Origin of the sequence: Mycobacterium sp. 236(2023) (assembly GCF_029623955.1) — a bacterium.
In the GTDB taxonomy this organism is placed as follows: Bacteria; Actinomycetota; Actinomycetes; order Mycobacteriales; family Mycobacteriaceae; genus Mycobacterium.
Window position 1 is genome coordinate 1 of the sequence record NZ_JARSBP010000010.1, and the last position, 56,819, is coordinate 56,819.

At 66.5% G+C, this 56,819-nt stretch carries 56 protein-coding genes and 1 pseudogene (1 of these 57 running past the window's edge); 29 read left to right on the plus strand and 28 right to left on the minus strand.

Features of this window, described 5'->3' with window-relative positions; genetic code table 11:
* Window positions 1-440: 440 nt before the first annotated feature.
* Window positions 441-1,712 carry a tyrosine--tRNA ligase gene (tyrS, locus tag P9A17_RS29240; RefSeq protein WP_278042286.1) on the minus strand — a complete coding sequence of 424 codons (1,272 nt, stop codon included), beginning with the start codon at window positions 1,710-1,712 and terminating at the stop codon, window positions 441-443.
* Window positions 1,713-1,739: 27 nt separating this feature from the next.
* Window positions 1,740-2,351: a DNA-3-methyladenine glycosylase gene (locus P9A17_RS29245; protein ID WP_278042287.1), complete on the minus strand. Its 612-nt coding sequence runs from the start codon at window positions 2,349-2,351 to the stop codon at window positions 1,740-1,742.
* Window positions 2,352-2,410: 59 nt separating this feature from the next.
* Between P9A17_RS29245 and P9A17_RS29250 the strand changes: the two genes are divergently transcribed.
* Genes P9A17_RS29250 through P9A17_RS29260 form a run of 3 tightly spaced genes read left to right on the plus strand, consistent with a single transcriptional unit; the run spans window position 2,411 to window position 4,559 of the window.
* Entirely contained in the window at window positions 2,411-3,175 is a 765-nt protein-coding gene (locus P9A17_RS29250; protein WP_278042288.1) for an ABC transporter ATP-binding protein, read from the plus strand.
* Window positions 3,109-3,927: an ABC transporter permease gene (locus P9A17_RS29255; RefSeq protein WP_278042289.1), complete on the plus strand. Its 819-nt coding sequence runs from the start codon at window positions 3,109-3,111 to the stop codon at window positions 3,925-3,927. Before P9A17_RS29250 ends, P9A17_RS29255 begins: the two co-directional genes overlap by 67 nt.
* Window positions 3,928-3,932: 5 nt before the next feature.
* Window positions 3,933-4,559, plus strand: a complete 627-nt coding sequence (locus P9A17_RS29260; RefSeq protein ID WP_278042290.1) for a TetR/AcrR family transcriptional regulator — start codon at window positions 3,933-3,935, stop codon at window positions 4,557-4,559.
* Here P9A17_RS29260 and P9A17_RS29265 read toward each other — a convergent pair.
* From P9A17_RS29265 to P9A17_RS29275, 3 genes are all read right to left on the minus strand, one after another.
* On the minus strand, window positions 4,550-4,756 hold the full coding sequence (locus tag P9A17_RS29265) for a Trm112 family protein (protein ID WP_278042291.1): 207 nt from the start codon (window positions 4,754-4,756) through the stop codon (window positions 4,550-4,552). The two genes, P9A17_RS29260 and P9A17_RS29265, sit on opposite strands and share 10 nt — an antisense overlap.
* A 4-nt stretch (window positions 4,757-4,760) precedes the next feature.
* Window positions 4,761-5,294 (minus strand): hypothetical protein, encoded by a 534-nt coding sequence (locus tag P9A17_RS29270; RefSeq protein ID WP_278042292.1) that lies wholly within the window; start codon window positions 5,292-5,294, stop codon window positions 4,761-4,763.
* A gap of 65 nt (window positions 5,295-5,359) precedes the next feature.
* Entirely contained in the window at window positions 5,360-8,326 is a 2,967-nt protein-coding gene (locus P9A17_RS29275) for an acyl-CoA synthetase (protein ID WP_278042478.1), read from the minus strand.
* Window positions 8,327-8,465: 139 nt separating this feature from the next.
* On the opposite strand from P9A17_RS29275, the gene P9A17_RS29280 reads away from it, so the two are divergent.
* Both P9A17_RS29280 and P9A17_RS29285 read left to right on the plus strand, forming a co-directional pair.
* Entirely contained in the window at window positions 8,466-10,280 is a 1,815-nt protein-coding gene (locus P9A17_RS29280; protein WP_278042293.1) for an ABC-F family ATP-binding cassette domain-containing protein, read from the plus strand.
* Entirely contained in the window at window positions 10,280-11,566 is a 1,287-nt protein-coding gene (locus P9A17_RS29285) for a hypothetical protein (protein ID WP_278042294.1), read from the plus strand. Before P9A17_RS29280 ends, P9A17_RS29285 begins: the two co-directional genes overlap by 1 nt.
* Here the strand turns inward: P9A17_RS29285 and P9A17_RS29290 are convergent.
* The 13 genes from P9A17_RS29290 to P9A17_RS29350 all read right to left on the minus strand — a co-directional run bounded on the left by P9A17_RS29290 (window position 11,544) and on the right by P9A17_RS29350 (window position 23,698).
* Window positions 11,544-12,047: a hypothetical protein gene (locus P9A17_RS29290; protein WP_278042295.1), complete on the minus strand. Its 504-nt coding sequence runs from the start codon at window positions 12,045-12,047 to the stop codon at window positions 11,544-11,546. The genes P9A17_RS29285 and P9A17_RS29290 overlap by 23 nt on opposite strands.
* Window positions 12,044-12,616: a hypothetical protein gene (locus P9A17_RS29295; protein WP_278042296.1), complete on the minus strand. Its 573-nt coding sequence runs from the start codon at window positions 12,614-12,616 to the stop codon at window positions 12,044-12,046. Before P9A17_RS29295 ends, P9A17_RS29290 begins: the two co-directional genes overlap by 4 nt.
* The gene (locus tag P9A17_RS29300) at window positions 12,613-13,212 is read right to left on the minus strand and encodes a hypothetical protein (protein WP_278042297.1); all 600 of its coding nucleotides are present in this window, start codon (window positions 13,210-13,212) and stop codon (window positions 12,613-12,615) included. The genes P9A17_RS29295 and P9A17_RS29300 overlap by 4 nt, the downstream gene beginning before the upstream one ends.
* 10 nt (window positions 13,213-13,222) lie before the next feature.
* Complete coding sequence (locus tag P9A17_RS29305; protein WP_278042298.1) at window positions 13,223-14,446, minus strand: MFS transporter; 1,224 nt, start codon at window positions 14,444-14,446, stop codon at window positions 13,223-13,225.
* Window positions 14,443-15,852, minus strand: a complete 1,410-nt coding sequence (argH, locus tag P9A17_RS29310; protein WP_278042299.1) for an argininosuccinate lyase — start codon at window positions 15,850-15,852, stop codon at window positions 14,443-14,445. The genes P9A17_RS29305 and argH overlap by 4 nt, the downstream gene beginning before the upstream one ends.
* Entirely contained in the window at window positions 15,849-17,051 is a 1,203-nt protein-coding gene (locus P9A17_RS29315; protein ID WP_278042300.1) for an argininosuccinate synthase, read from the minus strand. The genes argH and P9A17_RS29315 overlap by 4 nt, the downstream gene beginning before the upstream one ends.
* 28 nt (window positions 17,052-17,079) lie before the next feature.
* Window positions 17,080-17,565 (minus strand): arginine repressor, encoded by a 486-nt coding sequence (locus tag P9A17_RS29320; RefSeq protein WP_278042301.1) that lies wholly within the window; start codon window positions 17,563-17,565, stop codon window positions 17,080-17,082.
* Window positions 17,562-18,485 carry an ornithine carbamoyltransferase gene (argF, locus tag P9A17_RS29325; RefSeq protein WP_278042302.1) on the minus strand — a complete coding sequence of 308 codons (924 nt, stop codon included), beginning with the start codon at window positions 18,483-18,485 and terminating at the stop codon, window positions 17,562-17,564. The genes P9A17_RS29320 and argF overlap by 4 nt, the downstream gene beginning before the upstream one ends.
* The gene (locus P9A17_RS29330) at window positions 18,482-19,654 is read right to left on the minus strand and encodes an acetylornithine transaminase (protein ID WP_278042303.1); all 1,173 of its coding nucleotides are present in this window, start codon (window positions 19,652-19,654) and stop codon (window positions 18,482-18,484) included. Before P9A17_RS29330 ends, argF begins: the two co-directional genes overlap by 4 nt.
* The gene (gene argB / locus P9A17_RS29335) at window positions 19,651-20,523 is read right to left on the minus strand and encodes an acetylglutamate kinase (RefSeq protein WP_278042304.1); all 873 of its coding nucleotides are present in this window, start codon (window positions 20,521-20,523) and stop codon (window positions 19,651-19,653) included. The genes P9A17_RS29330 and argB overlap by 4 nt, the downstream gene beginning before the upstream one ends.
* Entirely contained in the window at window positions 20,520-21,707 is a 1,188-nt protein-coding gene (gene argJ, locus P9A17_RS29340; RefSeq protein ID WP_278042479.1) for a bifunctional glutamate N-acetyltransferase/amino-acid acetyltransferase ArgJ, read from the minus strand. The genes argB and argJ overlap by 4 nt, the downstream gene beginning before the upstream one ends.
* A gap of 5 nt (window positions 21,708-21,712) precedes the next feature.
* A complete protein-coding gene (argC, locus tag P9A17_RS29345) occupies window positions 21,713-22,747 on the minus strand; it encodes an N-acetyl-gamma-glutamyl-phosphate reductase (RefSeq protein ID WP_278042305.1) in 1,035 nt (344 codons plus the stop codon).
* A 111-nt stretch (window positions 22,748-22,858) separates the two neighbouring features.
* A complete protein-coding gene (locus tag P9A17_RS29350) occupies window positions 22,859-23,698 on the minus strand; it encodes an IclR family transcriptional regulator (protein WP_278042306.1) in 840 nt (279 codons plus the stop codon).
* 152 nt (window positions 23,699-23,850) lie between these two features.
* Here P9A17_RS29350 and P9A17_RS29355 point away from each other — a divergent pair, with 152 nt between their 5' ends.
* The 12 genes from P9A17_RS29355 to P9A17_RS29410 are packed head-to-tail and all read left to right on the plus strand — an operon-like array spanning window position 23,851 to window position 34,948.
* Window positions 23,851-25,074, plus strand: a complete 1,224-nt coding sequence (locus P9A17_RS29355) for a CoA transferase (RefSeq protein ID WP_278042307.1) — start codon at window positions 23,851-23,853, stop codon at window positions 25,072-25,074.
* The gene (locus P9A17_RS29360; protein ID WP_278042308.1) at window positions 25,071-25,865 is read left to right on the plus strand and encodes an enoyl-CoA hydratase-related protein; all 795 of its coding nucleotides are present in this window, start codon (window positions 25,071-25,073) and stop codon (window positions 25,863-25,865) included. The genes P9A17_RS29355 and P9A17_RS29360 overlap by 4 nt, the downstream gene beginning before the upstream one ends.
* A complete protein-coding gene (locus tag P9A17_RS29365; RefSeq protein WP_278042309.1) occupies window positions 25,862-26,314 on the plus strand; it encodes a PaaI family thioesterase in 453 nt (150 codons plus the stop codon). Before P9A17_RS29360 ends, P9A17_RS29365 begins: the two co-directional genes overlap by 4 nt.
* Window positions 26,315-26,356: 42 nt before the next feature.
* Window positions 26,357-27,337: a tripartite tricarboxylate transporter substrate-binding protein gene (locus P9A17_RS29370; RefSeq protein ID WP_278042310.1), complete on the plus strand. Its 981-nt coding sequence runs from the start codon at window positions 26,357-26,359 to the stop codon at window positions 27,335-27,337.
* Between the two features lie 53 nt (window positions 27,338-27,390).
* Window positions 27,391-27,912, plus strand: coding sequence for a tripartite tricarboxylate transporter TctB family protein (locus tag P9A17_RS29375; RefSeq protein WP_278042311.1), 522 nt, complete (start codon window positions 27,391-27,393; stop codon window positions 27,910-27,912).
* 9 nt (window positions 27,913-27,921) lie between these two features.
* Window positions 27,922-29,484, plus strand: a complete 1,563-nt coding sequence (locus P9A17_RS29380) for a tripartite tricarboxylate transporter permease (protein ID WP_278042312.1) — start codon at window positions 27,922-27,924, stop codon at window positions 29,482-29,484.
* A complete protein-coding gene (locus P9A17_RS29385; protein ID WP_278042313.1) occupies window positions 29,484-29,984 on the plus strand; it encodes an AbrB family transcriptional regulator in 501 nt (166 codons plus the stop codon). The genes P9A17_RS29380 and P9A17_RS29385 overlap by 1 nt, the downstream gene beginning before the upstream one ends.
* A 14-nt stretch (window positions 29,985-29,998) precedes the next feature.
* Window positions 29,999-31,165, plus strand: coding sequence for a CoA transferase (locus P9A17_RS29390; RefSeq protein WP_278042314.1), 1,167 nt, complete (start codon window positions 29,999-30,001; stop codon window positions 31,163-31,165).
* Window positions 31,162-32,370, plus strand: a complete 1,209-nt coding sequence (gene lhgO / locus P9A17_RS29395; protein ID WP_278042315.1) for an L-2-hydroxyglutarate oxidase — start codon at window positions 31,162-31,164, stop codon at window positions 32,368-32,370. Before P9A17_RS29390 ends, lhgO begins: the two co-directional genes overlap by 4 nt.
* The gene (locus P9A17_RS29400) at window positions 32,367-33,266 is read left to right on the plus strand and encodes a dihydrodipicolinate synthase family protein (RefSeq protein ID WP_278042316.1); all 900 of its coding nucleotides are present in this window, start codon (window positions 32,367-32,369) and stop codon (window positions 33,264-33,266) included. Before lhgO ends, P9A17_RS29400 begins: the two co-directional genes overlap by 4 nt.
* Window positions 33,267-33,275: 9 nt before the next feature.
* Window positions 33,276-34,064 carry an SDR family oxidoreductase gene (locus tag P9A17_RS29405; RefSeq protein WP_278042317.1) on the plus strand — a complete coding sequence of 263 codons (789 nt, stop codon included), beginning with the start codon at window positions 33,276-33,278 and terminating at the stop codon, window positions 34,062-34,064.
* A gap of 38 nt (window positions 34,065-34,102) precedes the next feature.
* Window positions 34,103-34,948, plus strand: a complete 846-nt coding sequence (locus P9A17_RS29410; protein ID WP_278042318.1) for a fumarylacetoacetate hydrolase family protein — start codon at window positions 34,103-34,105, stop codon at window positions 34,946-34,948.
* Here P9A17_RS29410 and pheT read toward each other — a convergent pair.
* Window positions 34,945-37,431, minus strand: coding sequence for a phenylalanine--tRNA ligase subunit beta (gene pheT / locus P9A17_RS29415; protein ID WP_278042319.1), 2,487 nt, complete (start codon window positions 37,429-37,431; stop codon window positions 34,945-34,947). The genes P9A17_RS29410 and pheT overlap by 4 nt on opposite strands.
* Window positions 37,431-38,474, minus strand: a complete 1,044-nt coding sequence (gene pheS, locus P9A17_RS29420) for a phenylalanine--tRNA ligase subunit alpha (protein ID WP_278042320.1) — start codon at window positions 38,472-38,474, stop codon at window positions 37,431-37,433. The genes pheT and pheS overlap by 1 nt, the downstream gene beginning before the upstream one ends.
* A gap of 74 nt (window positions 38,475-38,548) precedes the next feature.
* Here pheS and P9A17_RS29425 point away from each other — a divergent pair, with 74 nt between their 5' ends.
* Window positions 38,549-40,129 (plus strand): FMN-binding glutamate synthase family protein, encoded by a 1,581-nt coding sequence (locus P9A17_RS29425; protein WP_278042480.1) that lies wholly within the window; start codon window positions 38,549-38,551, stop codon window positions 40,127-40,129.
* A 108-nt stretch (window positions 40,130-40,237) separates the two neighbouring features.
* Complete coding sequence (locus P9A17_RS29430) at window positions 40,238-40,540, plus strand: hypothetical protein (RefSeq protein ID WP_278042321.1); 303 nt, start codon at window positions 40,238-40,240, stop codon at window positions 40,538-40,540.
* Here P9A17_RS29430 and P9A17_RS29435 read toward each other — a convergent pair.
* Complete coding sequence (locus P9A17_RS29435; RefSeq protein WP_278042322.1) at window positions 40,527-41,315, minus strand: rhomboid-like protein; 789 nt, start codon at window positions 41,313-41,315, stop codon at window positions 40,527-40,529. The two genes, P9A17_RS29430 and P9A17_RS29435, sit on opposite strands and share 14 nt — an antisense overlap.
* Window positions 41,316-41,347: 32 nt before the next feature.
* A complete protein-coding gene (locus tag P9A17_RS29440; protein WP_278042323.1) occupies window positions 41,348-42,217 on the minus strand; it encodes an adenylate/guanylate cyclase domain-containing protein in 870 nt (289 codons plus the stop codon).
* Window positions 42,218-42,375: 158 nt separating this feature from the next.
* On the opposite strand from P9A17_RS29440, the gene P9A17_RS29445 reads away from it, so the two are divergent.
* The 5 genes from P9A17_RS29445 (at window position 42,376) to P9A17_RS29465 (ending at window position 46,321) form a co-directional block, all read left to right on the plus strand.
* Complete coding sequence (locus P9A17_RS29445; RefSeq protein WP_278042481.1) at window positions 42,376-43,407, plus strand: oxygenase MpaB family protein; 1,032 nt, start codon at window positions 42,376-42,378, stop codon at window positions 43,405-43,407.
* Window positions 43,408-43,411: 4 nt separating this feature from the next.
* A complete protein-coding gene (locus P9A17_RS29450) occupies window positions 43,412-44,644 on the plus strand; it encodes an acyl-CoA dehydrogenase family protein (protein WP_278042324.1) in 1,233 nt (410 codons plus the stop codon).
* A gap of 28 nt (window positions 44,645-44,672) precedes the next feature.
* On the plus strand, window positions 44,673-45,455 hold the full coding sequence (locus P9A17_RS29455; RefSeq protein WP_278042325.1) for an SDR family oxidoreductase: 783 nt from the start codon (window positions 44,673-44,675) through the stop codon (window positions 45,453-45,455).
* Between the two features lie 67 nt (window positions 45,456-45,522).
* The gene (locus P9A17_RS29460) at window positions 45,523-46,014 is read left to right on the plus strand and encodes an SRPBCC family protein (RefSeq protein ID WP_278042326.1); all 492 of its coding nucleotides are present in this window, start codon (window positions 45,523-45,525) and stop codon (window positions 46,012-46,014) included.
* Window positions 46,001-46,321 carry a metalloregulator ArsR/SmtB family transcription factor gene (locus P9A17_RS29465; protein WP_278042327.1) on the plus strand — a complete coding sequence of 107 codons (321 nt, stop codon included), beginning with the start codon at window positions 46,001-46,003 and terminating at the stop codon, window positions 46,319-46,321. Before P9A17_RS29460 ends, P9A17_RS29465 begins: the two co-directional genes overlap by 14 nt.
* Here P9A17_RS29465 and P9A17_RS29470 read toward each other — a convergent pair.
* From P9A17_RS29470 to infC, 6 genes are all read right to left on the minus strand, one after another.
* Window positions 46,318-46,686, minus strand: coding sequence for a GatB/YqeY (locus P9A17_RS29470; RefSeq protein WP_278042328.1), 369 nt, complete (start codon window positions 46,684-46,686; stop codon window positions 46,318-46,320). The two genes, P9A17_RS29465 and P9A17_RS29470, sit on opposite strands and share 4 nt — an antisense overlap.
* 13 nt (window positions 46,687-46,699) lie before the next feature.
* Entirely contained in the window at window positions 46,700-47,857 is a 1,158-nt protein-coding gene (locus tag P9A17_RS29475; protein ID WP_278042329.1) for a PE-PPE domain-containing protein, read from the minus strand.
* 347 nt (window positions 47,858-48,204) lie between these two features.
* Window positions 48,205-48,951 carry an RNA methyltransferase gene (locus P9A17_RS29480; RefSeq protein WP_278042330.1) on the minus strand — a complete coding sequence of 249 codons (747 nt, stop codon included), beginning with the start codon at window positions 48,949-48,951 and terminating at the stop codon, window positions 48,205-48,207.
* A gap of 23 nt (window positions 48,952-48,974) precedes the next feature.
* Window positions 48,975-49,364, minus strand: coding sequence for a 50S ribosomal protein L20 (rplT, locus tag P9A17_RS29485; protein ID WP_278042331.1), 390 nt, complete (start codon window positions 49,362-49,364; stop codon window positions 48,975-48,977).
* Between the two features lie 49 nt (window positions 49,365-49,413).
* Window positions 49,414-49,608 (minus strand): 50S ribosomal protein L35, encoded by a 195-nt coding sequence (gene rpmI / locus P9A17_RS29490; protein ID WP_278042332.1) that lies wholly within the window; start codon window positions 49,606-49,608, stop codon window positions 49,414-49,416.
* An 8-nt stretch (window positions 49,609-49,616) separates the two neighbouring features.
* On the minus strand, window positions 49,617-50,228 hold the full coding sequence (gene infC / locus P9A17_RS29495) for a translation initiation factor IF-3 (protein WP_278042482.1): 612 nt from the start codon (window positions 50,226-50,228) through the stop codon (window positions 49,617-49,619).
* A gap of 225 nt (window positions 50,229-50,453) precedes the next feature.
* Here infC and P9A17_RS29500 point away from each other — a divergent pair, with 225 nt between their 5' ends.
* From P9A17_RS29500 to P9A17_RS29520, 5 genes and pseudogenes are all read left to right on the plus strand, one after another.
* Window positions 50,454-50,816 (plus strand): DUF1844 domain-containing protein, encoded by a 363-nt coding sequence (locus P9A17_RS29500; RefSeq protein WP_278042333.1) that lies wholly within the window; start codon window positions 50,454-50,456, stop codon window positions 50,814-50,816.
* A 38-nt stretch (window positions 50,817-50,854) separates the two neighbouring features.
* Window positions 50,855-54,163: a bifunctional lysylphosphatidylglycerol synthetase/lysine--tRNA ligase LysX gene (lysX, locus tag P9A17_RS29505; RefSeq protein WP_278042334.1), complete on the plus strand. Its 3,309-nt coding sequence runs from the start codon at window positions 50,855-50,857 to the stop codon at window positions 54,161-54,163.
* Between the two features lie 72 nt (window positions 54,164-54,235).
* A pseudogene (locus tag P9A17_RS29510) lies at window positions 54,236-55,101 on the plus strand (hypothetical protein).
* A 140-nt stretch (window positions 55,102-55,241) separates the two neighbouring features.
* On the plus strand, window positions 55,242-56,543 hold the full coding sequence (locus P9A17_RS29515; protein ID WP_278042483.1) for an alpha/beta hydrolase-fold protein: 1,302 nt from the start codon (window positions 55,242-55,244) through the stop codon (window positions 56,541-56,543).
* Window positions 56,544-56,553: 10 nt separating this feature from the next.
* Window positions 56,554-56,819, plus strand: partial view of a hypothetical protein gene (locus P9A17_RS29520; RefSeq protein ID WP_278042335.1) — the 5' portion only. 13 nt of this gene lie beyond the right edge of the window; 266 of the gene's 279 nt are visible here — the first part of the coding sequence; it begins with the start codon at window positions 56,554-56,556; its stop codon lies beyond the right edge, outside the window.

The window sequence follows — 56,819 nt, forward strand, 5'->3', positions numbered from 1 at the left end:
AAAAGACACCAAAACTGGCATCCAAAAAAACACGTCGCGCCCCCAAACGGGAAAATGCGGACACGACAAAAAACAACAAACAAAAACCACCAAACACACTATTGAGTTCTCAAACAACACACCCAGCACGACCGCGCAAAAATCCCTCGGCTAAAAGCCGTGGTCTCTAGTGCGGACAGTTGAGGACACCCACCGAAGTGGACTTCCCTCTGGAGGCCGCCGCGCTCTCCGGGTTTTGGCCCGTGTCGCGGCGACTTCGATAAGTTACGTCAGGGATAACGCTGAGTCAAATTGCCTGGTAGATCGCGTTTCTCGGTGCGATCCGGGCGAGCGCACCGTCAGGTACGTCGACGCGTCAAAGCATCCAACGCCTCGATCATCGGGTTTGTTCCCGCCCCCGACAACAGCGTCTGACCAGAGCGATCAGCTGCTGCACTCGATCAAACGCGCTCCACCCCGGCGATATTCCTCTTGCCCCGCCGCAGCACCAGCCACTTGCCGTGAAGGAAGTCGGCCGTCTGCGGAACCCAGTCTTCTGTGGTGATCTTCACGTTGTTGACGTACGCGCCACCTTCGGACACTGTCCGCCGGGCAGCGCCCCTACTCGGCGCCAGACCCCCTGCAACCAGCAGATCGACGATGGAATCAGGGCCTCCGGGCTGCAGTTGTGCCACCGACGCCTCCCTGAGCGCCGCGGCCAGCGTCGGCTCGTCCAGTTCGCGGAGTTCACCTCGGCCGAACAACGCCTGGCTGGCGTGCTCGACCGACGCGGTCGCCTGCTCTCCGTGGACGAGGTTCGTCAGTTCGCGGGCGAGGCGCCGCTGGCCGGCCCGCTCATGCGGGCGCTCGGCTGTGGCCTGTTCCAGTTCGGCAAGTTCGTCGGCCGACAAGAAGGTGAACCACCGTAGATATGGGACGACGTCGGCGTCGGCGGTGTTGACGAAGTACTGATACCAGGCATACGGGCTGGTCATCTCCGGGTCCAGCCAGAGGCTGCCTCCGCCGGTCGACTTGCCGAACTTCTTGCCCTCGGAATCGGTGACCAGAGGGGTGGTCAGTGCGTGCGCCGTCGCACCTGCCTTCTGCCGGACCAGCCGCACACCGGCGATGATGTTGCCCCACTGGTCGGAGCCGCCGATCTGCAGTGTGCAGCCGTAACGCTCGTTGAGCTCGACGAAGTCGTTGGCCTGCAACAGCATGTAGCTGAACTCGGTGTAGGAGATGCCCTCCCCTTCGAGGCGGCGACGCACGGTGTCACGGTCGAGCATCACATTCACCGAGAAGTACTTGCCGACGTCGCGCAGGAACTCGATGGCCGACAACTCCCCTGTCCAGGACAGGTTGTTGGCGACGACGGCGCCCGTCGGTGAGTCGTCGAACTCGACGAAGCGTTCAAGCTGCCCTCGGATCCGGTCTGCCCAGTCCGCGACAGTATCGGCGGTGTTGAGTGTGCGTTCGCCGACGTCCCGGGGGTCGCCGATCATGCCGGTCGCTCCCCCTGCGAGCACGATCGGACGGTGGCCGGCCTGTTGGAAGCGGCGCAGGGTCAGAAGCGGGATCAGGTGGCCGGCGTGCAGGCTCGGTGCTGTCGGATCGAAGCCCGAATAGATGGTCACCGGCCCGTTCGACAGTGATTCGGCCAGTGCTTCGCGGTCGGTGGACTGTGCGATCAGCCCACGCCATTCCAACTCTTCGAGGATCGAGCTGCCCATGACGGTCACTGTGAAGATCTTTCCGTACTAGTCGCTGTCGCCGGGACCGGGTGCCCGCGGGCTTCGCCGGTATGCGGACACCTCGGGATGTCCGGGCAGCCACATCCGCCACGCGCGGTCGGCTGCCTTGCTGACACCAACGCGCGGGCCCGCGACCCCGACACGCGGTTCGCTCAGCGTGATTCTTATCTCAGAACTGGGGTCGAAGAGGTCGATTCCGTTGTCGTCCATAGTGATTCCGAGAGCCGAGCACAGATTGCCCGGACCGCGCGCCAGCGCCGTTTCACACACCGCAAGACCGCGGCGGGCCCACGCCTGCTCGAGTCCGGTCTCGATCACCGCCGCGCGCAGCAGGACCGCTGCGGCCTCACCATCGGTCGCGCACACGACGTTCGCGCACACGTGGATGCCGTGGCTGCGGTAGGTGTACAGCGTACCGGGAGGGCCGAACATCACCGCGTTGCGCAGGCCGGGCCCGCGAAACGAATGCGCGGCGGCGTCCGGCCACGGGCCGTCGGCTGGACCTCCATACGCCTCGACCTCGACAACCGAGGCGGTCACCCCGCGGCCCGCCAGCCTTGCCCCCAGCAGAACCCGCGCGGCCTCGAGCGGACCTATTCCCAGCTCAACTGCCGTCATCGTCGACATCCTACGGAGATCGTTGACACCGGCCCGCCGGCGAGCGCATCATTCATCGCATGATGAATTCATCGCATGATGAATTATTTCGCAGCAGCTCGCACGCCGCAGTAGACATCGAGAATCTGCGGGTGCGGCGGGGCGGTCACGTCGCTGTCGACGACGTCACGGTGCAGATCGCCGCCGGCAGCATCACCGGCCTGCTCGGGCCGTCGGGTTGCGGAAAGACGACGTTGATGCGCAGCATCGTCGGTACTCAGATCGTCACCGGCGGCTCCGTCACCGTCCTCGGCAGCCCCGCGGGCTCCCCCACGCTGCGCCACCGGGTGGGTTACGTCACCCAGGACGCCACCGTGTACCGAGACCTGCGCGTCGTCGACAACGTGCGCTACTTCGCAGCTCTCTATGGCTCCGGAGCGGCCGACGTCGACGAAGCCATTGCCGCGGTGGGCCTCGATGACCATCGGAAGGCTTTGGCGGACAACCTCTCCGGTGGGCAGCGCACCCGCGTGTCGCTGGCGTGCGCGCTAGTCGCTCATCCTGACCTGCTCGTCCTCGACGAACCGACCGTCGGGCTCGACCCGGTGTTGCGCGCCGATCTGTGGGAGCGATTCGGCGAACTCGCCAAGGCCGGCACCACGCTGCTGGTGTCCAGCCATGTGATGGACGAGGCCGATCACTGCGACGACTTGGTGCTCATGCGCGACGGGAAGGTCCTCGCACATACGACGCCGAACCAGTTGAGAGAGGACACGGGATGTCAGTCACTGGAGGAAGCGTTTCTGTCCATCATCCGGCGCGGCACCGCAGTCCAAACCGCCTGAATCCCCGCGCGTACCTAGCCACGACCGCACGGATCCTGCGCCAGCTCGGCGGTGATCACCGCAGCGTCGCGATGATCCTGGTGGCTCCCAGCCTCATCATCACGCTGCTGTACTTCATGTTTGACGACATTCCCCAGCGGCCCGGCGCTCCGTCGCCGTTCAACAACGCCTGCCTGATCATGCTCGGCGTGTTCCCGCTGATCGTCATGTTCCTGATCACGTCGATCACGATGCAGCGCGAGAGGGTGTCGGGAACGCTTGAGCGGATCCTGACCACGCCGCTGCGCCGATTCGACCTTCTGGCCGCCTACGGCACCGCGTTCTCCATCGCCGCGGCGGCCCAGGCCACCCTCGCGTGCGTCGTGTCGTTCTGGTTCCTCGGGCTCGACACCGCGGGCAATCCGGTATGGGTGTTCGCCATCGCGATCATCAATGCCGTGCTCGGAGTCGGTCTGGGGCTGCTGTGCAGCGCCTTCGCACGCACCGAGTTCCAGGCTGTCCAGTTCATGCCGCTGGTCATCGCGCCTCAGTTGCTGCTCTGCGGCATCATCGTCCCCCGCGACCATCTTCCCGACTGGCTGCAATGGATCAGCAACGTCCTGCCCGCCAGCTACGCTCTGGAAGCACTCCAGGAAGTCGGTGCGCACCCGGGACTCACCGCGGTCGCGGTGCGCGACATCGCGATCGTCGTCGGGTTCGCGGTACTGGCCCTGGGCCTTGCTGCGGCGACCCTACGGCGAAGGACACCCTAGACAGATTGACCACCACACCGGACCGCAAGCGCCCCGGCCGACCGCCCGGACCGTCGGACACCCGCGACCGGATCCTCGCCTCCGCCCGGGAATTGTTCGCGCGCAACGGAATCGACAACACATCGATCCGTTCGATCGCGGCGGACGCAGGAGTGGACCCCGCGTTGGTGCACCACTACTACGGCACCAAGACCCAATTGTTCGCTGCAGCCATCGATATCCCGATCGACCCGCTATCGATCATCGGGCCGCTGCGTGACGTCCCGGTCGATCAGATCGGCCACGTTCTACCGACATTGCTGTTGCCGTTGTGGGATTCCGAACTGGGCAAGGGCTTCATCGCGACCCTGCGTTCATTGCTCGGCGGCAGCAGCACCGACGTCTCGATGGTGCGCTCGTTCCTGCAAGAGGTGATCGTCGCCGAGGTCGGCAGCCGCGTCGACGACCCGCCCGGCAGCGGACGCATCCGGGTGCAATTCGTCGCGTCTCAGCTGGTGGGCATCGTCGTGGCTCGCTACATCCTCGAGCTCGAGCCGTTCAAATCACTGCCGGTGCAACAGGTGGCCGAGACAGTCGGCCCGAACCTTCAGCGATATCTGACGGGCGACCTGACCGGTCTGATTCAGGACTGATCCGCTGCGGCGACCAGCCGCTGATGTTCGGCATCGTCGACAGTCACCGCCTCGTCGATCAGCAGCACCGGGATTCCCTCGTCGATCCGGTACTTACGCTTCAACCGCGGGTTGTACAGGGAGTCGTCGACGAACAGCAGCCGTCCGCGATCCTCGGGACAAACGAGGATGGCCAGCAGATTCTGATCCAGCGCCATCCGGTCAGCGACCGGGCATCGGGAAGATCGTGTCGCCGTCCTGCTGCATCGGGCTACCGGGGCCCCAGCTCGGACCGCCCATGCCCCCGCCGGGGGTGAAAGGTGCTGCGACCGGCGGCGCGCCGCCACCCGTCGGCGCCTGGTTGGCACCCTGGGCCATCACCTTGCGTTGGTACACAAGGGTGGCATTCAGCGCGTCGATCAGCGGCTTCTGGTTCGGCCGATCATTGAGGGCAGCGGCCAGCGCCTGCGTGTTGCCGAATGACGGCCGGATGCCGCGGGCGCGAAGCGTCATGACCTGCTCGATCAGCTTCGACACCTGACCGCCGCCGCTGCCCGTCTGATATTCGTTGGAGATCATCGCAAGGACCTGATCGGGAGAGATCCGGGGAGCCGGTGGCTCGGGAGCCTGCGTCGTGGGCTGCGCCGAAGCGGCCGGAGCGACGGTGATCAGCCCGAAGGCGAGAGCGGCACCCAGGAGCGCGCCCCCAGCCACACGGGGCAACGACATACCGTTGGTGCTGTTCTGCGACGTCATCTCATCCTCCAGTGCGATTGGGACGGTCGACCCGGCGAGCGTAACAGTGTGCCGCGCAACGGGCATCACTGCTGACTGCCCACGATCTCGCTGCGCACCGCTACGGTCAAACGCTTGTACCGATGGGTATCGGGGTCGAGGTACCAGGCGTTACGCGCCGGCTTGGGCACTCCCTGCTCCTGCAGCGGGCCGGCCAGCGGCCGGAACGTCGCGGTCAGCGTCATGTCGGTGACCACGTGGACGATGTCCGGTGATTTCCCGACGGGGAGGTCGGCGAGCGCCTCGGACAGATCCGCCGAGGGCACACTGCCGCCGGGCCGCAACGCCAGCGCCGTGACGGCCAGGGTCTGCCCGTCGGATTCGACCCCGTAGGTGACCGCCATGTCGACGGCGCCCAACCTGCCCACGGCGTCGTTGACGGTCGCCGCGAACACCATTCCGCGCGCGGTGTGGATGACGGCGTCGCGGTTGTCGACCAGCCAGTAGTCGCCGTCCTCGTCGCGGCGGAACAGGTACTCGGTGGACACCCAGGTGTCGGCCGGGGCGAAGACGCCCCGCTTGACCGACGCGAGCGGATCGATCGGTCCGCGCGGATGGGCGAGCAGCACACCGACTTCGCCGACCTCGGCGCGTCGGACGAACCCGCGGTCGTCTTCGAGGATCAGATTGTCCACCGGGTCGTACGCGGCCAGCGCGATTTCCCCGCCGCCGGGCAGCGGCCGGCCCTTACTGCCGATCTTGGCGCCCTTGACGTTGGCGAGCACGGCCTGACCGTCGGTGGTCGCGAAGAACTCGACGACGTTGGCGGGCGCGAACACGTCGATGACGCGCTCCCACAGCCCGGCGGGCATCCCCGACCCGATGAACAGCCGAACCGGGTGACTGCCGTTGATGGAGAACGCCGGATCGTCGATGACCTCACGCAACATGGCCCAGGTGTAGGACACGACGGTGACGCCGTATTGCCGGATCTCCTGGACGAAGCGGTCTGGACGCAGCCCGCGCGAGAGCGCGATGCGTGCGCCGCCGACCACGGCGCCCCCCAGGCTGACGAGAAGACCGGACTGGTGGTGCAGCGGTGTCAGGCAGTACACGGTGTCGCTGCGACTGAGGTTGGCCGCCGACGCGGTCCCGAACGCCGACAGCGCCCACCGGTAGTTGGTGATCTGGCGGGCGACGACTTCGCCGCTGATCGTGGAGAACCCGATGAAGGCGAGGTCGCGGGCCAGGCCCGGGTTCGGCCGGTACCAGCCGGGCAGTTCGACGCGGTCGGGATCGATCTTCTCCATGTCAACCACGTCGGCGTCCTGATCCAGGTGCAGGTCGCGCGATTCGCCACCGCCGAGCACCAGCACCCGGGTGTTCAGCTTGCGGGCCACGTCGAGGTTGCTCGGATCAGTGATGATCTCGGTCACGGCACCGAGCCGGGCCGCTTCGGCCAGATCGGCGTCCGGGGGCATCAGCACGGCGACGGCACCGAGCCGCGACAGCGCCGCGATGGCGACGAGCGCGCTGGGGCGGGTCTCCATCAGAATGCCGATGCGCGCGCCCTGCCGGACGCCGACGTCGATCAGGCCCCGCACCACGTTGTTGATGCGGCGGTCGACTGCCTCGTAGGTGTGCACCCGTCCGTCGAAGAGCAGCGCCTCACCGTGCGGCATGTCCCGTGCCTGCTCGGACATGATGCGGCCCAACGAGATCCGGGTGTGGTCGTTGACCTGGCCGAGGCGGGCGAGGCGGGGCAGTGTGCGGGCGGTCTCGACGGCCAGGGTGCGCGCCGACCTGTTGGCGACGACGAACGCATCGGCAGCGGACCTGACGAGGCTCAGCGCCATCTCGGTGGCCGCGGCGGTGCTGTGCGCGACCCGCGATGCGAGGGTGACCCCGCTTTCCGAGGCTTCGGAGGGCTGCAGCGGCATCGGGGTGACGCCCTCGGGCATCGCTCCCCCTTCGTCGAGCCAGCGGACCCACTCGGCGACCGCCGGCCACGTCTGGGTGGCCGCCTTCGAACCGACCACAAGGCCGAAATGCCCTGCGCGAATGAGAAATTCATAGACATCGGACTGCGGGGCCGCCCGCTTGATGCCGCGCACCGATGCGGGCTGCCCGATGTCGTCGACCTCGCCGATGACGGCGAGTACCGGGCAGTCGATGTCGGAGAGCGTGACGAGGTCTCCGTGGATCGAGAAGCCGCCGGTCATCATCCGATTGTGCGCGATGAACTGCTTGAGCAACTCGGCGACCGCGGGCCCCGACCATGCGATCCAGCCTTCGTTCGCCAGGAATCGGCGCTGCTGCTCTCGCGGCAGCAGCGCCTCCCGGTCGTGCAGTTGACGCAGGAAATCCACCCGCGACTGCGCGGTCTTGATCGGGTCGAGCATCTGAAAACCGGTGCGCGCCAACCAACCCGGAATGTCGATCCGGCTGAATACGTGGTCGGCCATGAAGTCCGCGGCGATCGGCGCCAAGCTCGCCGGCAGGTTCATCGGCAAGGCGGCCAGCGTATCGACGGGAGAGCCGAAGCCCACGATGCTCGCCAGATCCTTGGAGCGCCGGTACGCGGCTGCCTGGTAAGCGAACATGCCGCCCTGCGAGTAGCCGGCAAGATGCACGTCGCGCCCCGTCACGGTCTTGACGGTGTCGATGGCCTCGCTCAGCGCCACCACGTGGTCGGCGAGGTTGCGCTGCATCCCGCCCTCGATCTTGTCGGGTGAACCGAAGTCGATCACCCAGGGATCGATTCCCGCCTTGTGCAGGATGCCGACGGCACCCTCGTCGCGGGTCACGTCCCACATGTCGGCCGACATCATCATCGGGTGCACCATCAGTACCGGCGGGCCGGCGGGCTTGGCGCCCGGCCGGGTGTCGGGCGGGAAGTAGCGCCGCAGCCGATACATGGGGACGCTCTCGATGATCTGGAAGGGTGACGGCACCGCGCCGGTCTCCAGTCCTCCGTAGCGCAGGACCTCCAGGCCGTTCTGGGCGGTGGCGACCAGCCGCCCCACGGGCCCGGTGATCGCCGACAGGTCCACCACTGCGTGCTCCCCACTTTGCTGTCGAACTCGACTCCGCCGAGGAGCTGTCGAGCCCCGACTCCGTCGTGGCCATGATGGCATAAGCGAGATTGCCTGTTTCTGGTAATCACCGCGCGCCCACTAGTGTCAGCGAGCGATGGCACACCTGCTCGGGGGCGAGAACCTCCACCTTGAGTACCCGACGGGGGTGGTCTTCGACTCTGTCACCGTCGGCATCAGCGACGGCGATCGCATCGGCATCGTCGGCCGCAACGGAGACGGGAAGTCGACGCTGGTGGGCTTGCTCACCGGTCAGGTCGCCCCTCACGCCGGGCGGGTCACCCGCCGGGGCGGTCTGCGGGTCGGCGCGCTGGACCAGACGGACACGCTCGATCCCGAACGCACCGTGGGGTGGTCGTTGGTCGGCGATCGACCCGAGCACGAGTGGGCCGGCGACGCCCGGGTCCGCGACGTGATCGGCGGGTTGGTCGCCGATATCGGGTTCGAGGCACTCATCGGCACGCTGTCTGGTGGGCAGCGCCGGCGGGTGCAGCTGGCGGCGCTGCTGATCGACGAGTGGGACGTCGTCGCACTGGATGAGCCGACGAACCACCTCGACATCCAAGGCATCACCTGGCTCGCCGCGCATATCAAGCAACGCTGGGCAGCCGGCACCGGCGGTTTGTTGTTGGTCACCCACGACCGGTGGTTCCTCGACGAGGTCGCGACGACGACGTGGGAGGTGCATCCTGCCGGGCGAGGAACTCTGGGAAGCATCGTCGAGCCGTTCGAAGGTGGTTACGCCGCGTACGTGCTGCAGCGGCTGGAACGCGACCGGCAGGCTGCCGCTGTGGAGGCCAAGCGGCAGAACCTGATGCGCAAAGAGCTGGCATGGCTGCGCCGCGGGCCTCCCGCACGCACGTCGAAGCCGAAGTTCCGGATCGACGCCGCCAATGCGCTGATCTCCGATGTGCCGCCGTTGCGTAACAGCGTCGAGTTGTCCCGCGCCGCGATGGCACGCCTCGGCAAGGATGTCATCGACCTGCTCGACGTCTCGGTCGCCTACCCCGGCGCATCCGGGGACCGAGAAGTGTTGCGGGACATCGAATGGCGGATCGCCCCGGGTGAGCGCACCGGCATTCTCGGAGCGAACGGCGCAGGCAAGTCGACGTTGCTCGGTCTCATCGCGGGCACCGTCGAACCGACCGCGGGCCGGGTGAAGCGCGGCAAGACGGTACAGCTCGCCGTGCTGGATCAGGAATCCCGTGAGCTCGACGCGTTGTCCGGCGACATGGTGCGCGAGGTGCTCGGGCGTCTGCAGACCACCTACCAGATCGACGGCAAGGACGTCACACCCGCGCAACTGCTGGAGCGGCTCGGCTTTCCGCGGGAACACCTTTCGGCCCGCGTCGGCGAGTTGTCCGGTGGGCAGCGGCGTCGCCTTCAGTTGATGCTCGTGCTGTTGTCGGAGCCCAACGTGCTGGTGCTCGACGAGCCGACGAACGACGTCGACACCGACATGCTCACCGCCACAGAGGATCTGCTGGACTCCTGGCCGGGCACGCTGATCGTGGTTTCGCACGACCGCTATCTCCTCGAGCGCATCACCGACAACCAGTACGCAATCCTCGACGGCCACCTTCGGCACCTTCCCGGCGGCGTCGATGAATACCTGCGGTTGGCGGAGAAGCGGCCGTCCGCACCCGCGCAGCAGCAGCAGAAATCCGCGGCCCCGGCGAGCCTTTCCGGAGCCGAGTTGCGCAACGTCGAAAAAGAGATTGCGTCCATCGACCGGTCGCTGGCCAAGCTCTCCGACCGGATCGGTGCCAAACACGAAGAGATGGCCGCCCAGGATCAATCCGATCACGTCGGGCTCGGGCGGCTCACCGCCGAGCTACGGGAACTGGAAAGCCAAGTGACCGAGCAGGAGTCACGGTGGATGGAGCTCTCAGAGCGGCTCGAGGAGAGCTGATGACATACGTCCTGCGGCCCTTCGTGTTGTGCCTTCGCTATTGGCCGCAGTTGGCGGCGTGTTATCTGCTGGGACTGCTGGGACGTCGCGGGGCCATCGAACTGGCGGCATGGGTCGGCTACGACAACGACGTCTTGGCGTCGCTGATCATGCCGCTGGCCGGTCTGGCCCGGCTCGGGTCATACGTCGCGATGTTCTTCGTGTTGCGTAGCGCGATACCGGCACTGGCGGCTCTGCCGTCGCGATCGGCCAGGCGTATCGACGTGTTCTCGACCGTCATCGTCCCGTTCTTCGCGATCTATCTGGCGTGGAAGTTGTTCGCAGAGGACTGGATCGCGTTCCAATCGGTGGCGCTCGACTACCGGATCGGCGAGGCGATGACCACGCCGGGTGCGGTCGAATTGCACCCGGAGGAGCTTCCCGTCAGCAATGTGACGTGGATTCTGATCTTCGCGGCGCTCGTGGCCCGGTATGTGCTCAGTCGATTCAAGGACCGCCTTCCGGGCTGGATGATCGGGATCCGGGTCTATGTCGACGCGCTGTGGGTGTTTCTGGGCGTCAGCTTCGCAGCGAGTAAGGACCTCACGTTCCTCCTCAATCCGACCGGCTGGGTTTCCGAACGACGGATCGTGGTGTGGTTCAGCGAGACTCGCGCGGAATTGTTCTCACATCTGCGCCCGCTCGAGGTCCTGTGGGACAGCGTCACCTGGGCTGTGTCGACCGTGTTCGGCGGCGCGACGATACCGCTGCTGTGGCTGGCGGTCGCGGCGATCGTCTACGGCGTGACCATGCCCGAAGACTGGCGCGGCGCGGCACGGCGGGTCGCCGGCCAGCGCGCCGACTGGGTGTTCGAGCGGACCGCGAGCCGGGAGAAGCGGGTCAGGGAGCGGTGGTCACGGCTGTCCGATGTCCGCCGCGACGAGGCCAGGGACTGGTTGCTGTCCAAACTGGGCAACTATCGCACCATCACCGACGCGGCGCGGCTGATCCTGCACGGTGGCGTGCTGGCGTTGTCGCTCTACGTACTCGGCTATCTCGGCCTGGCCTGGCTGGACATGGCGGGCAGCTTCTATCGCCCCGAGGTGCGGGCCGGATACCTCTTCCGCGGCGCGACGTGGCTCGTCGGCCCCGAGCCGAAGGCGTTCTGGGACTGGGCGCAGCCGGCGCTCGTCTTCGTGTCACACCTGATCATCGAGCCGCTGCGGGTGTGCCTGATCGCCTCCACGGTGGCCTACTGCGTCGAGAACGTCCGGCCGAAGGAAGCTACAGCAGCATCCGCACCGTGATCTGGTCGTTGTGGGTGATGTCGAGCGCCGTGGGTACCGCATCCGAGGGCAGCACGAAGCCGAACTGAATGCGCCCCGGTTGGTGGCACAGGGATTGCGTGCCATCGGGAGGGATCGGCGTGAAGCCGCCGACCCTCTCGGCGTCCCAGCGTCGTTCGCCGTCGGTCAGCACTGCGGTGCACAGGCCGGGGATCGGGGATCCGGACCAGTCGACGACGATGACGGTGAGCACTGTGCCGTCCGGGAGTGGCGGGCCGAAGTTCAGTCCGCTGCGGTTCAGGTAGCGGATCGAGTCGATCTTCCAGGTCTGCCCGTCAGCGGTACCGCTCTGTCCGTCGGCCACGACCAGCTGGGGCGTCACGGTGTTCCGGTAGTCGGACCAGTAGGGCCCGAAATCGATCGCGATGTACGCGGCGATCCCGCACGCGACGACGACGGCACCGATGACGTTGCGCTGCCACAACTTCGCGAGTCGCGTCACTTCGCGCTCACCTCGGGTCGGGTCAGTTTTACCTCGTCGGATCTCGTGATGCCGGGGTCGTCGGCCGGAATGTCGATCACCAGCCGGGAATCAAGGATGTCGCTGCCCGCCCACACCCGCAGCAGTAGCGGATCGGACGCGCCCGCCTCGACGAGGGACGGGGCGACGTCGAACACCCAGCTGCCGCGCGCCGGGATTCCGGGCGAGATCTCGGCCCGGAGGGTGTCGAGGAAGAATCGGTCGGACGCCGCGTACGTGTTCGGGCCCACGATCAGATCGGCTTTGGGCAGCTCGGTGGATCGTGGCGCCTCGATCGTGGCATCGATGACGACCCAGATGCCCGCGGCTGGGACCGAATTGACCTGCGGCGCAATGCGGACCGACGTGACCGTGGCGGTGATGGCCCGCCCCTCGACGGGCTCGTCGAGCGTGCCGCGGACCTCGAACGGACCGTAGAGGTCGGTGGGGGTCGGGAGGTTGTGCCATACGAGCGCGGCGGCCGCCACGATGACGAGCGCGGCGATGGTGGACAGCGCCGCCCGCGCGGTCGTCTTCGGTGTAGTCGTCACGTCTGCTCCCCCACGACCAGTTCGGTCACGCCGTAATCATCGGTGTCGATCCATTCTTCGCCGCCGTAGGTGACCATCAGCTGTCGAAACGATTTCTTCCACACCCGCACGGCCACGACGCTGCCGTCGTCGAGGGCGTCGGCGGGAACCTGCCAAGTGAACACAATCTCCTCGGTGAGACCCGGCCCGAGATTGGTGATCGGCGAGCCGTCCCGGAAACGGAAGGTGCCGTAGAACTGCTCATCCGGCACGTCGCGGATGTCGAGCTCGTTGCGAAGCCGTCCCGGTATGGTCCCGTCGTTGCGCAATGTGGCGACCACCGCTAGATAGAGCTTGTCCGGTGTGGCAGGGCCGACGACCCGGCCGCCACCCTCGATCTGCGGGAGTAGCCGGGCCCGGTCGATCGTGACCATGTACTGGCCGTCGTTGAACTCTTCGCCCGGTGCGAACGCCGTGGCCCTGGTGTCGACGGCATCCAGTCCCCCGAACAACGCCGCCACCGCGAGCACCACGACCAGCGCACCCTTCCACCACTGGCTCACCCTGCGTTGGGCGATCCACCGCCACGCACGCGACGAGCGGGCTTCGGTGTCCATACGCTGGATGCTAGCTGTGGCCGACCGCGGTGGGGATGGGGAACCGGCGCACGAGCAGCAGCCCGGAGGCGGTCACGAGTCCGCAAATGAAAATCGTCGGGCTGACACCGAGGTATGTCGCGACGAGCCCGAACAGAAAGCTCCCTGCGGCCAGCGAACCCTGCAATGTCAACGTGTAGAACGACGTCATCAGCGCGCGGCGGCCGTCCGGTGACGCTTTCTGGACCGCCCATTGATGCGCCACGGTCAGAGTGCCCCAACAGAATCCCGCCACCAGAAGAAAGGACGCATCGAGAAGCATGCTGTCCCACTGACTCACACCGATCGCCGCGAGCGCGAAGACGGAGACCCCGGCGACACTGAGTGTGTTCATGGCAATGCGGCTCTGCAGCCACGGCATCAGCGAGACAGCCGACACCGTGCCGACGGCGAGCGCGGTGAGGAGTCCGCTGTAACCGATCACGTCGATCTGGATGTTCTCCTTGGCTTCCAGCGGCAACAGCGACACCATGCCGGTGCCCGGCACCATGAACAGAGCACAGCGAATCAACGGGCCGTACAGCGTCGGAGACGCGCGGAGTTCACGCCAGCCGTCGCCGAACGAGCGCGCGGCTTCACCGAACGAGCGCTCGTCTCTGCGACCCCTCGACTTCGGGACCCGCCTGACGACGACGATCATGAGGAGGTGCGACACCGCGCGGGTGCCGAAGACGATCACCGCGCCTTTGAATCCGACCAGGAGGCCACCCATCATGGGGCCGATGACCTGGGCCAGCTTGTTGCTCAGCGTGTTGAACGAGATCGCGGCGACCAGCTGATCCGGCGGAAGCAGTTCGTGCAGAAAGGGTTTCCACGCCGACTGCTGGAACACCAGACCGATTCCTGTCAGCGTCAGGCCCGCCAACAGCCATCCGCTGCTGAGGTGGCCGCCGAAGGTGATGACGACGAGTCCGGTGACGCACAACAGCATCCACAGGTGCGCACCCAGCAGCAGCCGTCGGTGACCGTAGAGGTCCGACAGGATCGCCGCTGGTATTGCCAGGATGAGGAACGGCAGGCTGGTGGTCGTCTGGACGAGACTGATCAGGAGCGGATTCGACGTCAGCGTCGTCATCACCCAGGACGCACCGAGCAGAAGAATGGTCAGCCCGAGACCGGAGAGCAGGTTCGCGCTCCACAGCTCGCGGAACTGCCTCAGCCGGAACAGCCCGTACCCGCGACCCGACCCGGTCACCGAAGGCGGCTCCGCAGGTGGTCGGATGCGTCACGAACCATGCTGAGCTGCTTGGCCACCTGGATCGGTGCCGTGCCGCCCCGGGCATCGCGGGAGTTCACCGAACCCTCCGTGGTCAGCACCTCGCGCACCTCCGGCGTGAGCTCAGGGTGGATACCGGTCAGCTCGGCGTCTTCGAGCTCCTCCAGCCCGACGCCGCGGGCTTCGGCGGCCTTGACGGCCGCCCCCGCCGCCTCATGCGCCACCCGGAACGGGACACCGCGGCGCACCAGCCACTCCGCCACATCGGTGGCCAGCGTGTAGCCCAGCGGGGCGAGTTCGGCCATCCGGTCGACGTCGAAGCGCAGCGTACCGATCAGACCCGCCATCGCAGGCAACACCAGCTCCAGCTGCGCGACCGAATCGAAGACGGGTTCCTTGTCTTCCTGGAGATCCCGGTTGTAGGCCAACGGCTGGGCCTTGAGGGTGGCAAGAAGTCCGGTGAGGTTGCCGATCAGGCGGCCGCATTTTCCGCGGGCCAACTCGGCGATGTCGGGGTTCTTCTTCTGCGGCATGATCGAGCTTCCGGTGGACCATGCGTCGTGCAGCGTGACATAGCCGAACTCTGTTGTGCTCCAGAGGATCACATCTTCGGCAAGGCGCGACAGGTCAACTGCGATCATCGCGAACACGAACGACGCCTCGGCCGCGAAGTCGCGTGACGCCGTGGCATCGATCGAATTGTCGGCGGCGCTGTGGAAGCCCAGCTCCTCGGCGATGGCGTCGGGATCCAGACCCAGTGACGATCCGGCCAACGCGCCTGATCCGTATGGCGACACCGCGGCACGCTTGTCGAAGTCGACGAGCCGGTCGACGTCGCGCAGCAGCGGATGGGCGTGTGCCAGCAGTTGATGTGCCAACAGCACAGGCTGCGCAGACTGCAGATGGGTCTTGCCCGGCATGATCGCCGTCGGATGCGCCTGGGCCTGGGCGGACAGTGCCGCGACGACCTCGAGCACGCTGTCGGCGACTCTTCGGATCGCGTCGCGCAACCACAGGCGAAACAGCGTGGCCACCTGATCGTTTCGCGACCGGCCTGCCCGCAGCCGTCCGCCCAGTTCCGCACCGACCCGGTCGATCAAGCCGCGCTCGAGGGCACCGTGCACATCCTCGTCGGTGACCAGCGGCCCGAAGCTGCCGTCAGCGACGTCGGAGCCGAGGCTGTCGAGCCCGGCGAGCAGGCCGTCGCGCTGTTCCTCGGTCAGCAGGCCGGCCCGGAACAGCACGCGCGCATGGGCTTTCGACGCGGTCACATCATAGGGCGCCAGGACCCAGTCGAAGTGTGTTGACTTGCTCAGTGCGGCAAGGGCGTCGGCGGGGCCGTCGGCGAACCGGCCACCCCACAGCGAGCCCTCGTTGGTGCTCACGACCCCGCCAGGTCCCGGCGCGCCGACAGGCTCGACGACAGACCGTGCACATGCACGAATCCCTTGGCGCTGGACTGGTCGAACGTGTCACCTTCGTCGTAGGTCGCAAGGTTGAAGTCGTACAGCGATTCCTGGCTGCGGCGCCCGTTGACCGCGATGTGGCCACCGTGCAGCACCAGCCGGATCTCACCCGACACATGCTCCTGGGTGTGGGCGACGAACGCCTCCAGCGACGCCTTCAGCGGCGAGTACCAGAGACCGTCGTAAACCAGTTCGCCCCACTTCTGATCGGTCGTGCGCTTGAAGCGGCCGAGTTCGCGCTCCAGCGTGACGTGCTCGAGCTCGGTGTGGGCCGTGATGAGGACCATCGCACCGGGCGCCTCGTAGATCTCGCGGCTCTTGATGCCGACGAGACGATCCTCGACGACGTCGAGACGTCCCACGCCCTGAGCTCCGGCGCGGCGGTTGAGCTGTTCGATGGCTTCGAGCACCGAAACCGGCTGGCCGTCGATGGAGACCGGGACACCCTTCTCGAACCCGACCACGACCTCGTCGGGGGTGTTCCAGTTGACCGTCGGGTCTTCGGTGTAGTCGTACACGTCCTTGGTCGGCGCGTTCCACAGATGCTCGAGGAAGCCCGTCTCCACGGCGCGGCCCCACACGTTCTGGTCGATCGAGAACGGTGAACGCTTCGTCACGTTGATCGGGATCGCATTCTCCTCGGCAAACGCGATCGCCTTCTCACGAGTCCACGCATAGTCGCGGACCGGCGCCAGCACCTTGAGATCGGGTGCAAGGGAGGCGAATCCGACCTCGAACCGCACCTGGTCATTGCCTTTGCCGGTGCAGCCGTGCGCGACGATGCCGCCCTTGTGTTCCTTGGCCGCCTCGACGAGGTGCTTGACGATCAGCGGCCGGCTCAGAGCGGACACCAGCGGGTAGCGGTCCATGTAGAGCGCGTTGGACTTGATCGCAGGCAGGCAGTATTCCTCGGCGAACTCATCGCGCGCGTCGACGACGACGGCCTCGACCGCACCGCAGTCCAGCGCGCGCTGCCGCACGACGTCCATGTCTTCACCGCCCTGGCCGAGGTCGATGGCGACGGCGACGACCTCTTTGCCGGTCTCCTTGCCGATCCAGCTGATGGCCACCGAGGTATCCAGGCCACCGGAATAGGCCAGGATGACGCGCTCGGACATAACGAAACTCCTTCTTGTGGGGGCTGTCTCAGGTCTTGGAGAGATTCTCGATGGTGACGGCGAGCTCGGCGCCGGTCATGGGTTCGCGGGCGATGACCAGAATCGTGTCATCACCGGCGACGGTGCCTACCACATAGGGCAGTGCGGCACGGTCGATCGCACTGGCCAGATAGTGCGCGGCGCCGGGAGGGGTGCGCAGCACGGCCAGGTTGGCGCTCGCGTCGGTGGACACCAGCAGGTCGCCGAGCAGCCGTGTCACCCGTTCGGTGCCGCCGGCCACGCCCCGCACCGGGCTGCCGTCCTCCGGCACGATGTAGACGCCCACGCCGCCGTCGGCACCGCGGAGCTTCACGGCACCGAGTTCCTCGAGGTCGCGCGACAGCGTGGCCTGGGTGACGTCGATCCCTTCGCCGGCCAGCAGCGCCGCCAGCTCGGTTTGGCTGTGCACGGATTGCGCTGACAGCAGCGCGACGATCCGGGCCTGCCGTCCGGCGCGGGTGGTCGCAGCAGTCACGCTCGCTCCAGCAACCACACCAGCAGCGCCTTCTGTGCGTGCAAACGGTTCTCGGCCTCGTCCCACACCGCGCTCTGCGGCCCGTCGATCACGTCGTCGGTGATCTCGTGTCCGCGGTGCGCCGGAAGGCAGTGCAGCACAACCGCTTCCGAGTCAGCATGACCGAGCATTTCGGCGTTGATCTGGAAGGGCCGGAACGGACGCACCCGGTCGAGACCGTCGTTCTCCTGACCCATCGACGTCCACGTGTCGGTGACGAGGACATCGGCGCCGGTCGCCGCGGCGACCGGATCGTCGGTCAACGTGACGGTGGCGCCTGTCTTGTGGGCGCGGGTCTCGGCGGCGGCGACGAACATCGGGTGCGGTTCGAACCCGTGCGGTGCGGCGATGGTGACGTTGATGCCCGCGGTGACACCGCCGAGCATCAGCGAATGCGCCATGTTGTTGGCGCCATCACCGAAGTAGGTGAGCCGCAGGCCTTTCAGTTCGCCTTTACGCTCGGCCAGCGTCTGCAGGTCGGCAAGCACCTGACACGGATGGAACTCGTCCGACAAGGCATTGACGATCGGGACCGTCGAACCCGACGCCATCGCGGTCAGCCGTTCCTGTGCAAAAGTCCGCCACACGATGGCGTCGACGTAGCGCGACAGCACCTGGCCGGTGTCTTCGAGGGTTTCCTCGCGACCGAGCTGGGTGCTGCGGCCATCGACGACGACGGCATGCCCGCCGAGTTCGGCGATGCCCATCTCGAACGAGAACCGGGTGCGTGTCGAGTTCTTCTCGAAGATCACCGCGACACCACGCGGCCCTTCGAGGGGACGCCTGCTGAAGCGGTCTTTCTTCAGTTCCGCCGCCAGCGTGAGCACCTCGGCCTGCTCTTCCGGGGAGAAGTCGTCGTCGCGCAGGAAGTGCCGGGTCATGATTGGGCCGCCTTGTCCAAGATCTTCGGGAGAGCCGCCAGGAACGATTCCACCTCGGCCTCGGTGATGACCAGTGGCGGGGCGAGGCGGATGATGTCGGGCGCTGCGGCGTTGACGAGGAAACCCGCGTCACGGGCGGCGATTTCGACCGGTTTGGCCGCTTCGGCGGTGAGTACGATGCCGCGCAGCAGGCCGCGGCCGCGGACATGGTTGACCAGAGGGTGGTTGATCGATTCGACGCCGTGGGCGATGGTCTTGCCGAGGACGTCGGCCCGCTCGATCAACTGGTCGTCGGCGAGCACTTTGAGTACGGCGAGCGCGGCTGCGGTGCACACCGGGTTGCCGCCGAATGTGCTGCCGTGCAGGCCGGGCGTCAGCAGGTCGGCCGTATCGCCGATCGCCAGGCACGCGCCGATCGGCAGCCCGCCGCCCAAACCCTTGGCGAGCGTGACGATGTCGGGGGTGATGCCGTCGTGCTGGTGGGCGTAGAACACACCGGTGCGGCCGACTCCGGTCTGCACCTCGTCGAGCACCAGCAGTGCACCGTGTTCGGCGGTGATCTCGCGGGCGGCGACGAGGTATCCGGCGGGCGGGACGACGACGCCACCCTCCCCCATGATCGGCTCGAGAAAGACGGCCGCGGTCTGATGGTCGACGGCGGCGCGGAGGGCCTCGACATCCCCGTAGGGCACGTGTGTCACGTCGCCCGGCAGCGGAGCGAACGGCGCCTGCTTGGACGGCTGGCCGGTCAGCGCCAGCGAGCCCATCGTCCGGCCGTGGAAAGCATTCTGGGCCGCAACAAGTTTCGTGCGGCCGGTCAGCCGGGTGATCTTGAACGCGACCTCGTTGGCCTCGGTGCCGGAGTTGCAGAAAAACACCTTCGCGGGCGCGCCAAGATGACCGACGAGTGCCTCTGCCAAGGCGATGCCGGGTTCGGTGGCATACAGATTCGACGTGTGCCCCAGCGTGCTCATCTGGCGCGTGACGGCCTCGATCACGGCGGGGTGCCCGTGGCCGAGGACGTTGACGGCGATGCCGCCGAGCAGGTCGACGTAGGACTTGCCGTCGACGTCGGTGACGACGGCGCCATGACCGCTCGCGAGCGCGAGCGGCGGCGTGCCGTAGTTGTTCATCATGACCGCCGACCAGCGGTCCAGAAGCGTGCTCATGCCGAAACCACCTTCGTGCCGGCTCCTTCATTGGTGAAGAGTTCGACGAGCACGCAGTGCTCCACGCGGCCGTCGATGACGTGCGCGCTCGGCACGCCCCCGTTGATCGCGCGCAGGCAGGCCTCGATCTTGGGCACCATGCCCTCCTCCAGCGTGGGAAGCAGTTCGGTCAGATCGGCTGAATTGATCTGGCTGACCAGCGAATCGCGGTCGGGCCACGACGTGTAGAGGCCTTCGACGTCGGTCAGCATGAGGAGCTTCTCGGCGCCGAGCGCTTCGGCCAGTGCCCCGGCGGCGGTGTCGGCGTTGATGTTGTAGACCAGGCCTGCGGTGTCGGGTGCGATCGTCGACACGACGGGAATCCGGCCTGCCTCGATGAGGTCGAGCACGGCATCGGTGTTGACCTTGTCCACGTCGCCGACGAGCCCGATGTCGGTGGCGACACCGTCGACCAGGACGGTGCGGCGTACCGCGGTGAACAGGTGGGCGTCCTCCCCCGTGATGCCGACGGCGTAGGGGCCGTGGGCGTTGATCAGGTTCACCAGTTCGCGACCCACCTGACCGAACAGCACCATCCGCGCGACGTCGAGCACCTCAGGTGTGGTGACCCGGAACCCACCCCGGAAGTCGCCTGCGATACCGAGCTTTTTGAGCATGGCCGAGATCTGCGGACCACCGCCGTGCACGACGACGGGATGGATTCCGCAGTTACGCAGGAACACCATGTCAGCGGCGAAGGCGGCCTTGAGTCGGTCGTCGGTCATCGCGTTGCCGCCGTACTTGACCACCACGATCTTGTCGTTGAGGGCCGTCAGCCAGGGCAGGGCGTCGGCGAGGACCTGCGCCTTGTCGGCAGTGGACAGGCTCATGAGCTGTAGGCCGAATTCTCTTCGACGTACGCGTGGGACAGGTCGGTCGTGCGAATCGTCGCCGACCCGGCCCCGACCCCGAGGTCGACGACGACGACGATGTCCGCGCCGGAGAGATCGACCTCGCGGGCACCCGGCGCGCCGACGCTGTCGACACAAACTGGAAACCCGTTGAACGACACCGTGATCCGGTCGGCGTCGAGCTTGACGGGAGCCATCCCGACCGCAGCCAGCACCCGGCCCCAGTTCGCGTCGGAGCCGAACAGCGCGGTCTTGACGAGGCTGTCGCGGGCGATGACGCGTGCGGCGATCAGTGCATCGTCCTCGCTGACGGCGCCCGTCACCGTCACCAGAATCCGCTTGGTGACACCTTCGGCGTCGGCTTGCAACTGGGCGCACAGGTCGTCGCACACCTGGAGCACGGCGTCGTCGAGATCGGCCTGGCTGGGTGTGATCTCGCTGGCACCCGAGGACAGCAGCAGCACTGTGTCATTGGTCGAACAGCTGCCGTCGACGTCGAGCCGGTCGAAGGTGCGTGCTGTCGCGTTCTTCAAGGCGGCCTGCAGCGCTTCGGGACCGGCGACGGCATCGGTGGTGATGACGCAGAGCATGGTGGCCAGCGACGGGGCGAGCATTCCTGCGCCCTTGGCCATTCCGCCCACCGTCCACTTGTCATCGTGGTGCAGCGCAGCCTGTTTCGGCACGGTGTCGGTGGTCATGATGGCCCGTGCGGCTTCCTCGCCGCCGGTCAGTCCGCCTGCCATCTCGTGCACGATCTCGGTCACGCCGGCGAGCACCTTGTCCATCGGGAGCCGGTCACCGATCAACCCGGTCGAGCAGACGGCCACCTCGATGGCGCCGGTCTCGGTTCCCCAGTCCGACAGCGCTTTCGCGACAGCTTCCGCGGTCGCGTGGGTGTCCTGAAATCCGCCCGGGCCGGTGCACGCGTTGGCGCCACCGGAGTTGAGGATCACCGCGCGCAGCGCTCCGGTGGTCAGCACCTGCTGTGACCACAACACCGGCGCAGCCTTGACTTTGTTGCGCGTGAACACGCCCGCGGCCGAGTGGTCCGGGCCTTCGTTGAACACCAGCGCCAGATCGAGCGCACCGGAAGCCTTGATTCCCGCGGCAATGCCGGTGGCCCGGAACCCGGCGGGGGCGGTGACGCCCTGGGTACGCAGCATCCTGCTCACGGGGCAACTCCCACGATCGAAAGGCCTTCTGTCTCAGGCCAGCCAAGGGCGAGGTTCATCGACTGCACGGCCGCTCCTCCGGTTCCCTTCACGAGATTGTCTATGGCGGCGATCGCGACGAACGTCGAGGCGTCCTCGTCGACCGCGATGGCGAGCTGGGCGGCGTTGCTGCCGATCACAGCTCCGGTCTTCGGCAGCTGACCTTCGGGCAGCAGATAGACGAAAGGTTCATCGGTGTAAGCCTTTTCGTATGCGGCGCGCAGTTGGGACACGGGCGCTTGGGTGCGCGCCGTGCAGGTCGCCAGGATGCCGCGTGACGTGGGGATCAGGACCGGGGTGAACGACACGGTGACGTCATTGCCGCTCACGCCGCGCAGCCCCTGCGCGATCTCGGGCGTATGCCGGTGCTTGCCGCCGATGTTGTAGGCGCGGGCGGACCCGATTACCTCGGATCCGAGGAGGTCCACCTTGGCCGCCCGGCCCGCACCCGAGGTGCCGCTGACCGCGACGACGGTAACCGCGGGTTCGATGAGGCCTTCGGCCAGCGCCGGCCACAGCGCGAGCAGCGCGGAGGTCGGATAGCAGCCCGGCACCGCGACGCGCTTCGCGCCACGCAGACGGTCCCGGGCACCGGGCAGTTCGGGAAGACCGTAGGGCCAGCTGCCCGCGTGGTCGGAACCGTAGAAGCGCTCCCAGTCACCGGCGTCGGTGAGCCGGAAATCGGCGCCACAGTCGACGATCAGCGTATCGGGCCCGAGTTGTTCGGCCAGTGCCGCCGAATGACCGTGGGGCAGGCCGAGGAACACCACGTCGTGACCGGAGAGAACGTCGAGTTCGGTGGGTTCGAGCGTGCGATCGGCGAGTGGCAGCAGGTGAGGATGGTGCTCAGCCAGCCCCGTTCCGGCGCTCGCCGCTGCCGTGAGCGCCCCGATGGTCAGCCGACCGTCGGTGTAGGCGGGATGGCCGAGGAGCAGGCGGAGGATCTCCCCTCCGGCATAGCCACTGGCACCGGCAACCGCGACGGACGTCATACCGCGATCATGCATGGTTATGCACAAGAATGCAATCTCATTATTCCAGCCCGCGTTTTCGGCGTAGTTCGTCAACCTGGCATTGACGAACTACGCCGAAATCGCGAGTTATCAGCCCAGGCGGATGTCCGGAACGAGCGCGTGCACCCCCTCGGCCGTCGCCCCGAGTGTCGTCGACAACTGCCACGCGGTCTCCCGGACGCGCGAACCCAACTCGAACTGCCGTCCGGCGCTCATCCGCACGGCCGGGACTGACGCGCCGATCGCGCCGACAACGCGCTGCGTGTGGTCGAAAATAGGGGCGGCGACAGCCCAAATGCCAACGGTGCGTTGACCATTTGACTCCGCATAGCCGCGAAGTCTCGCATCGGCGAGTTCGCGCGCCACCTCGGCGGGATCGATCGTCGTGCTCGCAGTCAGCGCCGTGATCGGCTCCGAAAGATGTTTGGCCCGTTCATCTTCGGGCAGCGCGCACAGAATCGCCTTACCCGGGCCGCCATACGCGAGCCGGATCGGAACGCCGATGTCGGTGTAGGTACGACGTAACTCCTGGTGACTCTCGACCTGGGCGGCGACGATGCGCTGCCCGGTCCCGAGCAGTTCGTGCAGGCCGATCGTCTCGTCGAACTCGTCGCGCAGCTCCGTCATGAACGGCAACGCGGCTTCGCGCAAACCCCGCGGCATGGCACCGGAATTGGCCAGTTGCATCAGCAGCGGCCCCAGCCCATAGCGCTTGGTGCCGGTCTGCCTGACCAGATGGTTCTCCTGCATCGCATTGAGGAGCCGGTGGACCGTGCTCGTCGACAGGCCCGTTGATCGGGAGATGTCGCTGATCCCGAGTTCAGGCCGGCGCCCGTCGAAACACCGCAGGATCGCCACCGCCCGGTCGATCGACTGCACCCCGTTCCGCCGTTCCGGCTGGTCTTTGGCCGTCTCCCCCAATGGCTGCATGCCCAACATCTTCCACTCCCCACTCGATTTCTTGACAGGTGTTCGTCATTGACGACGTGACACGCCTCGCACGAAACGCTTGACGTGACTCCGATCACGGACTTAGTCTTTCCGCACAGCGCAAAACATATCCCACAATGCGGGAAGGATCAATGAGACCACTCAGCGGATTCCGAGTTCTGGACCTGACCAGATTCCTGTCGGGCCCGTACTGCACGATGGTGCTGGCGGAGCTCGGCGCGGACGTCATCAAGATCGAACAGCCCGGCACCGGCGACGATTCGCGCCGGATGGCGCCCAAGATCAACGGCGAGAGCTACCCGTTCGCCATGCCGAACCGCAGCAAGCGATCAGTGGCCCTCGACCTGAAGTCAGACCGAGGACGTGAACTCTTCCTCGAACTGGCCGCCGATGCCGACCTGGTGATCGAGAACTTCCGGCCGGGCGTCACCAAGAGGCTCGGTATCGATTACGCCTCGATCAGGAAAGTTCGCGACGACATCCTGTACTGCTCGATCAGCGGATTCGGCCAGACGGGCCCATACCGTGACCGCCCCGGCTTCGACATCATGGCCCAGGGCATCGGCGGATTCCTGCGGATGACGGGCCAGCCCGACGGCAAGCCCACCAAGGTCGGCATCGCGATCAACGACATCGCCGCCGGCGCGACCGCGATCTACTCGATCCTCGCCGCGGAGCTTCACCGCAGGCAGACCGGCGCCGGCCAATATCTCGACATCTCCCTCGTCGACGCCGGGCTGGCGTGGACCGTGTGGGAGTCGGGCGCCTACTTCGGCAGCGGCGAGACACCGGCCCAGACCGGGACCCGGCACCGCCGCTCGGCGCCGTACCAGGCTTACCGGACCGCGGACGGGTTCGTCACGATCGGCGCCAACACCGACCGGTTGTGGCTGCGCCTCATCAACGACGTCCTCAAGCGGCCCGATTGGGCCGACGACGCACGGTTCATCGACCTGCCTGCCCGGATGGCGCATCTCGACGACCTCGAAGAGGAGATCGAGGCCATCACGACCACATTGCCGACGAGCGCGTGGGTAGACCGGATGGACACAGCGGGCGTCCCCGGCGGGCCGGTCCTGACCTACGACGAAACGCTCGACGATCCCCACATCCAGGCGCGCGGCATGATCGTCGACCTCGAGCACCCGATCATCGGGCCGATGAAGACGATCGCGCCGCCAACCCGGTTCTCCGAGTTCGACTTCGACGTCCGCTCACCCGCGCCCTGGCTCGGTCAGCACACCGCCGACGTCCTGTCCGAGCTCGGAATCGATCGCGACGAGATCGACAAACTGTTCGCCGACGGCGTCCTCTACGACGCCCACCCCGAGATGCAGGAGGACAAGACAGCATGAGTGCCAAAGAGATTCGGGTTTCGCGAGACGCGGAGACGCCGGAGATCGCGACGGTCGAGGTGCACAGCCCCGACAGTCACAACGCCATCGCGCTGAGCATGTACCGCCGCATCCCCGAGGTGTTCGCCGAGCTCGAGGCCGACCCGACCGTCAAGGTGATCGTCGTCCGTGGTGCGGGAACCCGGAGTTTCGCCTCCGGCGCCGACATCTCCGAATTCGAGGAGATCCGCAGCAACAGCGCATCGGCGAAGGCCTACAACGAAGACGTGGCGGCCGCCGAGCACGCCGTCGAGGGCTGCACCAAACCGACCATCGCGATGGTGCACGGCTACTGCATCGGCGGCGGCTGCGGGCTGGCGCTGGCCTGTGACATTCGGTTCGCCGACGAACGCTCCCGGTTCGGCATCACGCCGGCCAAGCTCGGCCTTGTCTACAGCCTCGAATCCACCAAGCGGCTCGTCGACGTCGTCGGCCCGTCGCGCGCCAAGTGGATCCTGTTCTCCGGCCAGCACGTCTACGCCGAGGACGCGCTGCGTCTCGGTCTGATCGACGAGCTGATCCCTGCCGAAGATCTGGAGAAGCAGACCTACGAGTTCGCCCGTCTGGTCACGACGCGCGCGCAGTTCAGCGTGCGGTCGTCGAAGCGGATCGTCGATCTCGTCCTCGGCGGCCAGACCGTCGACGACGACATCACGGTGGACATCCGCAACTCGTCGTTCGACACCGAGGACTACGCCGAAGGCGTGCGGTCGTTCCTGGAAAAGCGTCCCCCGAGGTTCACCTGGTCATGACGACGACAGATCATCCCCGCACCGCAGGCGATCCTGTCGCCGCCGCTTTGCACGCATCCGAGGTGGCCCAGCCGAAGTTCGGCCAGTACTTCCTCATCCACTTTCTCGGACTGTCCATCGACTACGCCGACGACGAGCAGACCTGCTCGGTACGGCTGCCGTTCGCACAGCACTTCTGCAATGCCGGCGGCGGCGTGCACGGAGGCATCCTGTCGACCGTGCTCGACATCTCGATGGGGCATGCGTGCAATCGGTACCTGTCGGCCGGATCGACGATCGAGATGCAGATGCGTTTCGTTCGACCGGTCCGTTCCGACGTGGTCGCCACCGGACGAATCGTCCACGGCGGCAGAAGAATCGTTCAACTGGAATCCGAGATGCGCGACAACAACCACAAGCTCGTCGCCACCGCGACCGGTTCCTGGTTCCGACATGACGCCAACAGCTGAAACCCCAAGACCCATCCCCCTTGACTCAATGAGGAGATCATCATGCGACTGAAAATCGCACTCGCAGCGGCCTTTTCCGCGGTGGCACTCGTGGTGCCCGCCTGTAGCGGCGGTGCCGCGAACACCGGTTCCGCCGAGGACTATCCGTCCGAAACCCTCGACTGGACCGTCGCCTTCGGCCCCGGCGGCGGCAACGACATGATGGCGCGCAAGCTCGTGCAGATCATCCAGGAGGATGGCCTGTACCCCAACGACATCGCGGTCGAGAACCGCGAAGGCGGCAGCGGCGCCACCGGCTGGGGATATCTACTGTCGCAGCGCGGCAACCCCTACAACGTGTCCACCACATCGGGCTCGTTCCTGACCACCCCGCTGCAGGCCAATCCGGGCTGGACCTACAAGGACTTCACCCACGTGGGGCTGCTCGCCACCGATGATGCGCTGCTGCTCGTCAACGGGGACAGCAACATCGAGACCTACGAGGACTGGGTGGCCTTCGCCAAGAACAAGGGCACCGTCGTCGTCGGCGGAATCGGCACTGTTAACGTCGATTTCATTCTGCAGTCCCTGATCGCCGAGCACGCCGGCTACAACATCGAGTACGTGCCCTACAACGAGGAGGGCCAGGTGCAGACCTCGCTGCTCTCGGGGGCGCTCGACGCCATGATCTCCAACCCCGGGTCAATCCTGGGCCAGGTCGAATCCGGTGACATGCAGCCCGTCCTGTTCACCGGGCCCGAGAGGTTGAAAGCACTACCGGACGTGCCGACCGGCGAGGAGAAGGGCATGAGCGATCTCCCATCCATGCCGCGTGGTCTGATCCTGCCTCCGGATGCCCCGGACTACGCGAAGGACTGGTGGATCAAGACGATGCAGGAAGTCGTCAAGAGTGATCAGTGGCAGACGTATCTCGCCGCGAACTACCTCACCGAGGACCTGAAATGGGACGAGGACTTCACCAAGTACCTCGAAGAGACCACCAACGAGTTCGAAGAGACACTCAAGGAACAGGGGGCACTGTGACGACCGTTCCTCGCGCCGCGGCCTCAGGCCCACTTCCGGCCGTGAATGTGGCTGTGTCCGAATCAAAGCCGAAGAGGGAGGTCAACTGGCCGAAGCTGGCCTTCCTGGGAGTCATCCTGCTCGCCTTCGCCTTCTACACCGAGCAGGCGATGGGCATGGAATGGCGCACGACAGCCGGTCGGATCGGCCCGGGATTCTTCCCGCGCATCCTGGGCGGTGTTGCCATGGTGGTCACCGTCGCGGCGTTGATCGTCGAGTTCCTGGCCAAGCCGAAAGAAGGCAAGAAAGTGGATGCGGTGGAGGCTGCGGAAGAGGCCGCCGAGCCCGATCTGGGCAGGCACCCGATTACCCTGGCGGCCTTCGTTGTCGCGGCGGCAGTCTTCGTCGGACTGTTCGGTGTTCTCGGCGCCGCCCTGTCCGGGATTCTGTTCCTGGCGGCGACACTGTGGTTCCTCGACCCCGAGCACCGCGTCCGCTCGGTGATCATCGCCGTCTCTGTCCCTGTCCTTCTCTACCTCGCCTTCCAGACCGGACTCAACGTCGGTCTGCCGCAGGGCATTCTGCCGATCGGCTAAGGACCTCTCATGAGTCAGTTACTGGATGGGATCTACGCGATCCTGACGCTGCAGAACCTGCTTCTGCTCGCCGGCGGTGTGCTCATCGGCATGGTGGTCGGCGTCATCCCCGGCGTCGGGCCGTCCGCCGGCCTGGCGATCCTGCTGCCTGTCACCTTCGGACTGGATCCCACCGGAGCCATCGTCATGCTGGCCGCCGTCTACTACGGCTCCATGTACGGCGGAACGATCACCTCGGTTCTGATCAATACACCGGGTGAATCCGCAACGGTGGCAAGCACATTCGACGGCTATCCGCTAGCGAAACAGGGGCGGGCGGGACCCGCGCTGGTGATGGCGGCCATCGCATCGTTCGTCGCGGGCACCATCGGCGCGGTGCTGCTGTCCTTCGCCGCACCGATCACCGCCGAATTCGCGAAAACCTTCGGCCCGCCGGAGTACTTCCTGATCGTGATGGCCGGCCTGTTGACCGTCATCGTGATCCTGAAGGGCAACAAACTACTCGGAGCGCTCTCGGCGCTCATCGGGTTTGCGATCGGCACCGTCGGCATCGACATCGGTGGCGGCGAACAGCGTTACACCTTCGGTTCGGTGAACCTGATCAACGGCATCGACTTCATCCCGGTGGCGATCGGTCTGTTCGCCGTCGGGGAGGTACTCCACACGCTGTGGCGTGGTGGACATCTGGAGAAGCTGGACTTCTTCGGGGTGTCTGCACGCAGCCGCGGGTTCTGGCCCAACAAGAAGGACTTCAAGGAGTCCACCGGCCCGGCCTTGCGCGGTTCGTTCCTCGGCTTCGGTGTCGGTGTCACCCCCGGTGCGGGCGCAACGATCGCCTCGTTGATGGCCTACAACGTCGAGAAGTCGGTGTCGAAGACGCCGGAGAAGTTCGGCAAGGGCGCGATGCCCGGCCTGGTCGGTCCGGAAGCCGCCAACAACGCGGCCTCCTCGGGCGCGATGGTTCCCCTTCTCACGCTGGGCATCCCCGGTGGCGGTGCCACCGCGGTGCTGCTCGGTGGCTTCCTGATGTGGGGTCTGCAGCCCGGACCACTACTGATGACGCAGAACCCGGAATTCGCGTGGGGCCTGATCGCCAGCATGTTCCTCGGCAACATCATGCTGCTACTCGTCAACGTGTTCTGCATCCCCGGATTCGCGAGCATCGCGCGCGTGCCGTTCCGGGTGCTCGGACCGATCGTCCTGCTGCTGTGTGTGCTGGGCACGTTCGCGGTCAACAAGAGCCTTCTCGACGTGCAGATCATGTTGGTATGCGGTGTGCTCGGGTTCTTCATGCGGGTCTACGGCCTGTCCCCCGCGGCTCTGGTGATCGCGCTGGTGCTGGGTCCGCTCGCGGAAGAGACGCTGCGCCAGACGATGGTCATCTCCGGGGGCAGCCTCGACGTCTTCGTCGAGCGCGGCACGTCGATCGGGATCCTGTGCTTCATCCTGTTCCTGTTCCTCATCCCTGTGATCAAGAAGCCCGTCCGCAAGGCCACTGACGGTGCACTGCAACTGGTTTCACGCAAGCGCCGCGGCACCAAGGCAGAAGCCGACGAGCGGGAACTCGTCTGATGAACATCGGCACACTGCTGCTCACCGCGGCAGCGGCGGTGGCAGGTGCAGCGGTGGCGACGCTGCTGCACCTGCCTGCCGCGCCGCTGCTCGGTGCGATGGTCGGTGTCGCCCTTGTCAGCATCCTTCACACCTCGGCGTTCGAGATCCCGTCCGTGGGCAAATGGATCGTCTACGTCCTGATCGGCTGGCTTCTCGGGACCGGGGTGACCCGGGAAACGTTGACGCAGTTGAAGTCTGCGGCGGTCCCGATCGCCGTGACCGTGGTGGCGTTCCTGGTCTTCGGTCTTGTCGCCGCCCTCGTCCTCTGGAAGTTCGCGAACTTCGATTCGATCACCGCTCTGCTGGCAACGGCGCCAGGCGGCATCGCCCAGATGGGTGCCCTGTCGGCGACCGCCGGCGCCAATGTTCCGATCGTGCTGACCATTCACGTACTGCGCATCACCTCGGTGATCGTGCTCATGTCGGTCGGCCTCAAACTCATGGGAGGAAACCGCTGATGGAAGAAGCCCCGATGGACCAGTCACCGCGGCCCCTTGCCGGCGTCCGGGTCGTCGACCTGAGCCGCGCACTCGCAGGGCCGTACGCGACGATGATGATGGCAGACGCCGGCGCCGAGGTGGTCAAGGTGGAGCCGCCGGGTGGTGACGACAGCCGCAGCTGGCTTCCCTACGTCGACCGCAACGGGCACCGCGAGTCGGCCTATTACATGAGCGCCAACCGGAACAAGCGTTCGGTGGTGCTCGACCTCAAGTCTCCCGAAGGCGCGGACCGGCTGCGCTGGCTCGTCTCACAGGCCGACGTTCTCGTCGAGAACTATCGCCCGGGCGTGCTGGACCGTCTGGGGCTGGGCCTTGATTATCTGCGCGAACTGAATCCGCGGCTGGTGACGCTGTCGATCACCGGTTTCGGCAAGGACGGGCCCGACGGGCGGCGACCCGGGTTCGATCAGATCGTTCAGGCCGAGGGCGGCCTGATGACGCTGACCGGCAGCCCCGCGGCGGGCCCGCAGCGGGTCGGCATCCCCATGTGCGACATCCTGGCCGGCATGTTCGGGGCATTCGGCGTCATGACGGCGCTGCGGGCCCGGGAACGCACCGGGCGGGGCCAGCACGTCGAAACGTCACTGTTGGCAGCCGTCGTCGGGGTTCACGTGTTCCACGGTGTCGGCTGGCTCGCCGCCGGCGTCGAACCTGTGCTCACCGGCAACCGGCATCCGTCGATCGCACCGTATGGCGTGTTCGAGTGCGCTGACGCCGACATTGTCATTGCGGTCGGCTCGGAAGCGTTGTGGCGCAAGTTCGCCCCGATCGTCGGCCTCGAGGCCGACCGCGAGGACATCGCGACCAACATTGCACGGGTCGGCCGTGCCGACGAACTGCAGAAGGAGATCAACGCATTGCTCGCCGAACGCCGCGCCGACGACGTGATCGCCGCGCTGGACGCCGCGGGAGTTCCGGCCGGCCGCATCCGGACGGTTCCGGAGGTGTACGACTGGGAACAGGTGCGCCGATCGATGATCATGACGGTGCCGCACCCGACGTTGGGAGACCTGCAGATGCCTGCATCGCCATTGCACCTCTCCGAGGTCGAGGAGCGCCGCGCCGAGGCGCCTCCGGCGCTGGGCGCCGACCAGGATGAGGTATTCGCGGACTACGCAGTGACGGGAGGTGCCCGGTGAGTCCACGGGTCGCGGTGATCGGCGGCGGAATCGTCGGAGTGGCGGTAGCGAGGGAACTGCTGGCGCGCCAGCCCGATGCCGAGGTGACGGTCTTCGAGAAGGAAGACCGCCTCGCATCGCATCAGACGGGCCGCAACAGTGGCGTCGTGCACGCCGGGCTGTACTACCAACCGGGCTCGATCAAGGCGCTGCTGTGCCGTCGCGGCGTCGGACTCCTCGAGGAGTACTGCGCCGAGCGCGGAATCACGCGGATCGCCTGCGGCAAGGTCCTCGTCGCGCTCAACGAGGTCGAGCGGTCGCGTCTGGCCGACATCGAGGACCGCGCCCGAGCCAACGGCGTGCCGGGCATCCGCGTGCTCGGTGCGGCGGAACTGCGCGAGTTGGAGCCGCATGTGCGCGGCATCGCGGCGCTGCACTCGCCATCGACGTCCATCGTCGATTTCGCCGAAGTGACCCGATCACTCGCCGGAGACGCTGCCTCGTCGGGCGCGAAAATTCTTCTGGGACATGAAGTCACGGGCATGCAGGTACGCGGGGCCGAGGTGGTGGTCAGTACCAGGGCTGACGGCGGCGCTGGAGAGTCGGCCTTCGACCAGGTGATCGCCTGCGGTGGGCTTCAGAGCGATCGGCTGGCCGAGATGGCCGGTGACGGACCGGATCCGGTGATCATGCCGTTCCGCGGGGAGTATTACGCTCTCAAACCCGAACGCCGCGGTCTGGTCAACGGTCTCGTCTACCCGGTGCCCGATCCGCGGTACCCGTTCCTCGGTGTGCACGTGACGCCCAGGGTCGACGGCGAGGTGCTGATCGGGCCGAACGCGGTGCTCGCACTGGCGCGGGAGGGTTACACGTGGAAGAACGTGTCTCCCGCCGACCTCGCGGGTGTCGCCAGAACGCCGGCGTTCTGGCGCTTCGCGCGCCAGCATTGGCGCACCGGCATCCGGGAGATGTACGGCTCGCTGAGCAAACGACGGTTCGTCGCGGCCGCCCGTGCCTACGTGCCCGAACTCCGGGACGACGACGTCGTGCCCGGCACGGCAGGGATCCGGGCACAGGCACTTGATGCCGACGGCGGCCTCGTCGACGACTTCAGGATCAGCATGCGTGACCGCATCGTCGTGCTGCGCAACGCCCCGTCGCCGGCCGCGACGTCGGCTCTGGCCATCGCCGAGCACGTCGTCTCAACGTTGGAAAGCAAGGTATGACAAGCATTCTCGCCACCGGGCTGTGGGGCGTGTTGGCCACGCCCTTCGACGACGACCTCAACGTCGACTTCGAATCGCTGCGCAACGAGGTCGCATCCTTCACCGAGGACGGCTGCGGTGGGCTGGTCGCGCTCGGTGTGTTCGGTGAGGCCGCAGCGTTGCAGCCGGCGGAGGCCGACTCGGTGGCGCGGACCGTCGCGTCGTCGACCCACCTGCCCTACGTCCTGGGATTGTCCGAGCGAGATCCTGATGCCGTTGTCGCTCAGGCTCTTCGGTTGCTCGCCGCGGTTCCGCGACCGCCGGCGGCGCTGATGGCCCAGATCAGCGATCCGGATCCCGCGGTGGCTGCCGAATCGCTGCAACGGCTGCACTCCGAGACCGGCATCGGGGTGTTGATTCAGGACTACCCGGTCGTGTCAGGTGTCAGTGTCACCGACGAGCAGGTCGTCTCACTGACCAACGCATGTCCGTTCGCAGTCGGCGTGAAGTCCGAGACCCCGCCGACGTCGGTCGCCGTCGCGCACCTGGCGTCCCGCGTCGACGTGCCCGTGTTCGGCGGGCTCGGCGGTGTCGGACTGCTCGATGAGCTGGCCGCGGGATCGGCGGGTGCGATGACCGGGTTCAGCCATCCGGCAGTGCTGGCCTCGGTGCTCGCGGCCTTCAACGCCGGCGGATTCTCGGCCGCGCGTGATGTTTTCGCACCCTGGCTGCCGCTGGCCAACTTCGAGGGTCAGCTGCGGGTCGGCCTGTCGATCCGCAAGGAGGTGCTGCGCAGGCGCGGAGTGATCGCCGGTGCGCGGGTGCGTCCCCCTGCCCTGTCGTTGCCCGCCTCGCTGGTCCCGTTGCTCGATCAGCATCTCGCGACCCTGCCGGTCGCCGACCACGCTTCTCGTTAAGGAGTTTTCATGGATCTCGGTATCACGGGCCGCACCGCACTGGTGCTCGGAGCCAGCGGCGGCCTCGGCGGGGCGATCGCCGTGCGGCTCGCCCAGGAAGGCGCCAACGTCGCGGTCGCGGGCCGCTCCGAAGAGGGGCTGGCGTCCACTGCCGCCCGAATCGAACAGGCGGGCGCCAAAGCGCTGCCCTTGGTGTGGGATCTGGCCGACCTCGAGCGCATCGACACAGCGGTCGCAGAAGTGGAGTCGGCGTTCGGATCGATCGACATCCTGGTCAACAACACCGGCGGGCCGCCGCCGACCCCGGTGTCCGGGCAGGACATCGCCACCTGGCAGACCAGTTTCCAGGCGATGATCCTGTCGGTGATCGCGCTGACCGACCGGGTCGTTCCGGGGATGCGGGAGCGGGGCTGGGGCAGGGTCCTGACGTCGACGTCGTCGGGGGCGCTGACCCCCATCCCGAACCTGGGCCTGTCGAACACACTGCGGGCCAGCCTGCACGCCTGGTCGAAGACCCTCGCCGACGAGGTCGGCCGCGACGGGGTGACCAGCAACGTCATCGTTCCCGGTCGCATCGCCACCGACCGCACCCGCTTCCTCGACGAAAAGCGGGCCGCACGAGAGCAAACCAGCGTCGAAGACGTCGCCAAGGCCAGTGCCGCCACGATGGCGCTCGGCCGATACGGCACCCCCGACGAGTACGCCGACGCCGCCGCATTCCTGTGCAGTGACCGTGCCTCCTACATCACCGGCGTCGTGCTGCGCGTCGACGGTGGCTTGATCCGCTCCATCGTCTGACCGTTCTTACTCGAAACCCTTATTCTCAAGGAGATTCCGTGCGTATCCGCACCGTACTGCTCGACAACCATCCCATCGCCTGCGTCGCGCTGGCCGACGGTCGCCTCGCCCGCGTCGACAAGGTGCTGCCCGGCGCACCCGCGGACCTGATGGCGCTGCTGGAGGCCGGAGCCCTCGATGACCTCGCGGCGGCAGTCGCCGGCGGTGTTGCCGACGACGCCTGCGTACCCGCTGATTCACCGGTGCTCGCGCCATGGACACATCCACGCAAGATCTTCGGGATCGGGCTCAATTACGGTGCGCACGCAGGAGATCTCGGCGAGCAGGCGCCCCGCACGACGCCGGCGTCCTTCATCAAAGGTGACCACACCATCGTCGGTCCCGGGGAGCCGATCGTGGTTCCGCCGGGTATCGGCAAGGTCACTTCGGAGGCCGAGCTCGGTCTGGTGATCGGGAAGCTGTGCTACCAGGTCGGCGTCGAGGAGGCGATGTCGTATGTCGCCGGGGTGGTCCCGATCCTCGATCAGACCGCCGAGGCGATCCTGCTGGAGAATCCGCGCTACCTCACCCGGGTCAAGAACTATCCCAGCTTCTTCGCATTCGGCCCCGACCTCATCACCCTCGACGAGGCCCTTGCCTACGGCCCCCTCGAGAACCTGCGCGTCGCAACGATTCACAACGGCGCCGTGCACCGCGAGGACACCGTGTCCGGCATGACGTTCTCCCCTGCCGAACTGCTGAGCTTCCACAGCCAGGTGATGCCGTTCTATCCCGGCGACATCCTGTCGACGGGAACGCCCGGCGCGGTCGGGATCGAGCCGGGCGACGTCGTTCGGTGCGAGCTGGGCAGCGGATTCGCGGAGTTGACCAACCCGGTTGCCTAGCGGCGCTGCACGGCACCCACTCGCTCTTCGGCCAGCGCCACTGCGGCATCGCGGGCGGCGCTGGCCTCTTCCTCGGTGAGGGTGCGGTCGGGCGCCCGGAAACGCAGTGCGAGGGCCAGTGACTTGCGCCCCTCGCCGATCTGCGGGCCGGTGTACACGTCGAAGATCCGGACGTCCTCGAGCAGCTCGCCCGCTCCCGCCCGGACCGCGTCGACGACGCTCTGGGCGGACACCTCGTCGGCGACGATGAGCGCCACGTCCTGGAACACCGCGGGGAACGGCGAAACACCGGGTGCAGGAAGAGTTTCGGTGAGAGGCACCGCATCCAGATCGATCTCGACGGCGCAGGTCCCCTTGGGGAGCCCGGACCGTTCGACGACTGCGGGATGCAATTGACCGGCATGTCCGACGACGACCTCACCGATCAGTACCTCTGCGCATCGCCCGGGATGCCACGGCAGGTGCTGGGCGGCACGCAGCGTGAACTCCACCCCGGAGGCACGGCCGATGACCCGCACCGCCTCGAACGCGTCCGCCGCTTCGACCGGTCGGCCGGCGCCCCAGGGGCCCGCGGGTTCCCGGAGACCGGCCAGGACCACGCCGACGTGCTGGGGCTGTCGCGGTAACGAGGCATCCAGTGTGGCGACCTCGTCGTCGGTGGGTCTGCGGTCGTTCGGGATGCGCTCGATCGCCCGCGTCTCGGCAGTCGGCTCGACCACCTGAGCGATCGCGAACAGTGAGGCATCGACTGCGCCGCGGGACACGTTGCGGCTCAGCGCTTCCAGGAGGCCAGGCAGCAGCGTGGTCGCCAGGCTGGGCCGGTCCGCTTCGAGGGGGTTGAGGACCTTCGTGGTGTTGCGGCGTGCGTCGTCGGCGTCTAGACCCCACTGGTCGAATATGCCGGCGGGCAGGAACGGTGTCGGCAGGATCTCGACGAAACCGTTGAGGGCCAGCGACTTCCCGACCGCGCGACGGCGCTTTTGGACCGGCGTCAGGCCGCGGCCGGCGGGTGCGGTCGGCAGCACCGAGGGGATGACGTCCAGACCCTCCAGCCGCATCACCTCCTCGACAAGATCGGCGGGCTGCCAGATGTCCGGCCGCCAACTCGGCGGCGTCGCGATGACGTGATCGCCGTCGACGACGACCTGGGCGCCGATCTGCCGCAGCCGCTTCTCGACGGCACCCTCGGGGTACTCGACGCCTGCGGTGCGGGCCGGCAGGTCGACCGTCATGGTGACCGGCTCGTGGGACCAGTCGTCGCGCGGCGGGTCGCCACGCCAGTCCGTGAGGGTGGGTTCGACCGTGCCGCCGGCGATTTCGGCCAGCAGCGCGGCGCAGCGGTCCAGCGCCGCGACGGACACGGCGGGGTCGACGGTGCGCTCGTAGCGCCTCCCGGCTTCGCTGTAGAGGCGTAGCCGCCGCTGCGTGCGCGACACGGCTGCGGGATCCCAGACGGCCGCCTCGAGCAGGACGTCGGTGGTGGTTTCGCGGACCTCGGTGGTGCCTGCCCCCATCACGCCGCCGATCGCGGCGGTGGCCACGTCGTCGACGATCAGGACGTCCGCGGGGTCGAGCTTGCGTGTGACGTCGTCGAGCGTCACGACCGTCTCCCCCGGTTCGGCCAGCCGGACCCGGAAGCCTCCGGTGATCAGGCTGCGGTCGTGGGCGTGCATCGGGTGGCCGAGCTCGAGCATCACGTAGTTGGTGACGTCGACGGCCGGCGAGATCGCCCGGATACCGGACAGCAGCAGCCGCCGCTGAATCCACCATGGCGACAGTGCTTTCGGGTCGATCCCGGTGACGGGGCGCAGACCGAACCGTTGGACACCGGTGCCCGCGTCGATCGTGACCGGCAGTGCGTCGCCCTCGACGGGCAGCGGCGGCACGTCCGCCGGGTCGACATATTCCAGATCGAAGGCGTTGGCGATCTCCCGGGCCATGCCCCGAATCGACAGGCAGTAGCCGCGATCCGGCGTGACCGCCAGGTCGAACACCACGTCGTCCAGGCCGAGTACCTCGGCGGCCGGGGTGCCGGGTTCGGCGGTGCCCGGCGGCAGCACCAGGATGCCGGAATGGTCGGAGCCCAGGTTCAGTTCCGAGACCGAGCAGATCATCCCGTCGGATGTGCGTCCGTAGGTCTTTCGAGTGGCGATGTGGAAGTCACCGGGCAGCACCGTACCGGGCAGCGCCACGACGACGAGGTCGCCGACCGCGAAATTGGTTGCACCGCAGACGATGTCGCGAAGCTCAGGCTCGCCGACGTCGACCTTGACCGCCCTGATGGGCTTCTTGAACTCGGTGAGCTCTTCGATCTCGGCGACCCGCCCGATCGTCAGCGGGCCGGTCACAGGGCCGACGGGGATGACCTCTTCGACCTCGTGGCCGATGCGGATGAACGCGCGCTCCAACTCCTCGGCGGGCACGTCCCAGCCCGGTGCGCCGGCCTGCACGATCTCGCGGAGCCAGCTGTACGGAAGGCGCATCAGGCTCCCACCCCGAACGGCAACGAGAACCGGACGTCACCCTCGACCATGTCGCGCATGTCCGGAATTCCGTTGCGGAACTGCAAGGTTCGTTCCAGCCCCATACCGAACGCGAAGCCCGAGTAGACCTCGGGGTCGATGCCGCAGGCGCGAAGGACATTCGGGTTGACCATGCCGCAGCCGCCCCATTCGACCCAGCCGGGTCCGCCCTTCTTGTTGGGGAACCAGATGTCGACCTCCGCCGAGGGTTCGGTGAACGGGAAGAAGTGCGGCCGGAACCGCGTCCGGCCCTCGGGGCCGAACTCGGAGCGCGCGAACGCGTCGAGAGTGCCGCGCAGATTGGCCATCGTCAGGCCCTTGTCCACGGCAAGACCCTCCACCTGATGGAACACCGGGGTGTGGGTCGCATCGAGTTCGTCGGTGCGGAACGTCCGTCCGATGGAGATGATGTAGACGGGCAGCTCACGTTCGAGAAGCGCGCGGATCTGCACCGGCGAGGTGTGGGTGCGCAGCACCTGCCTGGACCCGTCTGGAGCGACGTGGAAGGTGTCCTGCTCGCTGCGCGCCGGATGGTCGGGGGGAAAGTTCAGCGCGTCGAAGTTGAACTGTTCCGTTTCGACCTCTGGGCCTTCGGCGAGCTCCCACCCCATCGCGATGAAGGTGTCGGCGACCCGCTCGGACAGGATGGTGATCGGGTGCCGGGCGCCGACGGGCTGCCGGGTCGACGGGAGCGTGACGTCGATGCGTTCGGCGACCAGCACGGCTGCGTCACGTTCAGCGCGCAGTGTGACGAGACGCTCGTCGTAGGCGGACTGAACCTCGGTGCGCGCCACATTGACCCGCTTGCCTGCATCGGCACGCTCCGTTTTCGGCAGCGTCGCCAGGGCTTGGCGCGCCAGCGCGACCGGGGCGCGGTCACCGAGGTGTTCCGTCTTGGTCTTCGCGAGCTCGTCGAGGCTGGTCGCTTGATCGAACGCACGCCTAGCAGCGCCGACCGCGTCGGTCAGCGACTCCTCAGAGAGATCTACTGCCTGCTCAGCCACCCGGCGATCATAGGTGATCGCTTGTGCCCACTTCACATCCGTTTCCCCTGGACGCGCGATACCCTCACGCCGTGCTGATCCGGCCCCTGATCGTCGGCGGAGTGTGGGTGCTCGGCGCGGCGGCCGCGGCGCTGGCAATCGGGAGGCACCCCGGCTGGATCCTCGCGGCGGTCGTCCTGCTCGCCCTGGCCGGGATCGGCACCTGGGACCTCATCCAGAAGCGGCACACAATCTTGCGGGTGTATCCGATTCTCGGCCACATCCGGTTCCTGATGGAGCTGATCCGCCCCGAGATTCGCCAGTACTTCATCGAGTCGAACACCGAGGCCGCACCGTTCGACCGTGAGACCCGCGACATGGTCTACGAGCGCGCCAAGGGCACCAAAGGCGACGAGCCGTTCGGCACCGAACGCGACGTGACAGCCCTCGGCTATGAGTTCCTCCGCCATTCCCTGCGAGCCCGATTCGCCGACGATCTGAACCCGCGGGTGCGGCTCGGCGGGCCGGACTGCACGCAGCCCTACGACATCGCGCTGCTCAACGTCTCGGCCATGAGCTTCGGGGCGTTGTCCGCGAACGCGATCGAGGCGCTCAACGCCGGAGCGGCCCGCGGTGACTTCGCCCACGACACCGGAGAAGGCGGGATCAGCCCGTATCACCTGCGAGGTGGCGGGGATCTCATCTGGGAAATCGGCTCCGGATACTTCGGCTGCCGCGATGCCGAAGGCCGGTTCGACCCGGTGAAGTTCGCGGAGAAGGCGACGCTTCCGGCGGTCAAGGCGATTTCAGTCAAGTTGTCTCAGGGCGCTAAGCCCGGACTCGGCGGAGTACTGCCCGGCGCGAAGGTCAGCCCCGAGATCGCGGCGACGCGCGGTGTCCCGGTCGGACGCACCGTCGTGTCGCCGCCCGCCCATAGTGCCTTCGGCACGCCGATCGAGTTCGCCGAGTTCATCGCGATGCTGCGCAGACTGTCCGGCGGAAAGCCGGTCGGATTCAAGTTGTGCGTCGGAGCGCGCACCGAGTTCCTGTCCATCTGCAAAGGATTTCTGGAGACGGGAATCACGGCCGACTTCGTCATCGTCGACGGCGGCGAGGGCGGAACGGGCGCGGCGCCACAGGAATTCGAGGACCACGTCGGAATGCCCCTGACCGAGGGGCTGATGCTCGTGCACAACGCGCTCGTGGGTACCGGGCTGCGCGACCGGATCAAGATCGGCGCGTCCGGCAAGGTCGCCAGCGGCGTCGACATCGTCAGCCGTATCTGTCAGGGCGCGGACTTCACGATGTCGGCACGCGCCATGATGTTCGCCGTCGGATGTATCCAGGCGCTCAAATGCAACACCAACACCTGCCCGACCGGTGTCGCGACGCAGGATCCGGCGCGCGCCGGGGCACTCGACGTGACCGACAAGACCGCACGGGTCTTCAACTTCCAGCGCGCGACCGTGGCCAGCGCCGCCCAGATCGTCGCGTCGATGGGGTTGTCCGGTTTCGGTGAGCTGTCCCCCGCGATGCTCAACCGCCGTATCGAGGGTCAACGCACCCGCACGTACGCCGAGGTCTACGACTGGCTGATGCCCGGGGAGCTTCTCGAAGATCCGCAAGAAGCGTGGAGGTCGGACTGGATCGAGGCGTCCGCTCACGCGTTCCGCTGACGCGTTGCTGCCACTGGGTCGTTCAATTTCTGCCAGCGGAATTATCGGCTTGAACTGCGGGTTCATCCCAACAGATCACCAAGATCGACAAGAGGGAAGTGTAGGACCATGAAGAGTTTCACCATCGCCACCGCCGCAGCCGCCACCATCTCCGCCGCGTTCCTGGGTTTGGCCGCCCCCGCGCTGGCCGCCCCGACCGGCACCGGTGATGCCCAGGCCACCATCAGCGCACTCGAAGCCGACGGCAACCGTGTCATCGTCAAGAAGCTCTCCGACGTCGCCCTGGCCGATGCGAACGTCGTCGGCGTCAACCGCGGCGCCCCCATCCGCGGCACCGTGCAGGACGACTTCGCCGACAAGACCTACCAACAAACCGTCACCGGCTACGTCTACTACGTCAACGTCCAGTAACCCGAAACCGAAAGGGCGCCTCCCAGAAGGAGGCGCCCTTTTCTTCGTCCCCGAATGTCCGCAGCCGCGCGAAGCTGTGGACCGCGAGTGCGCCGAGTGCACCCCACGCGGCACCGAAAACCATCGTCACGATGCTGTCGGTCAGGACGAGATAGCCGAACGCGGCGCCGAACGTCAGCAACACGACCGTCGGGACACTCCATCGCCGAGCGGTCCCGAAGCGGAGCGACACGAGCAGTCCGAGCGTGAGCGCCAGAATGTGGCCGACGTCGGTGAAGTCGGGCCCTTCCGCGGCGACGACCATCGCCACACCGAACCACCATCCGGCCCAGGCGAACCGCCAGCGCACCGGCAGCGCGCCGGTGAGCGCTCCCAGCGCGGACATCGCGACGTAGCTCATCCCGACGTCGGGTTCGTGCGCGACGGAACGGGCTGTCCAACCGAGTTTCACCGCGGCAGCCAGACCTGCCGCGACGATCAACGACGCGCCGACATGACCGGTGACAGCTGCGATCAGCAGCCGGTAACCGCCCCACGCGAGTTCGGCGACGGCGAGGAGGCAGACCAGGCCGGGGAGCCACAGGTAGATCGGCCCCGCGTCGACGACGAACGCACTGCCGACGAGCGTCCCGAACCGGCCGTGACCGAGGTTGTGCAGGTTCGTACTGGAGTGGCGGATCAGCGCTGCCTGCGCACCCGGGGCCAGGTGCATCATCACGGCGGTGACGGCGGCGACGAGGATGGCGTAGCAGAGAGTCACACGCACTCGCGTCACACGGGCGAACCAACCAGACGACACCGTGTCCACTATCCGCCGGCTACGGCCTCGCCCTCGTCCTCGTCACCTGACAGTTGCCTGCGAGTTCTCAGGCGGAACATCCCGAAGTCGGCGGGCACGCCGTCCTGTTTGGCCGCGAAGACTTGTCGGCGAAGCTTTTTCGCGGTCACTCCCAGCGTCTCGAACTCCTCGTCGGAAATTCGCTGCAGCGTGGCCTCCGACACGACCAATTCGCCGCGGGTCGCACGTTCCATCACGCGCGCGGCGAGGTTGACGTCGATGCCGAGCCAGTCCGAACCGATGCGCTGCGGTCGGCCGGTGTGGATTCCCACCCGCATCCGTGGCGTATACCCGTCCAGATCAAGCGATTTCACGGCTTCCCGCGCCGAGATGGACGCCCGCACCGCTGTCGTGGGGTCGGAGAAGACGGCCATCAGCCCGTCTCCCATCCTCTTGACGATGTGGCCGCCGGATTCCAGCAGAGGCGGTTCCACGACTTGCGAGACGCGGCGGAGCAACCGCAACGTGGCGTCGTCGCCTGCTTTCAGCGACCACGCCGAGAAGCCGACCAGATCGGTGAAGACCAGCGTCACCTCGGCGTTGGCCGGCTTACCGGACACTCGTTCTGTCAGAGCCTGCCAAACCTGAAGTGCCCCAAGGCTGACCTCGCGGGTGGCGGCTTCACGCTCCAGCAGCCGGTCGGCAGCACGTGCCGCGGCGCGTGGACCGCCTACTCCGCTGACGGACAGTGGATCGCCGAATTCGGGATCGCCGGGCAGCGCGCGTCGCGCGCGCCGGAGGAACGCGATGACGCCGTCGTTGTGATTGACGTCCTTGAGCCAGCCCACGGGACCTGCAGACCGGCCGCCTTCTCGTTCACCCGGCGGGTCATCGTCCACGCCGTCAGCCTAATCGAGCGTGAAGTCGGCAATAAACCGGCAGGTCACAGCTCAATGGCACCGCGATGGAGTCTGCGTAACACTGGCCCGCCACGGCGCCCAATTCGTAGACAACAAACGTTGTCAACGCTTATCTTTGGTGGGTGCGATCAACGTCGATGGCAGGCCCCGATTCCCCCACAGAAGACGGGGCGCAGTTCCCCCTCGGCCCGGATTCCCTGACATGGAAGTACTTCGGTGACGTGCGGACCGGAATGCTCGGCGTCTGGATCGGTGCGATCCAGAACATGTATCCCCAACTCGGCGCCGGCGTCGAGGACCATTCGATCCTGCTGCGGGAACCGCTCCAACGGGTCGCCCGGTCGGTCTACCCCATCATGGGTGTCGTCTACGACGGGGATCGCGCGGCACAGACAGGCGCGCAGATCCGCAGCTACCACAAGACGATCAAGGGAGTCGACGCCGACGGTCGGCGCTATCACGCGCTCAACCCCGAGACGTTCTACTGGGCGCACGCCACGTTCTTCATGTTGATCATCAAGACCGCCGAGTACTTCTGCGGCGGCCTCACCGAGGCCGAGAAGGAGCAACTGTTCGACGAACACGTCCAGTGGTACCGGATGTACGGGATGAGCATGAAGCCGGTGCCGGGCTCATGGGCCGACTTCCAGGAGTACTGGGACCGCAAGTGCCGCGACGAGCTGGAGATCAATCGCGCCACGGTCGACATCTTCACGATCCGTATCCCGAAACCGTGGTTCGTCCTGATGCCGACCCCGGTGTGGGACCAGCTCTTCAAGCCGATGGTGGGTGCCCAACGTTGGATCGCGGCAGGGCTTTTCGATCCCGTGGTTCGCGAGCGTGCCGGGATGCGGTGGACCCCGGGCGACGAGGTCGTGCTCCGACTGTTCGGCAAGTTGGTGGAATTGGCGTTCGTCGCGGTGCCCGACGAAATCCGGCTCCACCCTCGGGCGGTGGCCGCCTACCGTCGCGCCGAGGGCAAGGATCCCGACGATGCCCCACTGGTCGAGGCGCCCGCCTTCATGGCGCCGCCGCGGGACCGGCGCACCATGCCGATGCACTATCTACCGCCACACAAGTCGCTGCTCGATCGCGTCGGATCCCTGGTGCACACGACGTTCTCTTTGGCGGGGGTGCGTCCGGCGCGCGGACGCAATAAGGCAGCCTGAACACATGCTTGATTGGTCAGATGTTGATATTGCCGTGCGCGACGCCGTCCGCGAGTTCATCGACAAGGAGATCCGCCCGCACGTCGACGCGCTCGAATCCGGCGAGATGGAGCCGTACCCGATCGTCCGGAAGTTGTTCACGACATTCGGCATCTCCGACATGGCGCGGGATTCGCTCGACAAGCGCCTCGCCAGATTGCGCGACGGCGAGACCTCGAAATCGTCCAGCGGTGGCGGAATGTTCGGCGGATCGGGCGGCATGGGTTTCGTCGTCATCAGCGAGCTGTGCCGGGTGTCGATGGGTGTCGTCACCGGGATGGGCGTCAGCCTCGGGCTGACCGTGCCGACGATCCAGGGGCGCGGCACGCTGGCCCAGCAGGAACGCTGGCTGCCCGACCTCGTCACCTACGACAAGATCGGCGCGTGGGCGATCACCGAACCCGATTCCGGCTCCGACGCGTTCGGCGGCATGAAGTCCTATGTGGTCCGTGATGGCGAGGACTACATCCTCAACGGCCAGAAGACTTTCATCACCAACGGTCCCGACGCCGACGTCGTGGTGGTCTACGCGAAGCTGGACGAAGGGAACCCGGATATCGACAAACGGGATCGCAAGGTCCTGACGTTCGTCCTCGACCGCGGCATGGAGGGATTCGTTCAGTCAAAGCCGTTCCGCAAGATGGGGATCCACTCATCGCGCACGGGCGAGCTGTTCTTCAACGACGTCCGCCTCGGCAAGGATCGGCTACTCGGTGAGACCGAGGACAACAGCGCCGGCGATGGACGCGAGAGCGCACGCTCCAACTTCTCGGCCGAACGGATCGGCGTCGCCGCGATGGCGCTCGGGGTCGTCGAGGAATGCCTGCGGCTGTGCGTCGATTACGCGAAGTCGCGGACGCTGTGGGGCAAGGAGATCGGCCAGTTCCAGTTGATCCAGCTGAAGCTCGCCACGATGGAAGTCGCGCGAATGAATGTGCGCAACATGCTGTTCCGCGTCATCGAGGCGGCCGAGACGGGCACACAGATCTCGCTGGCGGAAGCCTCGGCGATCAAGTGGTACTGCTCTCAGGCTGCGACCGATGTCGCGATGGAGGCCGTGCAGGTGTTCGGCGGCAACGGGTACATGACCGAGTACCGCGTCGAGCAGCTGGCCCGCGATGCGAAGTCGCTGATGATTTACGCGGGAAGCAACGAAGTGCAGATCACGCACGTGGCCAGGGGTCTGTTGAGCGGCTAGCCTGGGTGGCGCCGACGAAGGAGCCTCCGTGGAATTCATCAACGTCACCGCTTTGGTCACCGGCGCCAGTGGAGGGATCGGCGAGGAGTTCGCTGTTCAACTCGCCCGCCGCGGGGCGAACCTGATCCTCGTCGCACGCCGCGCCGAGAAGCTGGCCGCCCTCAAGGAGACCCTCACCGCGCGACACCCCGGCATCGTCGTCGACGTGCTCACCGCCGACCTCGCTGTTCCCGGCTCGGGTGCGCAGTTGGAAGCCCACGTTCGCGAGTTGGGCCGCTCGGTGGACGTGCTGATCAACAACGCCGGTGTCGGACTGCACGGCAGATTCGTCACGCAAGCGCCCGAACCCAACGCCGCTCAGATCCAATTGAATTGCGGCACTTTGGTCGATCTCACCGCACGGTTCCTCCCCGCGATGGTCGAACGGCGGCACGGCGTCGTCCTTAACGTGGCGTCGACGGCAGCGTTTCAGCCCACGCCCGGCATGGCGGTGTACGGGGCCACCAAGGCGTTCGTTCTCTCCTATACCGAAGCGCTGTGGCAGGAGTGCCGCGGCACCGGGGTGACGGTTCTCGCGCTCTGCCCTGGGGCGACTGAGACCGAATTCTTCGATCGCACCGGCGAAGAATTCCTCACCGACGGCAGACAGACCTCCGCACAGGTCGTCGACGTCGCGTTCGCCGCACTCGACAAATCGTCGCCGACCGTTATCTCGGGTTTCCGGAACAAGCTCCTGGCGTCGGGATATCGCGTCTCGCCACGCAAGGTGCTGCTCGCGGTTTCAGAACGCATGCTCAAGGCGAGCCACTGAAAGGCAACTTTCTGGTTGCATTTGAGCGCGTTCCGTGATGCAGTATCAGGCAACAGAAAGGTTGCCCATGACTGCTGATCGAATCGAAAAGCACGCACTGCTCGACGCGCCGCTCGAGCGCGTCTGGGATGCCCTCAGTGATTCCGCGAAGTTCGGCACCTGGTTCGGGATGGATGTCGACGGCCCGTTCGTCGAGGGTGCGACCATTTCTGGGCAGATCAAGGAAACCCAGGTCGACGCCGACATCGCGGAGAAACAGCGGCCCCATGTCGGTGCACCCGTCACCCTGCGGATCGTCGCCGTCGAGCCGTTGCGCCGCCTGGCTTTTCGCTGGAATCCCCTACCTGGCGGTGAGTTCGCCGACCTCACCACGTTGGTCGAGTTCACATTGAGCGAGCACGACGGCGGCACGTCGATCGACATCGTCGAGTCCGGTTTCGACGCACTGCCCGACGAGCATCGCGACGGCACCTTCAACGGCAACAGTGAGGGGTGGGCGATCCAAGCGCAGTTGATTGGCAAGTATCTTGCACTCAACCCTGCGCATGATCGCCACTGAGGCGTCCGCGTCCGTGTTCGACGCACTGGGCGACCCCCACCGGCTTCAGATGGTCATCCGCCTATGCGACGCTGGACCGTGTTCCACTCTGCAAGTAGCACAATCGATTTCGTTGTCCAGACAGGCGGCGACGAAGCATCTGGAGGTACTCCAGACAGTTGGGATCGTCACCAGTTCCAAACGGGGGCGTGAGCGGATCTGGGCCGTGGAACCCCAGCCGCTCACAGACGCCAGCGACTACCTGAACGCGCTGTCGCGGCGCTGGGACAACGCCTTGGAACGACTCAAGGCCTTTGTCGAAACCTAGACCTCGCAGAGGAACGTCTCGAGGTGGTCGGCCTCGGCGCGCAACGCTTCCGCCCGGTCAGGGTGCGCGCGCATGATCTGGTCAGCTGCGCAGCGACGCTCGTCGACCTCACCCTGAATGAGCGCGCGGATCTCGTCGTCGGTCAACACACGACGTGCGATGTCGGCAGCACCGGGCCCCACAGCGCTGTCAGCGATGGCCCCCGCCGACGGCACCGGACCGTCGGGGGTCTCGGCGTTGTCGATGACACTCAAAGCAGACCGCAACAGGTTTGTGCGGGCGGCGTCGCGATCCTTGCGCGCCAACAGAAGTCGGCGGCGCAACTCAGCGCGCCATCGGTCGGCGGGGACGGAGTGCTCGGTCACCGCGTCACGGTACTCAGGCGGCTGCGTCCGACGCACCTGCTTTTTCGCTGCCCGAATCGTCCTTGTCGTCGTTGTCGTCCTTGTCGGCCTTCGCGTGCTTGCCACGCTGAGTGTCGACCTTGCCTTCGGTGTCAGCGTCGGCATCAGCTTTGTCGTCGGCGTCGGCTTTCGCGTGCTTGCCGCGCGGGGCGGCGTCCTTCTTCGCGTGCCTACCCGTGCTGACATCGTCCGTCGTGTCGGCGTCAGCTGCGGCTTCACCATCTGGTTCGGTGTCGGACGAAAGTGACTGCGACGCATTGTCTTCGGACTCTGCCTCGGTTTCCGCCTCCGATTCCGTCTGTGCAACGAGCGACAGAGTGCGCCGATCTGATTCGACCGCTTCGGGTTCCGCCGACTGGCGCTCGGGACGGTGGTACGCGGAGTCGACGAGCGGGCGCAGGATCTTGTCCAGATATGCGACAGCGTCGTCGGATACGCCCACGTCCGACAAAGGTTTCAGCAGAGGCAGCACGCGGGTCGGGATCAGAACCGTCGTCGTGGTTCCGCCTTTGGAGTTCGTCGTCGTCGTGATGTATTCCTCCGGCACCTGCGAGATGTCGGTGAACGCCGCAGGGTAGTGAAGTTGGTTGTAGCCCATGACCGCATTCACGACGGCAAGCAGGTTGAACGGATTGTCCGGGAAGTCGGCGATCCCGTCGTACTCCGCCGTCACGACAAGCAGGTTGTACGGCGTTTCGGGAAGCGGCTGGTACTCGACACCACTGAGGCGGTAGAAAAACGGGCTCGGCGCTCCGTACATCGCGGCATCGAGCTCATCCGGAGGCGGCGCATCCGGGTCGTTCTCCAGCCGGCGCAGCACTTCGGCGATGGCAGGCGCGGTCTGGGACACGCCACCGATCGTCTTCTTACCCGGCGTGCTGTAGACCGCCTCGTACATGCTGTCGGCGGCCGCATCGATGGACTCGCCGAAGTCGTCGGTGCCGGCGAAGGGCACGTTCACCCGTTGGTCGTAGTCGGCGAAGTATCCGCCCAGCGCGTCAGCGAGTTCCTCGTCGGTGAGATCGGCGTACCGCCCGGCTCCACCGAGGATCAACGCCGTCGATGCGCTGGCGATGCCCGGAGCAGCGCAACCGACCGCGACGACACCTACTGCTGCACACAACCGCTTCACGGCCCGCTCATTTCGCTTCGAGTTGTCTAGCTAAGTATTTGCTACAGAGTTACAGGCTATGACTTCTTCCAGATGGAGGCAATAACCTGGCAGCCCTGTGACCAGTGCCACAACACTAGCCGACGCCGCCGTCGGCCTCAAGGCTACCTCCGGAGACGCAACCCGAAATACGTCAGTAAGCAGCATTTATCCGGAAGAGACGTTGGTCGACACGCGTGACGCCACGGCGTCGGGCGATCTCACAGCCGGCACGGCGGCGATCCCGAGAAAACGTGATCGTGCATATCTAGCAAATGGTGTCTAATTTCTTGGTGTGGCCACGGCGGTGCACGAAAAGAAGGAGTGGTTCAGCGAGTGCGGTGCGCGGACGCGCTCTGATACAGACAGATCGCCGCGGCGGATGCGACGTTGAGGCTTTCGGCGTTGCCCCTCATGGGGATGTGTACGGCGGCGGTGGCGAGGTCGGCAACGGCTGCAGGCAATCCGTGCGCTTCAGGGCCGAACAACCAGGCTGTGGGCGGAGACAGGGTCGCATCGTCGAGGCTGACCGAGCCGTCGAGCGTTGTCGCCAACACCTGCAATCCGGCGTCTCTGATCTTCGCGACGGCCTCGGCGCCATCGTGGTGACTGACGACGGGGATGGAGAAGATGCTGCCGGCCGACGCGCGCAGACACTTGCCGTTGTACGGATCCACACTGTCGCCGGCGAGCACGACCGCATCGGCTCCCATGGCATCCGCGAGGCGAATCAGCGTGCCGGCGTTGCCGGGTTCTGAGATTCCCACCGGTACCGCCAAGAGCTCGGGCCGGTCGGCGAGCACGTCGTCGAGTGTGATCTCCGGTAGCGAGCACACGGCAACGAGCCCCACGGGAGTTACGGTGTCCGACAACGCATTGGCGGCCTTCTCGGTGACGAGATCGACCTGGGCTCCCTCGAGGAGGGCGGCGAACTTCTGCGCGGCGGCTTCGGTCGCGAAGACCTCGAAGACAAGTCCGCGCCGCAGCGCGGCCTCGACCAGGTTGGGACCCTCGGCGAGGAAGCGTGCGGCGCGGCGGCGCCCGGTGTGGCGGTGCAGCTTGACTGCCGCCACCACCCGGGCAGAGCGCTCGGTGAGCGTCAGGCAGCCTCGCCCGACGGAGCGTTGACATCAGCGGGCAGCGCGGCCTTGGCGACCTCGACGAGCGCTGTGAACGCGGCGGCATCGCTGACGGCGATCTCGGCCAGGTTCTTGCGGTCGACCTCGACGCCGGCGGCCTTCAGGCCCTGGATCAGCCGGTTGTAGGTGATGTCGTTAGCGCGGGCGGCGGCATTGATGCGGGTGATCCACAACTTGCGGAAGTCACCCTTGCGGGCGCGCCGGTCCCGGTAGGCGTAGGTCAGCGAGTGGAGCTGCTGCTCCTTGGCCTTGCGGTACAGGCGTGACCGCTGGCCGCGGTAGCCCTTCGAGGCCTTCAGTACGGTGCGCCGCTTCTTCTGCGCGTTGAGTGCGCGCTTCACGCGTGCCATGGAGTAGTCCTATCTCAGTGGGGTCAGGGGTCAGGCTGCAGAGCTGCTGCTAGCCGTTCAGCAGCTTCTTGACACGCTTGGTGTCATTGGGAGCCACCACGGTGCGGCCGTCGAGGCGGCGGGTGCGCTTGGAGGCCTTGTGCTCCAGCAGGTGGCGCTTGTTCGCCTTCTGGCGCACGATCTTGCCGGATCCGGTGGTACGGAACCGCTTCGAAGCGCCGCTGTGGGTCTTCGCCTTGGGCATTGGTGTCCTCAGTTCTGTGGTGTATCGGTTGGTGCTTCGGCAGCCTGCGCGTTGGCGCGCTGGGCTGCCGGGGCGTCTGCATCGTGCGCCGCCTTGGCGCGAGTCTTCGCGCCGCGGTGCGGCGCCAGCACCATCGTCATGTTGCGGCCGTCCTGTTTCGCGGACGTCTCGACGAAGCCGTAGTCGGCGACGTCGGCGCCCAGGCGCTGCAGGAGCCGGAAACCCAGTTCGGGCCGCGACTGCTCGCGTCCGCGGAACATGATGGTCACCTTGACCTTTGACCCTGCTTCCAGGAAGCGGATGACGTGACCCTTCTTGGTCTCGTAATCGTGCGGGTCGATCTTGGGACGCAGCTTCTGTTCCTTGACGACGGTCTGCTGCTGGTTCTTGCGAGACTCGCGTGCCTTCTGTGCCGTCTCGTACTTGAACTTGCCGTAATCCATGATCTTGCACACCGGCGGCTTGGCGTCGGGGGCAACTTCGACAAGGTCGAGATCGGCATCCGCGGCGACGCGGAGTGCATCTTCGATGCGCACGATGCCTACCTGTTCACCGCCCGGTCCGATAAGGCGGACTTCAGGTACGCGGATGCGCTCGTTGACGCGGGTCTCAGTGCTGATGGGGCCTCCTATGTTGTCTTCAGGAGTCCACGCCACCGGCACCTGTTCCATAGAACAGATAAGCCCTGCTCACCGCAGGGCCCAAAGCCGACCAGGACAGACATCTACGATGTCTGTGACCGGACCGCTGGACCTTCGAACGAATCGTGGTCAGCGGTGGGAGTGGGACTCCACTTGCTGTCCCTGGCCTGAGCCGGGACGGTCGCGCGTGAAAGTCTATCAGGCGTGACCGATAGTCCTGACATCCCTGAATCGGCGGCTCCGCCACCCGTGCGCGAACTGGCCGATGTTCCGGCCGTCGAAGTCATCAGCAGGTGCGCCGTGATGCTCATGAGTGCGACGGCAGAGAAGCTCGGCCTCGCCGAGGACGACCCGGACGACAGCCCGAACCGGGATCTCGATGAGGCGCGACGGCTGATCACCGCGCTTGCCGGGCTCGTCACTGCGTCCGCCGAATACCTCGGCCCGCACGCCGGCCCGGTGCGCGACGGACTTAAGACCCTGCAACTGGCGTTCCGTGAGGCGAGTGCAGCCCCCGACGAGCCAGGACACGGTCCGGGAGAGAAATACACCGGGCCGGTCTGGTAACGACACATTCCGGGGCTGAGCGAATATCCTCGCGGCCTATGACCCCAACCAGCCTCGTCAGGGCGCATCCGAAGTCGAATTATCGGTGGGTGCCTGCGGCCGCGGGCTGGATCGTGGGCGTCATCGCGACGTTGTCGCTGCTGGCGAGCATTTCGCCCTTGGTGCGCTCGATCATCAAGGTCCCCCGCGAGTTCGTCGACGACTACATCTTCAACTTCCCCGACACGAGCTTCGCCTGGGCATTCGTCCTCGCCCTGCTGGCGGCTGCGCTGGCCGCCCGCAAACGCATCGCCTGGTGGATCCTGATCGGCTACATGGCCGCCGCGGTCGTGGTGAACATCGCCGACCTGGCCGACGGCGAGGAACGTTGGTTCGAAGAGATCGGCGAAGTCATCGGCCTCGCCTTCCACCTCGCGGCGATCGCGTTCCTGCTGCTGGCCCGCAAGGAGTTCTGGGCCAGGGTCCGCCGCGCGGCGCTGCTGAAGGCGGTTCTGACACTCGTCGCCGGAATGGCCGTCGGCACGCTCATCGGCTGGGGGCTGCTGGAACTCTTCCCCGGGACGCTCGCCCGTCCCGATCGCTTCTGGTACGCGCTGAACCGCGTCGGAGCCTTCGCCGGCGCCGACGCCAGTGCCTTCTCCGGTCACCCCCACGTGTTCGTCAACGCTCTGCTCGGCCTCTTCGGCGCCGTGGCCCTGATGGTCACCGCCGTCGTCCTGTTCCAATCCCAGCGCGCCGACAACGCCCTCACGGGCGAGGACGAATCGGCGATCCGCGGCCTGCTGGAGATCTACGGCAAGAACGACTCGCTGGGCTACTTCGCCACCCGCCGCGACAAGGCCGTGGTGTTCGCCCCCAACGGCCGCGCCGCGATCACCTACCGCGTCGAGGTCGGCGTGTGCCTGGCCAGTGGCGATCCGGTCGGCGATCCGAAAGCGTGGCAGCCGGCCATCGAAGCCTGGCTCAAACTGTGTGAGACGTACGGCTGGGCGCCCGGCGTGATGGGCGCCAGCGCGACGGGCGCACAAGCGTTCCGTGAGGCCGGGTTGCACGCGCTGCAACTGGGCGACGAAGCGATCCTGCACCCCGACGACTTCCGGCTGTCGGGGCCCGATATGCGCGCGGTCCGTCAGGCCGTCACCCGCGCCAGGCGTTCCGGCGTCAGCGTGCGGTTCCGCAGGCACCGCGAGTTGTCCGCCGACGAGATGGCCGAGGTGGTCAAGCACGCCGACACCTGGCGCGACACCGAAGACGAGCGCGGTTTCTCGATGGCGCTGGGACGCCTCGGCGACCCCGCTGATGCCGACTGCTTGCTCGTGGAGGCGGTCCAAAACGACGACCAGGTCGTGGCGATGCTGTCGCTGGTGCCGTGGGGCAGCAACGGGGTGTCCCTTGATCTGATGCGCCGAGCACCCCAATCCCCCAACGGCACCATCGAATTGATGGTCAGCGAGCTGTGCCTGCAGGCCGAGGACATCGGCATCACGCGAATCTCGTTGAACTTCGCCATGTTCCGCTCCGCGTTCGAGCAGGGAGCACAGCTGGGCGCCGGTCCGGTGGCGCGGCTGTGGCGCTGGCTGCTGGTGTTCTTCTCCCGGTGGTGGCAGTTGGAGACGCTGTACCGCTCGAACATGAAGTATCAGCCGGAGTGGGTGCCCCGCTACGCCTGCTACGAGGACGCCCGGCTGGTACCCAGGGTCGGCGTCGCCTCGGTGATCGCCGAAGGCTTTCTGATACTCCCCTTTTCGCGCCGTCACGACCAGCCCCACACCGGGCACCACATCGCCGCGCCGGGATCCCTCGTGGCCACCGGACTGTTGCACAGCGATGGGACCGCACCCGACGTCATCGGCCTTGAGAGTGACCTCGCCGACGAGGACTCCGGCCCGCGGCTGCCCGAACAGGTCCGGGTCCGGATGGCGAAGTTGAAAGCTCTTCAGGACCGAGGCGTCGACGCCTACCCGGTGGGCAGTCCGCCCAGCCACACCGTCGCGCAGGCTCTGGCGGCAGCAGACGGCGCGGAGGTGACCGTCGCGGGCCGTGTCCTGCGGCTCCGTGACTACGGCGGCGTGCTGTTCGCCCAGCTGCGCGACTGGTCCGGGGAAACGCAACTGTCGCTGGATAATTCGCTGCTGAACGACGGCACCACCGCCGACTTCACCCGAACCATCGACCTCGGTGACCTGATCGAGGTGACCGGCCGGATGGGCTCGACCCGCTCAGGCACATGGTCGGTGTTGGTGACCGACTGGCGGTTGATCGGCAAATGCCTGCGTCCGCTGCCGGATAAATGGAAAGGCCTGACCGACCAGGAGGCTCGGGTCCGCGCCCGTTACGTCGACCTCGCCGTCAACACCGATGCCCGGGAGTTGATCCGGGCCCGCAGCGGAGTGCTGCATGCGATCCGCGAAACCCTCGTCGGTAAGGGCTTCCTGGAGGTCGAGACCCCGATCCTGCAGCAGATCCACGGCGGCGCGAACGCCCGGCCGTTCCTGACCCACATCAACGCCTACGACCTCGACCTGTATCTGCGCATTGCGCCCGAGCTCTATCTGAAGCGGTTGTGCGTCGGGGGTGTCGAACGGGTCTTCGAGCTGGGTCGCGCCTTTCGCAACGAGGGCGTCGACTTCAGCCACAACCCCGAATTCACGCTGTTGGAGGCCTACCAGGCGCACGCGGACTACAACATGTGGATCGACGGCTGCCGGGAGCTGATCCAGAACGCGGCGCAGGCCGCCAACGGCTCACATGTGTTCCTGCGTCCCCGAGAGGACGGCACCCTTGAGCCGCACGACATCTCGGGCCAGTGGGCGGTCAAGACGGTGCACGGCGCGGTGTCGGAGGCACTCGGCGAGCACATCGACGTCGAGACCGAGTTACCTGAACTTCGTCGGCTCTGCGACAAGGCCCGCATCCCGTACCTGACGCACTGGGATGCCGGCGCGGTGGTGCTCGAGATGTACGAGCACCTGGTCGAGGATCAGACGACCGAGCCGACGTTCTACAAGGACTTCCCCACCTCGGTCTCGCCGCTGACCCGCCCGCACCGCAGCATCCCCGGCGTGGCCGAGCGGTGGGATCTGGTGGCGTGGGGTGTCGAACTCGGCACCGCCTACAGCGAGCTCACCGACCCGGTCGAACAGCGGCGCAGGCTGCAGGAGCAGTCACTGCTGGCCGCGGGCGGCGACCCGGAGGCGATGGAGCTCGACGAGGACTTCCTGCAGGCGATGGAGTACGCGATGCCGCCGACGGGCGGGCTCGGCATGGGTGTCGACCGCGTGGTCATGCTCATCACGGGGCGCAGCATCCGCGAGACGCTGCCGTTCCCGCTCGCCAAGCCCCGCTAGCGGGGCCCGTTCATCCCCAGGCTGCGGATTCTGCTCTGGCACGGGCCGACGACGCCCTGCGACGTTGGGTGAATGTCCTCTCTGGCTTGGCCTTTCATCGGCCACGAGGCCCTCGCGCGCGGGCGAATCAACAAGTACCAGTTGCGGACGCGATACCGCGCGGTCTTTCCCGGCGTCTACGTGCCGGCTTCGACACAGCCGACGCTGGTGCAGCGGGCCACGGCGGCATATCTGTGGTCGGGACGCCGAGGGGTCATTGCAGGTGCTGCGGCAGCCGCGGTCCACGGCGCGAAGTGGCTACCCGATGACGAGGCTGTCGAGATAGTTTGCGGCAACACACGGCCGCCGAAAGGCATCGTCACCCGTAGGGACCGGTTGGGCGAGACGGAGGTGCAGCACGTCGGTGGAGTCCTCGTGACCACCCCCGAACGCACCGCATTCGACATCGGAAGGCTCACACCGGGCGAATTGGGCGTCGTGCGCCTCGACGCACTCGGCCACGCCGCGCGATTCGATCCAACTGCGGTCCTCGAGCTGAGCCGAGCGCACAGCGGATCACCAGGGGTCCGAGGCCTACCGGCGCTGCTCGATCGCTACGACCCGGTGCGGAATCGCCCCGGGAGACCTGGTTGCGGCTGCTGCTGGTCAGCGCGGGGTATCCGCGTCCTCGCACCCAGATCCCGGTGTTCGACGACTACGGCCGGGCTCGCTACTACCTCGACATGGGGTGGGAGGACGTCAAGGTGGCTGTCGAGTACGACGGCGATCACCATCGCGAACGCTCAGTCTTCGCCAACGACATCCTCCGCGCGGAGTTCATCGCCGAGCGTCGTTGGAAACGCGTGCGCGTGGTGGCAGGGCAGCGTCGCGGCGAGATTCTCGACCGCGTCGCCCGAGCGCGAGCATCGAGTGTGTATCCAGATCGCAGAATCGGCTGAATTCGCGATCTGAGCGCACACTCGATGGCCCAACCACCTTCGCAGCGGGGTCACAGCCGGCACCAAGGATCGGCGGCCACTGTGGAGGCGTGTCGTTCTCCGGGCCGTGGTACGAGACCCTGCGCCACAACCTCTCGTTGATGCACGGGTGGTTACCGCTGGCCGTGCAGATCCTGGCCGCCGTTGCCGTGGTCCTCGCCGTCGTCGGACGTGCCCGGCGGTGGAACCTCATCTGGCTACCGTGGTCGGCATTCATCGGAGCGGTCGTCGCGATGTGCGCCTATTGGTACATCGAGACGGCCGGCTTGGCAGATGACAGCAATCCCGCGCCGCACACGCTGTGGCTGTGGATTGCGTTGTCCGGCATGGCCGTCGGAGTTCTGCTGTCCGGCTGGCGCGGAAGCGCATGGAAGCTGCGGATCGCCACGCTGATCGCGGTACCGCTGTGCGCGCTGTCGGCGGCACTGGCGCTGAACCTGTGGGTCGGCTACTTCCCCACCGTGCAGACCGCGTGGAGCCAGCTTACCGCGGGGCCGGTGCCCGACCAGACCGATCCGGTGACGGTCGCCGCCATGCGCAAGCAGCATGCCGTTCCGATCAAGGGCACCGTCGTGCCCGTCGACATCCCCGATGCCGCATCTGGATTCAAGCACCGACAGGAGTTCGTCTACCTCCCACCCGCCTGGTATGCGAGCGACCCACCGCCTGCGCTGCCCACCGTGATGATGATCGGCGGCGAATTCAACACGCCCGCAGACTGGTTACGCGCCGGCGGCGCGATCAAGACGCTCGACGACTTCGCCGCCGCGCACAACGGCTACGCCCCGGTGTTCGTGTTCGTCGACCCGGGCGGAACGTTCAACAACGACACCGAATGTGTCAACGGCAGCCGCGGCAACTCGGCCGACCACCTTGTCAAAGATGTTGTGCCGTATATGAAAGCGAACTACGGCGTCAGCGCGAGCAGTGCGAATTGGGGCGTGGTCGGGTGGTCGATGGGCGGCACCTGCGCCGTGGATCTGACGGTCATGCATCCCGACACGTTCAGCGCGTTCGTCGATATCGCCGGTGACGCCGCACCCAACTCCGGCACACAGGCCGAAACCGTCGACCGTCTCTTCGGCGGCAACAAGGCGGCCTACGCATCCTTCGACCCGACGGCGGTGATGACCACACACGGGCCGTATCGGGGAGTCGCCGGTTGGTTCGACGTGAACAGCGCCGCCGGCGGTGGCAAACCCAATGACCAGGCGGTCGCCGCCGGATCTCTGTGCGGACTGGGCAATCAGACGGGAATCGACTGCGCCGTGGTCAGCCAGCAGGGCAATCACGACTGGCCGTTCGCGTCGAATGCCTTCACCGCTGCGCTGCCCTGGCTGGCGGGCAAGATCGGTACTCCTGATGTGACGCAGGTCGGGCTGCCCGGCTCGATCCGCGGGTAGCGTGGTGACCATGCCGGATGAGCCGATCATCGACGCCGAAGTCGTCCCCGCCGAGCCGGTCATCCCGGCGGACACCGGCTACACCCCCGACGGGGTGCCGACGTTCGAGTCCGTGCGCGAGAAGATCGAGACGCGCTACACGACGTCGATCGGATCGGCCGAGCTCGACGCCCAGACGCCCGAGGGGCGCTCCATCGAGGAGCAGTACGACGCCCGGCAACGCGCCGCCGCAGAACGGCTGGCGCAGATCCGCGAGTCGATGGGCAAGTCACCCGA

Excerpts from the sequence above, each read along its gene's own strand:
- argB (WP_278042304.1), bottom strand. The coding sequence starts at position 20,523 with ATGAGCCTGTCCACTGCCGACAAGGCGCAGGTCCTCGCCGACGCCCTG.
- P9A17_RS29355 (WP_278042307.1), top strand. The coding sequence starts at position 23,851 with ATGAGACCACTCAGCGGATTCCGAGTTCTGGACCTGACCAGATTCCTG.
- tyrS (WP_278042286.1), bottom strand. The coding sequence starts at position 1,712 with ATGGGCAGCTCGATCCTCGAAGAGTTGGAATGGCGTGGGCTGATCGCA.
- P9A17_RS29515 (WP_278042483.1), top strand. The coding sequence starts at position 55,242 with ATGCACGGGTGGTTACCGCTGGCCGTGCAGATCCTGGCCGCCGTTGCC.
- P9A17_RS29405 (WP_278042317.1), top strand. The coding sequence starts at position 33,276 with ATGGATCTCGGTATCACGGGCCGCACCGCACTGGTGCTCGGAGCCAGC.
- P9A17_RS29315 (WP_278042300.1), bottom strand. The coding sequence starts at position 17,051 with ATGTCCGAGCGCGTCATCCTGGCCTATTCCGGTGGCCTGGATACCTCG.
- lysX (WP_278042334.1), top strand. The coding sequence starts at position 50,855 with ATGACCCCAACCAGCCTCGTCAGGGCGCATCCGAAGTCGAATTATCGG.
- P9A17_RS29370 (WP_278042310.1), top strand. The coding sequence starts at position 26,357 with ATGCGACTGAAAATCGCACTCGCAGCGGCCTTTTCCGCGGTGGCACTC.
- P9A17_RS29245 (WP_278042287.1), bottom strand. The coding sequence starts at position 2,351 with ATGACGGCAGTTGAGCTGGGAATAGGTCCGCTCGAGGCCGCGCGGGTT.
- P9A17_RS29330 (WP_278042303.1), bottom strand. The coding sequence starts at position 19,654 with ATGAGCACGCTTCTGGACCGCTGGTCGGCGGTCATGATGAACAACTAC.
- P9A17_RS29270 (WP_278042292.1), bottom strand. The coding sequence starts at position 5,294 with ATGACGTCGCAGAACAGCACCAACGGTATGTCGTTGCCCCGTGTGGCT.
- rpmI (WP_278042332.1), bottom strand. The coding sequence starts at position 49,608 with ATGCCCAAGGCGAAGACCCACAGCGGCGCTTCGAAGCGGTTCCGTACC.
- P9A17_RS29430 (WP_278042321.1), top strand. The coding sequence starts at position 40,238 with ATGAAGAGTTTCACCATCGCCACCGCCGCAGCCGCCACCATCTCCGCC.
- argJ (WP_278042479.1), bottom strand. The coding sequence starts at position 21,707 with ATGCTGCGTACCCAGGGCGTCACCGCCCCCGCCGGGTTCCGGGCCACC.
- pheT (WP_278042319.1), bottom strand. The coding sequence starts at position 37,431 with ATGCGCCTTCCGTACAGCTGGCTCCGCGAGATCGTGCAGGCCGGCGCA.
- P9A17_RS29300 (WP_278042297.1), bottom strand. The coding sequence starts at position 13,212 with ATGGACACCGAAGCCCGCTCGTCGCGTGCGTGGCGGTGGATCGCCCAA.
- P9A17_RS29350 (WP_278042306.1), bottom strand. The coding sequence starts at position 23,698 with ATGCAGCCATTGGGGGAGACGGCCAAAGACCAGCCGGAACGGCGGAAC.
- P9A17_RS29365 (WP_278042309.1), top strand. The coding sequence starts at position 25,862 with ATGACGACGACAGATCATCCCCGCACCGCAGGCGATCCTGTCGCCGCC.
- argC (WP_278042305.1), bottom strand. The coding sequence starts at position 22,747 with ATGACGTCCGTCGCGGTTGCCGGTGCCAGTGGCTATGCCGGAGGGGAG.
- P9A17_RS29360 (WP_278042308.1), top strand. The coding sequence starts at position 25,071 with ATGAGTGCCAAAGAGATTCGGGTTTCGCGAGACGCGGAGACGCCGGAG.
- P9A17_RS29400 (WP_278042316.1), top strand. The coding sequence starts at position 32,367 with ATGACAAGCATTCTCGCCACCGGGCTGTGGGGCGTGTTGGCCACGCCC.
- P9A17_RS29380 (WP_278042312.1), top strand. The coding sequence starts at position 27,922 with ATGAGTCAGTTACTGGATGGGATCTACGCGATCCTGACGCTGCAGAAC.
- P9A17_RS29450 (WP_278042324.1), top strand. The coding sequence starts at position 43,412 with ATGCTTGATTGGTCAGATGTTGATATTGCCGTGCGCGACGCCGTCCGC.
- P9A17_RS29280 (WP_278042293.1), top strand. The coding sequence starts at position 8,466 with ATGGCACACCTGCTCGGGGGCGAGAACCTCCACCTTGAGTACCCGACG.
- P9A17_RS29465 (WP_278042327.1), top strand. The coding sequence starts at position 46,001 with ATGATCGCCACTGAGGCGTCCGCGTCCGTGTTCGACGCACTGGGCGAC.
- P9A17_RS29385 (WP_278042313.1), top strand. The coding sequence starts at position 29,484 with ATGAACATCGGCACACTGCTGCTCACCGCGGCAGCGGCGGTGGCAGGT.
- P9A17_RS29460 (WP_278042326.1), top strand. The coding sequence starts at position 45,523 with ATGACTGCTGATCGAATCGAAAAGCACGCACTGCTCGACGCGCCGCTC.
- P9A17_RS29390 (WP_278042314.1), top strand. The coding sequence starts at position 29,999 with ATGGACCAGTCACCGCGGCCCCTTGCCGGCGTCCGGGTCGTCGACCTG.
- P9A17_RS29255 (WP_278042289.1), top strand. The coding sequence starts at position 3,109 with ATGTCAGTCACTGGAGGAAGCGTTTCTGTCCATCATCCGGCGCGGCAC.
- P9A17_RS29285 (WP_278042294.1), top strand. The coding sequence starts at position 10,280 with ATGACATACGTCCTGCGGCCCTTCGTGTTGTGCCTTCGCTATTGGCCG.
- rplT (WP_278042331.1), bottom strand. The coding sequence starts at position 49,364 with ATGGCACGCGTGAAGCGCGCACTCAACGCGCAGAAGAAGCGGCGCACC.
- P9A17_RS29265 (WP_278042291.1), bottom strand. The coding sequence starts at position 4,756 with ATGGCGCTGGATCAGAATCTGCTGGCCATCCTCGTTTGTCCCGAGGAT.
- P9A17_RS29445 (WP_278042481.1), top strand. The coding sequence starts at position 42,376 with ATGGCAGGCCCCGATTCCCCCACAGAAGACGGGGCGCAGTTCCCCCTC.
- P9A17_RS29250 (WP_278042288.1), top strand. The coding sequence starts at position 2,411 with ATGATGAATTCATCGCATGATGAATTATTTCGCAGCAGCTCGCACGCC.
- argF (WP_278042302.1), bottom strand. The coding sequence starts at position 18,485 with ATGACCCGGCACTTCCTGCGCGACGACGACTTCTCCCCGGAAGAGCAG.